Genomic DNA, 56,469 nt, shown 5'->3' on the forward strand with positions numbered 1-56,469 from the left:
GCAAGCATTGAAATAGCTAGACAATGGATAAATACAGGAATTATTGTTAGTACTAAAACAAAAGATGGTATTACAGATATTAGGAAAGCAAACAGTAGAGCCTTAACTAACAGACCAGTTGTAGTCTTAATAGATGAAGGATCTGCTAGTGCTAGTGAGATTCTCTCTGGTGCAATTAAAGATAATAAAAGAGGAGTATTAGTTGGGCAAAAGACTTTTGGTAAAGGACTAGTTCAGTCTGTAAGGTCTCTTTCTGATGGCTCAGGTCTAACAGTTACAGTTGCTAAATATTTAACACCAAGTGGTAAAGATATTAATAAAAATGGAATTGAACCTGATATTAGAGCAGATCTTTTGTTAAATGATAAAAATAGATTAACAAATGCAGATTTAGGAACTTTAAAAGATAGTCAATATGTTGCAGCTGAAAATATATTACTTAAAAAGTATAAAATTGAAAATAATAAAAATTCTTATAACCCCTTAAAATCTAATTTAGGTTTCGCCCTGAAGAAATAGTTACAACTTATCAATTCTCCTATATCCATACCAGTCAGGGATAAGATCTTCACTTCTTTCTTCCGGATCTGGTATTAGATTTATTTCCCAATTCTTTATTTTTATAGGATGCAAATCTTCAACTTGTTCAAAATAATTTATAGCTGAGTAGTCATCATTATGTTTGTTTTTTAAAGCTGAATTCCAATTTTCTTTGGCTTTTTTCTTTGCCTCAATAGCTTTTTTTGCGACAATTAGATTGAATTCATGTTCTTCATACATCCTTTTTGGATTGTAACCACCTAAATTAACAAACCAAAGTTTTAAATCTTCTATTTTTGGAATAATTAAATTATCTTTATTTGATTTAGATAAGACTATTTCATATCCATCAACATATTTAATACACTTATAACTATCAATATGAAGTCCGCTTATCTTTCCTAACCATTGTTTTCTAAGTTCAGGGAATGTATCCTCAATTGATGCACCTAAAACCCATCTTACATCGTGTATTTCTATATTGCTTTTTAAGCTTCTTCCCCCTAAAACAACAATAAAAAGGGATAAATTCATCAGAAAAGTTAATTACTCATATCCAACATCTTTTTGAGTGGCTTGTAGGCCATTGACCTAACTTGCTCGTCCATGTGTAACTCTGGATTCATTTCTTTTAGACAATTTAATACTTTTTCTAAGGTATTCATTCTCATGTATGGACATTCATTGCAACTACACCCATCTAGACCAGGTACTTCGATATATGTCTTTAAAGGGTCTGTTAATCTCATTTGATGAATTATTCCTGGTTCAGTGAGAACGATAAATTTTTCATTCTCACTATTTTGAGAGTAAGTCAGCAATTTGCTTGTTGATCCTATGAAATCTGCCAGGTCTAATAGATTTTCTTGACATTCTGGGTGAGCAAGAACTTCAGCGGATGGGTTCTTTATTTTTAACTTTATAAGAGATTCTTCATTAAAAGTCTCATGTACTAGGCATCTCCCAGGCCACAATGTTAATTTTCGACCGCTCTCACGTTCAACCCATCTACCTAGATTCCTATCGGGTGAAAATAAAATTGGTAGATCTTTAGGTAATTTGTTTACCAGATCAACTGCGTTACTACTTGTACAAATTAGGTCGCTTTTTGCTTTTACCGCTGCACTACAATTTATATAGCTGATAGCAAAATGATCAGGGTGTTTGTCTAAGAATTTTTGGAAGTCATCAGGTTGGCAGTCATCTGCGAGTGTGCATCCAGCATCAAAATCTGGAAGAAGAACAGTCTTATTTGGGCACAATATCTTTGCTGTTTCAGCCATGAAATGGACGCCACAAAAAACAATAACGTCTGCTTTTGTCTCAGAGGCTTTTCTGGATAATTCGAGTGAATCTCCAATGAAATCTGCAATATCCTGTATTGCAGGCTCTTGATAGTAATGAGCAAGAATTATTGCGTTTCTTTTTTTACGCAAAAAATTTATCTCTTCGATGAGATTTTTGCTTTTATTTGAGACTGATCTATCAGTCTTGTAATAGGAAACAGTAGTAATTAGTTTCCAATTCAACGTGTTGGGGCAGTATAGAGGGTAATTTCCAAAAAAATCTGACAGATATCCGAATTGCTATCGCTGGAGATTTACATGGGTCATGGAGTCAGGATGATCTGGATTTGCTTTTGGAACTGAATCCTGATGGTGTTTTATTTGTTGGTGACTTGTCTGATGGTGATTTAAGGATTGTTCGAGCTATAAATAAAATTTCTATTCCCACTTCAGTAATACTTGGAAATCATGATAGAGGTAGAGATGGATCTGGCGATGTTTTAAGAGCCCAATTGGATTTATTAGGTGAAAAGAATTGTTCATGGAAATTGTCAAAATGGGCACTGAATGAACTTTCTGTCGTTGGAGCTAGACCCTGCAGTGGAGGTGGAGGTTTTTTCTTAACAACAGAAGTTAAGTCTGTATTCGGGGAGGTCAGCCTTGATGAATCTGTTTTTAGGATTGTTTCTGCCGCCAAATCTGCCCCAATAGATTTCCCTTTATTAATACTTGCTCATTCGGGACCAGTTGGTCTTGGATCAGAGTCTTCAAGTCTTTGTGGCAGAGATTGGAAATTGCCATCAATGGATTGGGGAGATAAAGATCTTGGTATCGCAATTGATCAAATTCGTAAATTTAGGGTTCCTGATTTAGTTGTTTTTGGCCACACTCATCATCAGTTAAGAATTGGGGGGAATCGAACTAGAAAAACTTTTGCTCAAGATCTATGGGGTACTTCATATTTAAATGCTGCGTGTGTTCCAAGAAGAGGTATTGATTCTGCAGGTGAGAATTTGTGCCATTTCTCTTGGGTTGAGTTTTCTAATGGCAAGCTTGTTCATGCATCACACAGATGGTTTAGGAATGATGCATCAATTGCATATAAAGAGATATTGTTAAACAAAGAAAACTAGTATTTAGTCGATTTTTATTTTCTTAATAATCAATTAATTTTAACTTTGTTTTTTTAAATCAGGATCCTTAAATTTTCTTTCTGCAATTAAATAAGCACCAATTGCAGAGCCTATAAATCCCAAAACATTTCTCATTAAAGGCAAAATGTCATTAGTTCTTGTTACCACAGGAGCAATGCCGAAAATTCCAAACAGCATTATCCAAAGAGGGGAAAGGAGCAAAAGCCATCCTATTGAAAATGATTCATTTTCTTTTCTTGGCGAGGCTGCGAAACCTGCAATAATTCCTCCCAACAAGGAGGTCAATAATGTCCATTGCCATTGTTCCTTGGGTAAACCAGGTACAACTTCACAACCACCACGGTCTAAACAGGTCTCCACCGCTTGTATTGAAGCTAATATTGCACCGTCCTCTCCATTATCTCTTACATAAAATTGGTTCCCAAACCTAGTTTGTAATTCCACCCAAAATATTCTGGGCATTAGTGCAAAATATGCGTCTCCAACATTAAAACTCAATAAATTCCCTCCTCTTGGATCAGCGATTATAAGTAAACTTGTCTCATCAAGATCCCAATACTCTTTAACTGCTAAACCAGGGGTTTGTTCATATTGCGACAAAACCCTTATTTTCCAGCCATTTTCTTGTTCATAAGAATTTAGCGAGTTCTCCAAGTCTAATCTTTGCTTCTCACTAAGAGTTTTTGCAAGATCAATTATTGGTGTTTGTTCTTTTGGTAATAGTTCAGGATTATCGTAAGCATATGCTCCACCTACCATTAAAAACATTATTACGAGTCCCATGCAAAAAATTATGGCTCTTTTAAATGATTTCTTCATCATGTGCACGATTTTCTCTGAGGGTATTCTCTATCATGATTGACCCGAGCGCGAGATGTCCTGAATGGTTGGTCGATCGCATAATTGATGGTGGCGGTTCAATAAGTTTCTACAGTTATATGAATTTAGTTTTAAATGATCCTGAAAATGGATTTTATTCAACAGGAAGATTGAATATTGGTAGGGATGGAGACTTTTGCACCTCACCATCTTTGGGTATTGATTTCGCACGTTTATTAGCTATTCAAGTTGTTGATTGGCTTTTCGATCTAGAAAAATCAGGAATTGAATCCGAATTGCTTTCTCTTGTTGAGATTGGTCCAGGAGAAGGAACGTTATCAAGAGATTTGATAGTGGCTATTGCGGAAATTGCACCTGCTTTAATCGGTAAAATTGAGCTTGTTTTAGTAGAATTAAATGTAGGGATGAGGGAACGACAAGAAAAAGTAGTTAATAACTTAGAGGGTACTAATTATCGCTGGAGCAATATCGAAGATCTTATTTCAAGGCCAGTAACAGGTGTAGTGATTGCTAATGAGGTTCTAGACGCTTTCCCAGTAGAGAGATTAGTTTTTACAGAAAATAAGGTTTTTAGACAGGGAGTTTCCTTGAAAAAAATAAATGATGAAAATTTTTTGGAGTTTGTTGATCTCAGCCCTACTTCAGCGATTATGAAGTTTTTGAAAGATTCGAGTAGTCTTTTGAATATTGAGTTCCCACCAAAAGATATTTGTAATAGATGGGTCACAGAATGGCATTGTGATGTACCTAGTTGGTTTAGGAACTTGTCTAAGGCTGTAATTAATGGCTCATTATTAGTTGTCGATTATGCGATGGAATCGAAGCGCTATTACAACGCAATGAGAAAAGACGGTACTCTTATTTCCTATAGTAATCAAGAAGCAAATCCTAATATTTTAAAAGATGCTGGCTTGTGTGATCTAACAGCTCATTTATGCATTGAATCAACCATTAATTATGCACTGAAAAACGGATGGAAGTTTATGGGTGAGACTAGGCAGGGACAAGCTCTCTTAGCATTAGGACTTTCAAGTTTTCTTTATTCTCTTCAAAATACAAAGAGTAATGATCTTTCTGCTGCATTAAATCAAAGAGAGTCATTATTGAGACTTGTTGATCCGATGGGACTGGGGGAATTTAGGTGGTTAGCTTTCCAGAAGGAAACTAGTAATAATCTAATTTTACGAAATCGTTTTCTTGAAGATCCAATTAGCTAAGTTTTTGTAAGCATTCGTGTATCTCTTTATTAGAGATATTATTAAATAATTTTACATCACCAATTTTTAATGGCATAACAAAACTCACTTTACCATTCTTCACTTTTTTGTCTCCTTGTAGTGACTCTAGAACACTGTCTAGTTCAAGCCCTGGCCATTTGGTAGGAAGACCAGCTTTCTCTATTAATTTTTTCTGTCTTTTAGCATCAATCTCTCTCCATAATCCCCTCTGAACCGCTAACTGACCGACTGCGATCATACCCATTGCTACTGCCTCACCATGGAGCCATTTTCCATAACCACAAAGATTTTCTATTACGTGGCCAAATGTGTGTCCGTAATTTAAAAAAGCTCTAACTCCACTCTCCTTTTCATCTTTTACGACAATTTCTGCTTTAGATGTAGTAGAACGCTTAATTACTTCTAATAGCAGTTTCTCTTTTATTCTTGAAAGATCAGAAATATTATCTTCTCTCTCAAGAAGCTCGAAAAGTTCCAGGTCTGATATAACTCCATACTTTATTATTTCTGCCATACCCGCATTAAATTCTCTTGTTGGGAGAGTTGATAATGTTTTGGGGTCTATTAACACCAATTTAGGTTGATGAAAAGCACCTATTAGATTTTTGCCTTTTGAGTGATTTATGCCCGTTTTACCACCAATAGAAGCATCTACCATGGCAAGTAATGTCGTAGGGATTTGGACTACATGAATTCCACGCAACCATGTAGCAGCAGCAAAACCAGTCATGTCTCCAATTACACCACCTCCAAGGGCAATCATTAATGATCCCCTCTCTAATCTGGCTTCATAAGCCGCATTGTGAATTAAATCAATAGAAGATTGATTTTTTTGCTCTTCTCCTGCTTTTAATATTAAAAGCTTCGGAATGTAGTTACTTTTCTTCAGACTTTTAATTATGCACTCAGAATAATGATCTGAGACTTCTTTATTGGATACGACTAAAATTTTTAGTCCTTTCTTGAAACCAATTTTACTTAGCTCATCCCCTATGCATTCAAGACTACTTTTCCCTATTACTATTTCGTATGGATTGGTGGTTAAAGAGACTTGAATATGTAGGTTGTCTTTATTCACAGTTCTGAGGATATAAGGCTATTGATGATTTTTTGCTAAATCATCAAAATAATAATGTAATTATATGGTTGATTAATACATTTCATAAACCAATGATATGTGTTCGTATACGTTCAGTATTTATTCCAAGATCAAAATAATCATGTAGTCGAATATTCTTTAGGTTGTGCATGAAGGATGTTTTTATTAAAATTACAATTTACACTTGTTTCTGTTTGCTTGTACGAAATCTTTGTTGTGTTTTTTTCTTGTGCGAAACTCTAAAAATGAGGTTTTGAACTAATGATTGGGGTCGTGGGTGGAGGACAGTTGGCAATGCTGCTAGTCGAGGCTGGGAAGAAAAGAGATATTGATGTCATTGTTCAGACCACGAGCAAAACTGATTCTGCGGCTAAAAAGGCAAAGCAAGTGATTTTGTATGATCCTAAAAATGCAGGAGGTACAAAACTTCTTGCGGAAAAGACATGCTTGATTACCTTTGAAAATGAGTGGATTGATATCTCAAGCCTAATTGACATTCAAAATAAAGGTGTTTCTTTTTTTCCAAAGCTTCAATCTATAAGACCTTTAATTAATAAAATAAACCAAAGAGAGTTATTAAACAGTCTTGATATTCCCTGCCCTGATTGGTTGCCGATACCTCTAGTAAAGTCACCAGAAATTGATCTTCCAGCCAATTGGGGGTTTCCATTAATGGCAAAAGTCGCCAAAGGTGGATACGACGGTAAAGGAACAAAGATTATTAAAAATATAAAACAACTGGAAGAATTTCTTGAGTCTAAAACAGAGGGGCAATGGATGTTAGAGAAATGGGTCCCTTTCGAAAAAGAATTATCTATTGTTTCTAGTAGGGATTCAAAGGGAATAGTTCGTAGTTTCCCAATCGTAGAGACTTACCAAACTAAGCAAGTATGCGATTGGGTGTTTGCTCCAGCAGAAATTAATCATGACGTTGAACTAATGGTAAAAAATATCGTATCTTCCTTGCTTTCTGAGTTGGATTATGTGGGTATTATTGCTATCGAATTCTTTTATGGATCTGAAGGATTACTTGTGAATGAAATAGCTCCAAGAACTCATAACTCAGGTCATTTTTCTATTGATGCCTGCAACAGTAGTCAGTTTGATCAACAAATTTGTATCACATCTGGTATCGATGTCCCCAATCCTGAAATGCTTAGTAATGGAGCTTTAATGGCAAATTTGCTTGGCTTGCAAACTAACTATCCAATATCACTCACTCAGAGGTTTAATAATTTAAGGGGTATTCCTGGCTTAAATGTTCATTGCTATGAAAAAGAAGAAAAAAAAGGAAGGAAGCTTGGTCACGTTACTTATCTATTGAATAATCAAGATACTTTGTCTAGAAAAAAAGAAGCATTAAATATTTTAAAAAAAATAAGGTCAATTTGGCCTACCTCTTGATGATATCTTGTTTAAATTGTTCAGGTACTGCTTTGTTGGTATAGGCCTTTTCAAGTGCTCTGATCTGACTCTCTTTCGATATGGGGAAACTGTCGTGAAAGCAACGTAGACCAGCTTGTACTGGAAACGAAGCCTCATTTTGATTCCCCCTCTGGTTCTTCCAGGTCGATGCTTCTTGGGCCATACGGCAAGGCGGTACTAACCCTTTAAGTCATTGCTATGACTGGGTTGGTTGATTAATAATAATCTCTTCTCTTTAGGTGGTCCTACCAAGAGGTCCTACCAAAATGTCCTACCAGTGGTCCTGCCAAATTCACTAAAATTAAACTTCTATCTCTAAAGCATTGCGAGAATTGCATACAGATAGAATTTATTTGAAAAATCCTAGAGAGAAACGCTCTGATTATTCACTTGATTGTGGTTATTCCTACGTGATCTATTCTTGCTGGTCCTACCAGGTTAACCTCTTAAATTGCCTGTAATGCAGCCTTTTGTATTGAATGCTTGGTTGGACCACTCTCTTGCTTTGCGTGGCCTGTGATCCGTTCTGGGACTCTCTCAGGTATTCTGCCTGCCTCTTGTTCTCCTGGTGGCCCCTATGGGGGCTATTGAGTCCTGCTCGTGCACTTAATACGATTTCAGAAATGTTTGCCAAAAATCATATGCTTTCTATTAGAACCTCTTCTTGGTGGATAATTTAGATGGTCAAATCAACTCTTTACCCTGCATTAGCTGTTATTAGTACTCTTTTGTTGGGTTCGTTGGTTCTAAGACTTGGTCCTATTGAGCGTGACGCAAAGCTTAGATTTGAATGTATTCGATTATATGCAATGGTTGGAGAAACAGAGGCAAATAATTCTTCTCCTTGGTTTGGGAAAAGCACTAATCAACCCGAGCTTCAATTAAAAGAAATTTACAAGCAAGTGCAGAAAGTTGCTCGTATAAGCAATCTTCCTTGGAAACCATTACTCGAAAAGAGATCTTCAAAAGGTGTTGGTGAAGCCTGTAAGGTTTATCGTTGACGGCAAAAACAACAAAGTGTATCGCTCACCAATGACGAATTCAGACCAAGTGATGCATACTCGGCTCAAAGAAATTCTTTTCTACGTCAATTAAAAATCTAATCACTCCTAAGTGAGCTCTCGTTAAGAGGGCTTTTTTTATTGCCCAGTTCAAATCGTCCAAATCTAGTAGTCCATTTAATTAGTTATTAATCATGAATAAACAACAGCTCCTTGTGGATCTCAAGGAACTTGCTATTCCTCGTCATTCAAAATGGGATCCCCTTGGATTAATGAGTGTTCGTATTTATGTCAAAGACCGCCTTTCCTTTTATGGAGATGTTGTCGAACATTCATTCAAAGAAGGATCAGAAGAAGGTGTTAATTACATTCTCAAATTTCCAGGTCAAAATCCCAATGTTGATCCAATACTCATTGGTGCTCACTATGACGGACCAATTAAATCTCCCGGTGCTGATGACAATGCAAGTGGTTTAGCTGCCTTATTTGCACTGGCTGAGTATTGGACAAATAACCCTCCTATAAGACCGATATGGTTGGTTGCCTTTGATCAGGAGGAATGGGGAATGCTTGGTAGTAAAGCTCTATCCAAAGAGTTAAAAGCAGCTGGTCAAAAGCTGAAGCTAATGGTCAGTCTTGAGATGATTGCTTTTACCTCTAAGGAGCAAAATTATCCATTACCTGCAATGAAAAAACTATTTGGAGAGATAGGTGATTTCATTGCACTAGTAGCCAACACAGGTTGTGCCTTAATGCTTCCTAAGTTGTCATCAAGCATGGGAAAGTATGTCCCAACTAAAGTTCTTCCTGTCCCTTTAAAAGGAGATGTTCTCGCTGATGTACGTCTTAGTGATCACAGCCCTTTTTGGGATCAGGGGTATAACGCAATGATGATTACTGATACTTCATTCCTTAGGAATCCTCACTATCACGAACCTACCGATACTGTTGAAACTCTTGATCTGGAGTTCTTCTATAAAGTGATTGAAGGACTACTTGAAAGTTTGTCGAGACTTTAATTAATAGATTTTCGCTAATTAATAGGAGGGGGTGATTCCCTCAAGCAATCATCAGCTTGAGCAAGCACAAAAAACTCACTAGCATTTCCGAGATTCTTTTTGCTATGAATGATTATTTGTTTTTTGAATCGTATAGATCCTGCCGAACCATGCAAAATGCCATAAACCAACACACCAAAGATTTGGCTAGAATGTATGCCAATATATTTGTATCGCTAGGGTCACCACCAGAGCCACCAGCAAAAATAAATGCACCTATCGCTCCTAACCACATGAAGTTGGTGAGATACTTTGTCGCTAGGAGTGCACACAAAAAAACAATAGAATTAGGAAAAGTTAAATTTGGAAAGTAGTAGACGAGCATTGTCATGATGGTCATGACTAAAGCTGCTCTCAGGACAATCTTTATTTTTGGAAGTTCTAATCTCATAAACTTATTATGCATTAAACGTTTTATATCCTTTTCTAGCTGAGCTAGTTCAATCAGGGATTAGATAAAAAAGACTGACTAACCCTTATCAATATTGTTTTTACTCAAGATACGTACTATACGTATTTACTTCGTTAACTGATAAGTAGAAGGATGTGTTTTAGATATGATCTACTTCGCTTCGCTCAGATCATAAGTAAAACATAGATTTTTTGTCTTATTTAAACGTCTAAATTTAACTTCACTTTCCCCTCTCCCTGTATACATGGCCTACCGCTGCCTCCCCCTGTATAGGTGGCCTACCGTTACTTTTCCTGTATAGATGGCCTATTGGGTTAAATCTAATTAGAGACTAAGAATTCTTAGCTTTCTTCTTCAATAGGGTCCTTTAAAAAAACTTGCGAAGACGTAATAGGAATATCAAGGACATCCCACACATCACAATCAACAGCCTGTTCTAAAACATGAATTGAGCTATCAGCATGAACAATTGTTTGAAAACCTGCAGGACCCAATAGACGGAATAGACGTTTTACTTCTATAACTAATTCCCACCTAGATACCCACCATATGCACCGGATGACGGATAAGAGGTGGAAGCGCTCCCGGCAATTCCTTGAATATTAGAGGTAGGTAGTTTATAAGTACTTGTTGGACGACTTGGAGAAGAGTTGTTAGAAGTCGGAAGTGAGGGCATGGAATATTGATTAATTACAGTCCTGCTACCTCCTCCACTCCTACCAGTGTTGGAAAGTGGATATTGAAAGTATGTAATAGTACCTGATTTAGTTTTTTCAACTATGCCATCCATTTGTGGACAGAACTCATCAAGTACTTTTTTTGCTACTCGAGAATATTCTTTTTTATGGACTTTTACATCTATCCAACCCCTTCGATCCCCCTTCCAGTTAACGGTGTAATCCTCACAATCGGCATCAACACTCCATTCCATTCTCTGGACTAAGTCATAGATTCGATAATTTAAATAACGGCCATATTCACCTCTAATCTCTTTAGCGACAACAGCATCAGGATGTACCAAAACATCAGGATGAAAAAATCCCGCCAATCCTCTCGTTCCTTCAGAAGATTTATTAGTTTTACCAATCCTTAGCTCAATACAACCTTTGTAATCCTTAACGTCTTTACAAGCCTGATGGGCTTTTTTAGAGATTGAATTTTCCGCTAAAGCAGGTGAAGAAAGCGCAAGTATTAACGGTGCAAGAAGTAAACGGCGCATAAGATAAGTCTGTCGAAGTCGCAGGGCTTGATAGTCCTCACTAAACATTACTAAGAATCTAAATAAACGAAATGAATAGATGGATTAAGAAAGGAATTGGATTGGCTTTAGTTACTTTTACAGGTGTAATAGGGACTGTCTATTTAAGGAATGCTCAGTTCATAATGCCCAGTGAATACAAAGAGATAAAGAGCCTTGTTAATGAATTAGCTGAACATAATGACTTAGGCGATAGAGAGATTACCTTTACTGTCGTTCCAGGTAGTTGGGTTGGTTGGTTCGCTGAGAATTTAAAACTTTGCAAAGAAGATTCTTGTGGCTTTTATGATGAATTGAATCCTTATAAAAAGTTCAAAGGAGACAAAGCCTATGAGATTAATGAAGCGATTAGGCAAGCCTATCTATTTGATGCTGTTCAAGGGAGAAGTCATAGCCATGGAACAATCACTTTAAATCGATCTTCTTTTAGAATTTTTAATTCAAGGCGAGAATATTTAGGTTGTCTAATTGCTCATGAACTTGTTCACTTCCTTGAAGATCATGTCTTTGAAGATGACAAGTATGTCAGCGAAAACAAGAAAGGATTAAGTGAAGCCAAGATTGAAGAATTAGAAAATAAACGTAGCCGTGCTTCTGAAATCGAAGCTCATAACAATGCGTCCTTAATGATGAACAATGCTGGCTATCCAATCGATTCTTGCTTAGAAGAGTTGAAATTCACTGCAAGACTTTCTGGGCATGGTGCAAACACAGAGCTAGGAGATAGTCATCCAGGTTATGAGGAGTGGATATCAGAGTTGGAGGATTTTATAGCCAGTCAAAAAGATACTCCGATTGTGAACACATCCAAGACTGCTATTCGTTGGAGATATGATCGTGATTTAAATGTGTTGACTTTAATTCCAACTGAACCCTAGACGTCACAAATTTAATGACTTTGCTTTTGACGATTTATACTCATCTTCACTAATTAATCCTTGGTCGTACAAATCTTTTAATTCCTCTAATCTTTCCTTAAGTGTTTGATTCTTATTTTTAGGACCCTCTATTTTTATTTTATTGAAATTTAATATGTTTTTAAATGAGATCTTTTTAATAGAAAATAAGAAATAATAGTCAATCCAAAATATTGCTACTGCAAAAATTGAATAGCAGACAACAGACACAAGAATTACATTGTATAAATTATAATTTAACAAATTAGATTTCACGAAATCTCTAAGAATGAAAATACCTGCTATTGAGAAATAATTAATAAAAGAATTAAATTCATATGACTCCTCATCAGCATTATCTGAAAGACAATTCTTTGGATAGCTCAATGTTTGATCATTGATTTCATACCTTTGTCTATAAGTAACAAAGTAGACAGCTAATCCACATATACCTTGGAGTATCAACCTTATAATATGGTCTTGACGAAATCCTGGTGGATAAATTAATAAATTAGCGGTAAATATTGTTGCTACAGGTATTAAGGCCAAAGCTAATGATCGTTGCCTAATTGCGAATACTAATGATGTAAATGGTGATAATGCACCGCAAAGAATAGCGATAAGCCAAGGCTTGCATGTTTGACGTCGCTTTAGTGATAAATCAGTGGATCCAGATTCTTTCATGTATTCTTCTTTTTGCTCAAGCTTAGAAAGCAAGTCTTTCCCTTGCTTCTTTTTGACCCTTTGTTCTTCGATATATTTAACTGCATCTTCTACGGTGACAATGTCTACTTCAGACTCTTTTGGTATTTTCATGTCAAACACTTCTTCTAAATCCGTTAGTAGCTCTGCGAAGTCAAGGCCATCCGCCCCAAGATCATTTTGAAAAGTGGATTCTGGTTTCACATCGTTAATATCAACTTCTAGTCGTTTTGAGACAATACATCTAACTTCTTCCATGATTTGTTCAGGCATCACCTTCGCCTTTTCCGACGACTGAAGTTTTTTATTTTCCTCAATTAGTTTTTTCTCCTTCTCGATTTTCTTTCTCTTTTCATTTTTGATTCTTAACTTCTCTTCTTCTTCAGCTTCTTGTTTTATTGCTTTATTCCTTGCACTTTTCTCAGCTCTCAGCTTCGCAGCGTTTTTTCTTTCATCTCTCTCTTTCCTTTCCTTCTCTTCCCTTCTTTCCTTATCACCTCTTTGAGAAAAATGTTCTGGTAATTCACCAGGATCAGTCCACCATTTATTATCCCTCCAATCACCATATTCTTTTTTATTTTTATCTTTGGTCATGTTTATCGGTTCTTATTATCTTTATTGATTGCAGTTATCGAACACATTGTGATTGGAATAATTTTAGCTGACACTAGATTGTCTAGTTTTATCAAAAATCCTATTTCAATAAAGTTTTTAAGGATGATTTTATTTTATTTCAGTAACTCCATCGCTTCTCTTAATTCTTTTGTTGAGGGACGTGTGTACAGACTTACGACTTCACTCATTCCTTCAATCTTGTGACGAGTAATCTCGAAAATAATAAATGGTGTAACTCCAGAAAGAGTGAGCTTGGTAACTGCATATCTTCTTAAATCATGACTACGAAGCTTGTATTTGTTGGGGTAGTCAGATACCCAATGAGCTCCCCATGAATCATTTGTGGCCTTGTATCTGAGAGGCCAAATTGGATCATCAGATTGGTTTATTTCCATATCTTTAATTGCTTCAAAAAGTGCAGAGCTCATAGGCAAGCTCCTCTCATCTTTAGTCCCTGTCTTGAATTTTCTAATCTGTGTTTCTTTCCTTTGCCCTCCTCTAAGTTTTCCGTAAGTCACAATCTTTTCCCATTGTTTGAAGTGGATCACCTTCTCTTTTAAATCAATATCGCAATGCCTTAATCCAGCAGCTTCTCCTTGCCTACAACCTGTGTATCTCTGAATTAAAAATTGAAAGTCCTTGTTCTTTCGATTCGAAGTTGTTTTGGATGCCTTTTTTGTTGCTGCATTGAAGATATCCTTTTCAGGTAGTGGCTTTTTCTCTGCATCAGGCAATCGCTTTTTTAGTCCTGCCCAAATATTGGCTTGAATTAAATCATTATCAATTGCCCAATTCCAGAAACCGTTAAAACATCCAATTGCATTTTTAACTGATGAAGGTTGCTTGCCTTCATGGAGCATGAACTCCTTGTATTCGATGGCTTTTCTTTTGGTTAAATCTGCTAAGTAATCAGTTTTAGCCCATTCAGCTAAAGACTTAAGTCTTGACCTCCAATTGATGATGGTTGATTTACTGACGCCTTCTACTGCAATTCTTCTATTCACCCATTGTTGCCAGGTGCTTTTACCATCTAATGACAGCCACAATGCTGCTGTTGCTTGATCTGTTGGATTTCCATGTTTATCCAGTTCAAGTGGATAGGAGCTTTTGATATTTTCTTTCTCTTCTGCAGGCAATTTGCCAAGAGATTCGTCCCTGTATGCAGTTTCTATTTTCTCAACGAGAGTGAGTGTGTTTAGAGCAGCCCCAAACTCACGTTGAATCTCGGATTCAACTTTAGAACGTATTGCTATTGCTGCTTTATGAGTGTTGCCTAGCTTTCTGACAACTTCACTTTTGCTGTACTGAGAACGCAGGGATCTTGGAACTGCAACACCTAAATAATATCCAGTTCTACCTGTCCTTTGAAAAACTCTCGACAAAAGGTCCTACCAAATGGTCCTACCAGTACAGCTTGAAATCTAAGTTATGTCAATGATATAACTGATTATTTCTTCTTGTGGTTAGTTCAGGTCGATGCTTCTTGGGCCTTACGGCAAAGCGGTACTTACTCTTTAAATTTATGAATTAAATCATATGTTAGTTGTGAATATATAAATGATTTAATCCTGATTTCTATGAGGAATCTATTTTTAAGTTTTGGAGAAAATAAACTAATTATTTTAAGATGTTAGCCCTCTAGATTTTCGGACCTTTCGCAGGAGTTCGTGATCTTCTCTTGCTCTTTTATCAAGTATTGCTATGTCTCTTCTAGCTTTTTGATCAACTTTTTGAATATCTTCTCTTGCTTTTTGGTCGAGCAGTGCAACATCTTTTCTTGCTCTTTGATCGAGATTCTCAAGGTCTGCTCTAGCTCTTTGATCAGCATTCTCTAAATCAATTTTGGCTCTTTCTAACATGCTCGTCATTGAGTCGACCATCATTGATAAAGCTGCGGGAACTTGCTTTTCTGAAGTTGAAAAAGGGGACTTTTCATTAAGGCTAATACCCGTGTCCGCTTGATTCGAAGCCATGGTTTTCATTAAATAGGCTCGCATTAATGTAGAAGCCTTTTTTATCTTCTTATTATCTCTTTTTATTAGCCCAAAAAATCAAAATCTTCTGAAGGAAAACGAGATGTAATAGAAAGCTGATCATATTGTTAGAAAAGCTCATGTTCCTTCTCCTAAACTCTTTTCGGTCTTTGTATTAAAGCTAGATTTTTAGAGGAATTGAAAAAGTGAATAAAAAACAAAATTAAGATGAATCTTTGATTGGTAAAATATTTATATACATTTAATTAAATCTGAGTAATCTCTTTGATTTTTTTATTTATATTGATGGCTTTAACCTTTCGGATAAAGCTTTGCTATTCTTTTCTCTTGACTCTCTTTATCTATTTTCTTTCTTTTTTTATCCGTGTATGAATCGTCATTTTCATTAAGCCTAAAAAAGACAAAATAGAACATAACACCAGTGAATATTAATCCTATAAATAGTACCCAAAATCCAATAAAACCTGTAGGAGATAAATAGTCAATATCTAAAGAACTAAAGTTCATTTCTATAATATAAAGAATCTATACAGATACACTATCTATAATAAAAAGAAAATGAAGAAATGCTTTTGTTTTTAAAAACTTAAAGCTGCGGCTTTCAACGAAGCAGTTTATTAGTGATCAATGAGGATTTTTACGCATTAACACGTAATAAAAATCAATTAAAATTAAATTCAATATTTTTTTTGAGATGGAAGAAACCCATAACTATGCTATGAACCTTGTCGTTCCTTTGATGGGTATAGCCCCGCTGTTAATGCTTTTTATATTGAAAGGAGAGAAAAAGTCAAAAACAAGTAAAAATTGGACTAGGACTACTAATTAGCGGTATCAAATATATAAGTTTAAATTTTTGATTTAAATTCGTATTATAAACAAAGCACTTAATTGTAAATAGTCAATAATATATTTAAATTTTTTATTTGATTTATTATATTTTTAAAATTAATTTTTTTAAGATTAGTTTTAATAGTTTGAAAAATTGAAATAACTATTCAAGCTATATTTTTATCGATTTATCTATTCAGGAATTAAATAGTACACATAAACTTCTTACTTGATAATCAATCCAAATTATAAAACTAGGTTTGTACGGTTTTCACACGCACTTTACTTATCTTTTCGCTATATTGTTATTCCTTTTTAATTGTTTAAATAAGGTTTTAACTATGATCAAACATAAAAGTCAGCAATTTGCCAAATTTTTTATAAAAGATGTAAAGGTAAAATTACCTAAATACAAAAGTAAAGAATCTGCCCTTGATGAATCGAATCTATCATAAAAAATTAACCTAGTTTAGTAATGATGTAGATATTTCATTAAAAACAAATCTTAAATTAGTAATTAATACTAAAGTCTCTTATCTTTAACTTGTAAAGTAAATAGGAATTCATTAGTATTAAAAAAATAATTAAATATTAGTTCTTTGTAATTTAGTTATACCTTTGCTTCCTATAAGAAATAAAGTTATCCAGAAGTCAAGTTGATTGGAAATAATAATTTTAATTTGAGTTCCATTAGAGAATTATCTTCTATTGATATGACTATAGTTCTCACCCAACTTGCTAATAATGAATTAAGGGAATCTTTATTAACATGTTAGTCAAATGAAAAATATTAAGATATATTATTTATCTAAATGACCGTTTATGAGTGCATTTACCTAAAAAAGTTTTGTTAATTTATCAAAAAAATACATTCATTTAATAGTATGTTAAATTTCTAATAATTTTATAAAAATATGAAAACAGCACAAGATAGATATTTTGAATGTTTAGAAGTTTGCATTGAAGATGAGCAAGGAAAGTCATGCCGTCAGGTCTGTGCACCTATTTTAAATGATGATCCTTTTGACCATCCCACAGTTCCAATAATTAATAATAATAATAATAATTAATTATTCAGTTTTAATGCATTAAATTTTTATTATAATTATCTATAACATCGATTTAAATAAAAAATAAATTAAATAATCAATATATATTTTTTAAGACTTTAATGGTCACTTTGGTGATTGGAAGTTTTGTTTTTGCATTTGGTTAGCTAAAGTATATAAAATTTATAAGTAAATCATGGATACACCTATCACCCATGTAAATTTATTGAACGCGATGCTCGCGCTGTATGTGATTGGTTATCAAATATCTATATGTTCTGATTGGAGTTGGATTCCTATGAACAAGGAAGATTATCAACTTCCTTATCAGGATAGGTGGAGCCGAATTAACTAGTACAAAAATAAAAAGAAATTAACCTCTAATTTAACCATTTATTATATGTATATTAAAACGACTTGATTTATAAATTTTACCTATTAATTTATTTTGATTTTTGATATTGAATGTAATTATTGTGAGATCTTGTAAATAATTTATTTAACTAATTATTTACTTTTTTATATTATTTAAATAAAATATTGAGTATTAAATTGAAAGATTATATATTTTGAACTACATGAAATAAACCAAATGAATACCCCCCAATGAGTATCCATCCAAGAATTGCTGAAATTATTGTTGATCTTCTATTATGCCTTCGTATTGCATTCTCTATCATTTCATTTACATCATCTCTATTGATTAGATTTGAAGATTTTGGATTGGTTGAAGTCATGTGTTTTTAGAGAATTTGATGTTTGAGATTCGACGATGAACCTCTATCTGAAAAATCCAAGTTAAAACTGAATTTACTTTAAAAAGCAGTGACTGCCTTATCTATCTGAGTCCCTTTGTCGGGGAGAATAGATATAAAGCAACAAAAAAACAGAATAATATGTAAATATTTGTTAAAACTATAGTAGATTTTTTCGGAAGTTGTGTAGGTAAAATCACTTTAAAGTGATTTTTAGTGCGGTTATATTCCTTTTGGCTGCGATTTGGGAAGTTATAAGAATCTCATTTTTTTCTCAATTAGTCTTGTTTTTTTGGCTTTTTCCATTATTAATCGGACTAAAACTCATGTCTTATACTTTATTTTAATAATGTTCCTGTGTTTTTGCGCCAAATGATGCTTTCCAATATTACTTTTTTGCTTCAAATATTATTTGACATGAATTTCAAAATTCACATAAAATTTTGATAGTCAAGCACCTATCGAAATTGATCGCTTGAAAATATGATACACATCGAATCTTTTTTTTTTCAGTTTTTTATGACAAAAATTAGTCAAATTAGTTCAGAGATTAAATAGGAATTAGATTCAATTGTTGATTATAAATTATTTTCGTTATTGTCTTTTTCATTCTTTTCTAAAAGCTTTCTAGTAAGAAAAGAATATGAAGCTTGATGTTTTTCCTTCCATTCTTTATGTTCTTTTATCTGTTTTTTTAACTTTTCCAAACTTTCTTTTTCTTCTGGATAAACTCTCTCTAAATATTCAGGGTTTAGATTTATATTACCTTCAAATTCATAAACCATTTCTTCGAATGATTCGCATATCCCAAGTATATCTGCCATGAAATCCTCAAACTCATCTATCTCTATTTCTTGAAGGACTTTTCTTAATTTACTTTGACTAGATTCTTCTGGTTCCCATTCTTTTTTTAACACATGAAGAAGATTGAGTTGGCCAATCCTATCTAGAAGATCCCACTTACAGGCATCATCAGCTGAGTAAAAATAGGAGCCATCCCCAGATTGATAAAATTTTGCTCTTTCTTTATCCATTTATATTATGGAATGAATATTATTGTTTATATTAGGTTTACAGTAGTAAAACATTTGATTCATTTTTGGGTATAAATAATTTGAATTTTTTAAATGTATTGATTCTGTTTGTTTATATTAATTCAGGATAGCATTTCTGCAGTAGTATTCCTCTTCTTTTGATTGTTTTTAGATTTACTATTTATTTAATCAAAATATTAATTTTAACTTCTGAGTTGTTAATTATGATAGTTAATCAAAGAAATCTAATGGAAAGGGTCCAATTGTTTTTGAATACACTGAATTATCACAATACTGACAACTTATTAATATACCCTCTCCCAGGCCAAATTCAATCCTGGCGTGGATCTCTCCAGTTTTTTGATTCGCCTTTAAGAATATTGGACCTTCTGAATTTGGTAACGTAATGCATTTCATCTTATTGTATTCAAACGTTTCTTCTATTCTTCTAACGGCATTGATTCCTCTTTTTAATGATGGAGACATAACTCCTATAGTTATCCAATCTGATTTACTAATAAGATGACTAACTTCATTTAAGAGTATTTTTGACTGATTTTTGTTTAGTTTAGGAGCAGATCTTAATCTATCAAGGTCTTCTAATTTGCAGATATCAATATCTTTTTTAGACATTTAAGTTTTAATTTTTAACTATATTAACAGTTAAAGCTGTTTATCTCTAATAGTTATTTAAATTTATCTTAACTATCCATTATATCGTATACTCTTTTTTTAATGCCTGCCAAATAAATTACAATAATATATTTAGAAGAATACTATCTATCAACTATCTTACTTATACTTAGTCGGATATTTATATTCGATATTTCAATTTTATAAATAGCTTGATTTTTGTCACTATCAATTAAGATTGTTAGATTCTTTTATTCTCCTGGATTCATGCAGTTGTTCTAATTCGTTATAGACCTCGCGTAATTTCTCTTGTATATGATCTAAATTCTCTAAGGCCCTAAGAGAATTCATCGCTTTTATAAGGTTTTCTTTCGCTTCTATCAAACCTCTACATTGAGTACTCCCAGCTTCAGATGACATCTTTTTTGAGTTGTTTGTATGAAATTATTATATCTATTCTTTAAAAGATTAATTTTCTTTCGATTTTTTTAATTTACTATTTTAATTATTTCTTTAACTTCACTTTAGCTTCTTAGGCTTGACGAAGCCAGCTTTTTTATTTAAAAACAAAATTAAGACTTTGTATTTTGATGAAAAAAGTAGAAAATTTAGAGGGACCTCCTATTGGTTGGCTAATAGATCCTCATCATAAATGGGTAATTCATTTTGACTTTAAAAAGGTATCTAATGAACAGATCCCTACAGATTTCACAATTGATATGTGGGGAGTTGTTCCAAACGGTAAACCTATGAAATTTAAGAGCAGAAGAAAGGCTACTGAACAAGACTCAATAAAGACCTGGAATCAATTGATAGCTTCCAATTGGATTCGATTTGATGCTGAAAAGGAAAAGACAGCTTGATAAGCTTTTTATTTAATGTGCATTACTCTTTTTAATTAGTTATCCTAGATTTGTCTATTTTGTACTTAATAAATTGCTAATTACTTTCCATAAACTTCTAAAGTTATGCCTTATATTTTCAGCTGTAATTACTAGTTGGACTTCAATTGTATTGTTGACTAATACTTCATTTAATCTAGAGATAAAGAATTTAATAACAAAAATGTACTTAAATCAAAAGAATTTTATTTTTAATGTAAAGGATTTATCTATTTTATTGTTAGAAGACGCTAATCAGCGTTTTATTGAAAACAATCAAGACATAAACTCTTATAACAATGCTAAGAGCAGGATAATAAAGTAGATACTTAAGATTATATTTATAAACATAGGTGTAATATTAGTAATTTTATCCCTATGTATGATTAATCGAAATTTTCCAACCATTGTCAAAAAAAATAATCTACCTCGCTTCTCCATATGGCTTCTCTCAACATTGGAAATTTAAACTATTACCAGATTTCATTGGCAAACTTGAGTTTATGGGAGCAACTGTCTGGGAACCTTTTTCACGGAATAGTAATATTGACCTAGCCACCTCTGGCTGGGCGAATAAAGTTGCTTCTTCAAACTTTAACGATTTAAGGCGAGCTGACGCTCTATTTGCAATAGTTAACGGAACTCCTCCAGATGAGGGAGTTATGGTTGAGCTTGGAGTTGCTATTGCTTTAGGAAAACCTACTTTTTTATTTAGAGACGACTTTCGTAAATGTTCAGATTCTGATGAATACCCCCTTAATTTAATGATCTTTTTGGGGATTCCTTTGGATTTATGGAAGGATTATTATTATACTTCTCTAGATGAAATTGATTGTAAAACGAAAGCGCTTTATAAATGGATAAGGAATTAAATTTAATATATATATCATTCAGATTAACTTCTTTCACTATGCTACTTTAAATAAATCTTTTTTAGAATTTTTACATTATGAAATTCACTGTTCCTATTTTTTAGTATAAGTATATGACGAATACTTTATTTAACTTGAACAACATAAGGATAGAAATATCTTTTAAATCATTCGATGAACTTCGCAAAACCCTATATTTTTACGACAGAAATAATCTTAATAAAATTAATATACCTTGTAAAAATAGTCTAAAAAAAGATTTTCTATTAAAGTCAATTGAAATTTCAAAAAAAGAGTTTCCAAATATAGATATTATTCCTCATTTTAGTATCCTTCACGAATTTAAAAGAAGTTGTCTTAATACTCAGGACTCTCTTATAAAATTTCTTCAGACTGTAAAATCTTGTGGCTGTAATCAAGTCCTTCTTGTGTCTGGTTCTCAAAAAAGATCTACATTAGATAGCCTTTCAGCTCTATCTTTTCTTAGTGATAATCCTTTGTTATTTACTCAAGGTATTTCTTTTGGTGTAGCATTTAATCCTTATTTACCTACTTATTTGTTTGATGAAGAGATTATAAGATTAGAAAAGAAACTTCGATCAGGTCTAGTCAGTTCTATCTGGATTCAATTCGGTACGGATTATAAACTTCTCAAAAGTAGGATTGAAATACTATTGAATTTGATGTCCTTGGCAATGAAAAATAATTCTAAAATATCAAATATTATACTATTCGGTAGTATTTTAATTCCTTCTAGGCAGTTTTTAGCTAGATTCAAATATAGGCCATGGAAAGGTGTTTATTGCTCTAGTGAATTCCTAGAATCAGTAGACTCGGCTAATGAACTTATTTTAAAAATATTAAGAACATATAATGAGTATAATATTTGTCCGTTAATTGAAACCTCAATTTCCACAGCAGATCATTTAAGGAAGTTAAAAGGACATTTAAATTATAAATATAATTAATTTTTGTATTTTGAAATTTTCAACAGTTTATATTTAGTACTTTATATTAATTATATTACTATAATTTATTAAATTGTAAGAGGTTGATTTAAAGAACTAAATTCTTAGAATAAATTTCCTAAATGAGTTTTTAATATATCTTTTTCATCAGCTACTCATGAAACTTAATTAGTGTTTAAAAGGGATTCATTTCCCTTCTTTTAATGATTAAAATTGGCATGCTTTTGCCAGAAGATTGATTTAGTTTAAATCTGTTGTTCTATTTTCTCTTTGTCCTGCTTCCTCTTCGGTATCTAGATAATCTTCCCCCCAAGTAATATATGCTCATTTGGCTTTTTTATTTAGTCGGTACGCAAATGAGTATTTTTTTATTGAAAGAGCATAATATTTTCAATTTTTATTTTAGTTTTACACTAAAAGTACTTTTTTGATGTTTTGTATTTGGTTGGGGTGCATGGATTCTTCGCACTCTACGGAAAATTCCATTAATTTAGAAAATATGGTTTGTAACAAAAATGTTCTCATCAAGAAAAAAAACACCAAAAAACATCGTTCTTCAATCAAATTCTTTTGCTGAGGATACCTTTTTGCTTAGAAGAGGATCAGAATCCACTAGGTACAAAGTTGTTGCAGTGATGATGTTTATTGCTGGGTTTGGATTACTAACTTTAGGTACTTGGGTACTAAATGATTTTAATTTTCTTACTTTCACCAATTAATCAATTATTTTGTATGTGAAAAGTTAGTATTAATCCACAATTCGTCAAATGTAATTGATATTTTATTTATTTTTTAGCTATCAATAGTATTCTTCGTCTTTTGTACCCTAAAGTTTATTCGTAGCTTTGTTTTAATGTCTAATTCTTGGGACGAGTACCTCTCATATTATTCAGACTGGGATGATTCTCATTGTTTTAATGTAAGACTGGAATTAAAATTCGAGGAGGAAATAAAGAGACTAGGTTATGTCGAATACATTAATTCAGATGATATGTTCCTACTAGATAATAATTTTTCAAGTGAAACTCTTCCAAAAAGTAAAACTTACATAAAAAGTAAAAACGAGATATCACTATCTTTTGAGGTTCCTTATGATTGGTCTATAGATACAGATTGGGAGGATAAAGCATTAATCCTTCTTGGAATATCTGATGAGTGGGTCATAGACTCATCTGTTGTGGACAATTGATTGATAATCAATCTTATATTTTGATTTTAATTTAAAATATTCATCGTATTTAAGAGTAGAAAATAAGAGCAAGGCCTTTTTGAGTTAGATGAAATTCTTTTTCTTCTCGACTTAAATCCATTGATAATTCATGACCTTCTTTAATCGCTTGTTGATAAGGAGGTTTTGAGGGGGAAGCCCCTTTGTAAATTGCTGCAATACCTAAGGGAGTTGCGTTCCATGTGAAATTAGCTGTTTCTCCAATTGGAGGCTGGTTTAATGCTTCTTCAAGTAATTTAAATGAATTTGATTGTGGGCGAGTTGTGGTTGAGGTCATTTTTATATTTATGATTTCTTATAAAAAGAAGTTGTTTAGTGTTCCTTAGAAGAATTTCTATACTTTCTAGTACATTGAATTGTTTTATGCGTAGTTTTTGTGGATCTCTGCATTCTTGAGAATTCAGAGATCTTTATATATCTGAAAGGGAAGTTGGAAAATAATTTTATTATTGATCTTTTCTCATTTTTTGAAACTGAACAAATTGTTTAAACTGCTCAAATAACTCTTCATCATGCTTACCTCTATATTGGGATAAATCATCATTTGAATTATGCCTATGATTTTTTGTATTGTATGATATCCCTTTATCTGAGATCAATTCATCAATATCATTGAAGTTTAAGGATGAATTATACACATTATTTGCCTTTACATGAAGGTTCTTTCTAATTGAATTATTGGAATACTGATTATCAAATCCATCTCTAGCTTCCAATGCTTCTTCAACTAATAGCCCAACCACCTTTGATTGACTTAGATTCTCTTTTTTTGCAATTTGAGTTATTTTCTCTTGAGCATTAATTGAGGGAAGATAGCCAATCCTTTTTTTTATGGAGGGCATACATACCTATTTGTCTAAAGATATAATTTACTTTAACTTTTGATTGTATTACAAAAATTTTATTTATTTCTTGACGAAGAATATTTTAGAAAATCCAATCATCTAACATTATTTTAGCTTTCTCTAATTGATTATTAGCTTTGAGCTCATTGATTTTCTTTAGTGCTGAATATGCCATTTCCCCTTTTTTCCAAAAACGAATGTGATTTGTAGGACTTAGAAGATTAGATGAACTTCCAGAATTTTTACGTTTTTTAGACATTAGTTTCTTACAAAGAGCTATTTCTTAATTTGAATTAAATGCTTATTTCTAAATTAAGAATAGTCTATAGAGACGCGATTTTATTAAAAATTAAAAATATAGTAAAATAAATCCTTTACAGATTTGGTGTTAATAATGGATGAACTTTATAGCCTAGTTTTATCGATGACTTTTTAGATTTTTTTGTCTTCGGTAAATTCTGGTTTCTCTTTCTTTTTTCTCCTACCGTCTGAAAGTTCAAGCAAGGTTGAAAGTTGTTCATATACTGACCTTAGTGATGATAATTCTGGAAGTAAACCATCGTTTCTAAGATCTTCATCCATATACCTAAGCTCTTGTCTTACGTATGAGAGAATAGATTTTGCTTCATCTCTTTTTGGGCCAGCCATATTTTTCTATTATTTTTGAGAACATACAATAAAAAAGAACAGAATTAAGATTTCAACTGCGTATCAAGACAATGCGATATGAGAAAAATCTTTTTTCAATAATTTTATTTTAATCATAATTTTCTTTGATTATTTTAAATTAGCTCTGACTTAATAAATAAAAGTAATAAATAAATAATATATATTTTACTTTTATTAAAATATATATTATAAGAAGTTTTTTATTTGATGATTTCAGATCTTGTGATTGTTGGTGGTGGAGCCTCTGGTTTTATGGGAGCAATCACTGCTATTAAAAGTGGGCTTAGGTCTGTTCTAATACTAGAAGGCAGCTCAAAAGTACTAGAAAAAGTAAGAATCAGTGGTGGGGGTAGATGTAATTTAACTAATTCATGTTGGGATATCTCTGATTTGGTAAATAATTATCCTAGAGGAGAAAAACAGCTAATAGGCTTGTTTAATAGATTTTCAACAAGTGAAGCTTTTGATTGGTTTCAGAAGAAAGGACTTAGTCTTAAAGTAGAGAATGATGGTCGAGTATTTCCTTCATCTGATTCTTCCTCAGATGTTATAAAATGCTTGACAGATGTTGCAAAAAAATCTGGTGTAAAGGTATTCACTAATTCTCATGTCAAGCAAATAAACATAAACAAGGAGGGCTTTAAATTATTAGTCAAAGGCAGTAAAGAATACGCAGCAAAGAATATTTTGATTTGTACTGGTGGACACCCTAGCGGACGTAAACTAGCTAAAAGTCTTGGACATTCAATTATTCAACCTGTCCCATCTCTTTTTTCATTAGCGTCCTCTGAAAACTCATTAAAAACATGTTCAGGTATAACTTTAGATGTTCAGGTTAAGCTTAAGGTTGAAAAAAAATTTTATGCTGAAAAAGGTTCTATATTAATAACACATAAAGGCTTTAGTGGCCCTGTGATATTGCGCCTCTCAGCATTTACTGCCAGAGTTCTTCACGCCAATAAATATACTGCTGAATTAAGAATAAATTGGCTATGTATGAGTGAAAGTGAAGCCAGATCAAAACTTAATTTATATAAATTAGAAAATGGTAAAAAGTTAGTATTAAATAGCAAACCTTTTAATAATTTACCTCGACGTTTATGGAAAGCTCTTCTGAATAGTTTGAATATCGATAGTAAACTAAAATGGGCAGATATATCTAAAAAACATAACGAGTCTTTAATAAAATGTTTAACAATGAAAAGTTATTTAATAAATAGTAGAGGTCCTTTTGGAGAAGAATTTGTGACTGCTGGTGGAGTTTCTCTTAAAGAAATTAATTTTAAAACCATGGAAAGTAAGATATGTAAGGGTTTATTCTTTGCAGGAGAGATATTAGATATTGATGGTATTACTGGTGGATTTAACTTTCAACATTGTTGGACTAGTGGCTGGGTTGCAGGAAATTCAATGGTTTGAAATAGTACTTGCTAGAAGTAATCATTTCTAGATTTGATAATTTTAATAACCTAAATATTACAGATGTAAATTATTTATATTTCTAGCCAAGTGAAGCAATTAGAGCTGGTATCGCAACTGCAATTAGACCAACAGCCGCTGTAGCAGTAAGTAATGATGTGCTCACGTTCTAGCAGAAATTATCTTTATCATACAGAAATGTTTTTATTATTTTTGTGAGGATTAATACTATTTAAAGTAACTTATATACTTTCCTTTTTTAGTCTGAGAAGATAACAATTTTTGAATGATACTTATGCCTATCCATTGAAGACCTAAATATCCTTGGGGACCTCTTCTTCTGGTTACCAAGACGCCCCCATCCGACAAGCATTAGAACTCATCAGAAATAATAACCTTTTTGTTTCCACGCTTTGCGTCATTCCCTTTCTAAAGTTCGTTGAATTGTAATAGGTTAAATTGCTTAATTCGATCTTCTATAAAACAGTATTTAAGGACTTTGCATTTCTTGTCTTAAGATTATTTACTGGATCGCTTCTGATCCATCATGGATTCGAAAAGTTAAATGACATAAATAATTTCGCCGATGCTTTTGTCCGTCCTCTTCACCTCCCCTTCCCTGTAGCACTCTCTTATCTTGCCGCTGGGTCTGAGATAGGAGGTAGTTGGCTATTGATACTTGGTCTCGGCACCAGATTGGGAGCCTCTGCCATACTTGGTACTATGAGTGTTGCCATTTATCATGCAATAGTAACTTCAGGATTTAATATCTACTTATTAGAATTATTAGCTCTTTATTTTGCATCAGCCTTATCAATAATTTTGCTAGGTCCTGGAAAATTCTCGTCTGATTATATTATTAAAGAAATCTTCAAAACTACTCCAGAACTCACTCTTTCCATTTTTAGCAAGCAACTGCCAGCAAAATCATCATCTTCAAACTTAAAATTAACAAAATCTATCAATCAAAAGAAAACATTTAATTTTCCCTTCTCTAGCTTTTTATCTTCATGATTTAGATAAGGTTAATTCTTAATTGCTTTTTTTCTTCATTGATAAGTAGAACCACATCCAAGTTGGTAAAGTAATAAAAAAACCAATTAATACAATATAACTTTTAGTAGTCTCCCAGACTGCTTCATCACAATTAACCTTGATTTTATTTGATTGATTTACTTTGCTGCTTAGATTCCTGCAAATATTTAATCCATGAATGCTAAGGGTTCCGTATGTTATTGCTGTTGGGACAGTAGCGAGGAATATAGCCAGTATCAAATTGCCCAGCCTCAAGTTGAGGTCTTGTCTTTTTTGTTGATCCATATATATATTTTATCCATATCTAAGAAATAGCAAAATATATTTTTATTTTTTTACAAAGCAGTAAGCTTTTTTAGATATGATCTTGAGTTTTTTGCTTTTCATTTCTTTAAGGTCAACATCCCACTATTTTTCTTGTAATTAATAGATTTATATATCTTTGGGAATTAATTTGCTTAAAAGTTTGCTAATAACTTGTGGGTTTATAAACTTTGTACATTTGTAGATGCTTAATATACTAATCTTACGCTAAAGTTATTCTCTAGTAGCAATTAATCTATTTTATAATGTCCACAAGTAAGAGAGAAGAAGTTAGTTCGCATTTGCGTTATATCAGGCAAGAACTTCGAGACTTGGATCAAATGCTTGGCCAATACGGCTTATTACCTGAATTGTCTGAGCTGAAAGAGGTCTATAATTCTCTAGATGCACTTCATCAATTACTTTCCGGTAAAGTTAAAAAGAAACCGAAGCCAGAGTTTGATGATTGATAGCATTAATTACTATAAAGAAAAGAATTTATAAAGCATAGTATGATTTTATTTGATTCTAATTTTTCGATTGAAAAGAATTTATTAGGACTATTAAAATAAAATTAATTAAAAGTATGCGGTGAAGAAATAATCGAACTAATGTTTGAAGAAAATTAAAAAACCAATATAAGCAAAGGTAAAAGTAATAACAATTTCAAATTAAATTTATGATGATTGACTGAAAAGTCAAATCGAGGCTTATTTCCTTAATAAATTTTGGGTGAAAGGATGGATTGAAAAAAATATGTTATGAATTTATGTAATTACTTTACTCTTCGTCTGTGCCCTTTGAATACTTAATAGTTGCTTTCTTCTTGATTACATTTTTGGTGCAAAATAATTCTTTTCTAATATGTCATGAATAAGTATTTCTTTTACAAATACTTGAATTACTACCGCCATTGGAATTGCTAACAACAAACCAATTGGTCCAAAAAGAAAAGTGAATATAAATTGGGCAGTAATTGTTAAGCCTGGCAGCAGTTTGACTTGCTTTTGCATTATTGAGGGAGTTATTACATAGCTTTCGATATTTTGAATTACTACATATAAACCAAGCACAGCAACTGATTTCCATGGAGCATCTAGTAATGCAACTGAAAGAGGGAAAATAGTACTTATTGTTGGGCCCACATTAGGGATAATATTTAAAACCCCTGCTATTAGAGCATTGGCAATTACCAATTTTATTCCTAATAAATATAGTCCTATAGAAGCAAGAATTGCTACACATATTGAACTTAGTAGGACTCCAGTCATCCAACTGCTTAGGGCGTTACCACATTTCAATAAAATAGTTCTTGCGCGCCTTCTGTAAAATGATGGGACTAATAATATTGAAACTTCTCTATAAGCGTTAGGCTGTAAAGTTATCATTAAACCAACAGAGATTATAAAAATAAATTGAAGAATACCTACCCCAACATTGCTTACTAAGCTGATTAACTTTGTAATGCTATCTGTAATACCGCTAGCAAGTGCCGTACCGTCTGGAATAATACTAAGCTTATTTGATAATATTGATCTATCGGCCAAGCTAGGAATATTATCTTTATATATAATCTCTGCAAAATTGAAAAATGTATTTATTGATAGATCCCATAGTTTGCTGGCTGCTGATGGTATTTGATTGATTAGCTCTTGGAACTCACTGGTAAATTGTGGTATTATTATTACAAAAGAAATACTTGAGATTAAAATTATAGTTATTATTGCTATTGCTAATGATGCCCACCTGGGGATGTGAAGAAAATCTCTGATTTTCCCAGTAATTGTGCAAAGAGCCATAGCTATAATTATCGATCCAAAAAATAGTATAATTATTTCTTTTAAACCCCATAGAATTACTATAGAAATAATTAAAGCTGTTATGGAGATGAAGTTAGATAGTTTCAATTTAAATAATTAATTATTAGTAAGAGATTTTGCATACCTTGAAGCAAAACGCATAAATCTTTCAAATTCTTTATCTGAATTCCAACTATAAATCGACTTTACTTCCTTAACATGATCTTCTGAAAGAATTAAATCTATTTTTCTTGTCGAAAGTTCACCTTCTGAGTCTATTAGATACATTTTCTGTATAGATTTATAATTTTCTAGGGTGATTGTTTTTGGATTATAAAATTTATATACTGCTGTACCTCGAATGCCATCAGTATTTCTAAATAAACGAATTTTAGGATGATCTTTCTCGTCTTCCCCTCTGATAAATTGAATTGCTACATCCTTATTGATTTCAGTCATCTCTTATTTAAATTTGATAATAGACATATTCTTATATAAAACTATAAGGGATTAAGGTTCTCATTTAAGATTTTTTTTAAAGATGATTTTAGGTCTAGACCACTAAGATTAATTGAATTTATTTTCTCTGTTTTTTTAAGTTCGTATTCGTAGCATTTGTCATAATAATCGAGCATAGCTTCACAGGCTTTTGACCATTCTTTTTTCTCAATAGCATCTATCGCCTCTTTTGTTCTTTGTGGTCCTAATCTTTTGCTTATTCTTTTCACTGCATTTTTTAATTCATTTTGTGAATTTTGACTATAGAGATTGACTAGATTCTCTATGCGCTCATTCTTACTCTTAATTATTTCTAGAATTGGAGCTTTTTTCATTTTTGTATACAAACTATTTGGAATGCGACATTTTCCTAAATTAGAACTTTCAGCTTCTAGCCATATCTCAATAGCGTTATTTTTGTGAAAATCACAAAGAAATTCTGCGAGAATATTTTCAAATTGTTGACTTGTCGGTTGCTTCTCCATTCCTAATGAACCAAAACTACTCCCTCTGTGATTGGCAATACCCTCTAAATCAATAACATATATATTTTCTTTATTGATATGATTTAGCAGATCAGTTTTTCTTGTACCTGTTTTGCCTCCGATAAGTCTTATTGGTAAATCAGCTTCAAATTGATTTAATACCCAATTTCTATAGCTTTTATAGCCACCTTTTAATAAATAAGTCTTAATACCGATTGTTCGTGCTAGCCAGGCAAAAGCAGCAGATCTCATGCCGCCTCTCCAGCAATATATTCGTAATGAATTATTTACCTCTTCTTTTTGGCTAGTGGTATGAAGGATTGTTTCTATAAGCTTTGAACTGTTTTTAAGACTGATTTTTAAACCATTAAATATGGCTTTTAAGCGGCTTTCTTTTTTATAACTTTTACCTATTAGCTCTCTTTCAATATCAGAAAATAAAGGAATATTTATGGCACCTGGCCAATGACCTTTGAAAAATTCGCTCGGACTTCTTACATCAACAATTGGACTGTTTAAATCCCGAAAGTCCGTTACGCCATAGCTTGAATTGGTAGGTTTCTCTGACATAGTATTAGTGCTTAGGTCATTTTAGGCCGGCAGTTAATCATGACTGAAGAAAAAACACATCCAAATAAAGAGAGCATAGAGGAGTTTTTGGAGTCCTTTAAGATGGCTTCAGAAAGAAAACGGCATGGGTTGCTTAATGGTTTAGAAGATCGGGTTGATGAGCTTCTTGGCCTTGGGGCAAGATTAATGACTGGCTTTGACCCTGGCGTTTATGAATGGCCTCCTGGGTTCATTTTGCAACTCATTCATAAAACTGATCAAAATTTCATAAAAAATAATCTCGATTGCGATGATCTTTCTTGGTTCAATGCACCATCTGATGTTGGTTTTGATTATTCACCTCTTCAGAGATATTTATTGAATGAATGCTACGAGGATGCTGACCGCTTTACTAGCTCTAAACTTAGAGAGCTTGCCGGCGAAAAGGCAGTAAAAAGAGGATATGTTTATTTCTCTGAAGTTGAATCAATACCTTCCATTGATTTGTCTACTTTGGATAAGCTCTGGGTTGTTTATTCAAGAGGGAAATTTGGATTTACTGTTCAAGCGAAAATATTAGATTCTCTAGGGGGAAGGTATGACAAACTTTGGCCACGAATAGGTTGGAAAAATGATGGGATATGGACTAGATATCCGAAAGCATTTAATTGGTCAATTGATGCACCAAATGGTCATATGCCGTTGGTTAATCAATTAAGGGGTGTTCGATTGATGGATGCCTTATTGAACCATCAAGGAATTAAAGCTAAAACCTAACCATTTAATTATTAATGCTTAATTTTTCTCTTAAAATAGTATTTATGACTTAAGTTAAAAATAAGCTTTAACTTCCAGGCTGATTATTTCATCAGATGATTAATTTACAAAGAATGTTTTAATTAATTGTGGAGCCTTCTAAAAATTGGGCTGTATTTATTCATCCCTCTACTTTAAAACTAGCATCATTTGTTGAAACTCTTTTAGAGCCTGTAATTTGTAAAGAAACTGCAAACAAAATTAAATTAGGATTGCATGAGGCTCTTGTTAATGCAGTTGTACATGGAAACTTATCTAATCCTAATAAAGTAATTCGAGTTAGAAGAATTCTTACGCCCAACTGGTTTATTTGGCAAATTCAAGATGAAGGATTAGGCATAGTTAAAAATAGACGGATAAGTTCTCTCCCTTTGAAAATTGATACTAAAAGTGGAAGAGGAATTTATTTAATACATAAGTGTTTTGATGATGTTAGATGGAGTAGGAAAGGTAATAGACTTCAGCTATCACTAAAGAAGTAAGTATTTAATGACTTTTACATCCTGTGTCTTTAATTTCCTCTTTTATCCATAATATTGCTTGATTAAGTAATTCTTCTATTTCTTCTTCATCTCCATTATTAATTAATTGTGAAATTGCAGAAATAATTAATTCAGCGCTTCTTCTTTGTTTGTTTCCTCTGAATTTATGCCAGTTGTAATTATCAAGACTGATTTCATTATGGAGTTCTTTTGTAAGAAATCGAACTTTTTCTGGCCAAATGTATTTATTTTTTTTTATCATAATAAGATATTAAATGTGATTTTCTTGTGGTAATTTTTTCAATAAAATCAAACTGGCTTGTTTGCTTTCCATACTTTAGTCATGAAGTGGGATTCAGAAGTAATTGAGGAAAAGCCACTTTCTTCTAATCTTAGGTTTATGTTATCAACTATGTAATCTCTATAATAAGGTTCGTGGAATATTTTGTGAAAGTTTTCCATTATTGGAGTGAATTTTGGAGAATCTTCTATCTGAATTGAATCGGCAAGAACAAGAGTTCCACCAGGTTCTAACAATCTAAAGCATTCGCTTAAAACATTCTGGCGTGCATCTCTAGGAAGTTCGTGAAAAAGAAAAACACAAGTTAAAGCTTGAAAAGTTTCTGATGCATAGGGCATTTTTTCTGCATTTCCTTTGGTTAGCTGAACAAGTTCACCACTTCTGGAGCTGAGATATTTACTTGCTTGCTTTAGGTATGAACCTGACAAATCAAGCCCATAAAGTTCCACTTGTGGTAACGCACTTTGTATTTGCTGAAGTGTTCTCCCAGTTCCAGTTGCGATATCTAAAACTTTGACTTTCTTTGAATCTTTAGATAAATATTTTTTTAGACCTCTTTTTAAAGGGGATAAGACCCTTCTTCTCATGGAATCAGCCGTTCCATTAAAAAGAATCTCAACTTGTAAGTCATAAATTTCAGCAGAATGATCACTTAGGTAACCGTCTGTTTGGTGATGGAAATTTTGTAAATAATAATCAGGATAATCTGCCTCGTTTACATTCCTGGGGATTTCTCTGGTTTTATTTTTCTTTCGTCTCTGCCACGTTTGTGGCATATCTAGCCAAACCAAGGGGTATTTCTTTGCCCATTCCAGCCATGGAGCTTCGAATAGTTGAGATTTAGGGTAAATGCCATCCTCTGCTTCTTTCCAATCGATAGTTTCTAGATTTTCCATTGATCTTCTAACTTCTTTTATCAGATCTTGATTGATTGGAAATTTGCCTGGAGCTGCCTCAGGCGCAAAAACTTCCATTAACTTTGTACTTAACTCTTTATGAGCTAACCCAGCAAGTGTTTTTCCTTGTTGAAGAGTGTGATATGCAATTTTTTTAAGGCTTGGCGCTGCCATGAACCATTTATTAATTACCTTACTATCTAACAGATTTGATTGATTAGTGACGAGTTAACAAAAAAAGATTAAGGTCTATGCATATTTGTGCATAGACCTTAATCTTGAATTCAAAAAATTAATAAATATATTTAGATTTATATTTAGGCGTCATAGTACATAGTGAATTCATGAGGATGAGGTCTTTGTCTTAGCTGTTGCACTTCTTCGTATTTAAGTTCAACCCAGTTATTAATGAAGTCGTCGGTAAATACTCCTCCTTCCGTTAAATATTTATTGTCATTTTTTAATGCCTCTAATGCATCGTTTAATGAGGAGGGAACAGTGTCTATTTTTGATAGTTCCTCAGAAGGAAGCTCAAAAAGATCGACATCAACGCCATCTCCAGGATCAATTTGATTTTTGATTCCATCAATACCAGCCATCATCATTGCTGAAAAAGCAATATAAGGATTAGCCAATGCATCACCAGAACGAAATTCAAGTCTCTTTGCTTTAGGACTTGGTCCAGTTAAAGGAATTCTTACTGCAGCTGATCTATTTCCTTGAGAATAAACTAAATTTACCGGTGCTTCGAATCCCGGAACCAACCTTTTGTAACTGTTGGTGGTTGGGTTTGTAAACGCAAGGAAGGAAGGTGCATGCTTAAGGATTCCCCCGATATACCATTTAGCTGTTTGAGACAGATTCGCATATGTGCCTTCTCCATAAAATAATGGCTGGCCACCTTTCCATAAGCTTTGGTGAACATGCATTCCTGTTCCATTGTCATTGAAGACTGGTTTAGGCATAAAAGTTGCAGTTTTCCCATATTTTTTGGCTACATTCCTAACTATGTATTTGTAAATCATCACATTGTCAGCTGCATTTATTAGGGGCGCAAATTTCATCCCTAATTCATGTTGGCCAGCTCCTGCAACTTCATGGTGATGTTTCTCTATTGGTATTCCTAATTCACCCATCAGTAGAAGCATCTCAGACCTCATGTCTTGAGCAGTGTCGTTAGGGGATACTGGGAAATAACCTTCTTTTAATTGAATTTTGTAACCAAGGTTTCCGCCTTCCTCTACTCTTCCTGTGTTCCAAGGGGCTTCTATGGTGTCGACGCTGTAAAAACTTCCCCCCTCTCCTGAGTTATATCGGACATCATCGAAAATAAAGAATTCTGGTTCAGGGCCAAAGAATGCTGAATCTGCAACACTCGTGCTTCCTAAATAATCCAAGGCTTTTTGTGCTAATGCTCTTGGACATCTTGCGTATGGCTCTCCGCTTCTTGGCTCCTGAATTGAACAAATCAAACTAAGAGTTTTGTGATGGTAAAAAGGGTCTATCCAGCTTGTTGATGGATCTGGAACCATCGCCATATCGGATTCGTTTATGGCTTTCCAACCGCGAATGGAAGAGCCATCAAAAGCAAGCCCTTCTGAGAAAGAGCTTTCTTCAATCAGATCTGAAGCTACAGTTAAATGCTGCCACTTGCCATGTAGATCAGCGAATTTTAGGTCTATTAGCTCAATGCCCTCATCCTTAATTTGACGAAGAACATCTTGAGAGGTCTTGCTCATGATGAATTTGATTTGCGACAGAGATACTTAATTATGAACGTAATAAGCGTTTGCATCTCTTTTTGTATCGACAAGCACTTTTTTTAGACTTTTAACAGAAAATTTTCTTTGTTTTCTGTTTTTTTTCGGGAAATCTAACTAATTCCTATTGCAATCCCTAAAAAAAATACCCCGACTTTGCCTATTGCCTTTTAGGCTCGGTAGATATATAAAACGATCTGTTTTCTTGGCCACTCAAATTCTTCCTTCTGTTGATAATCAACATCGTAAAGATTTTGGTCCAACTGTTTCACCTGAAAGGTTATTGCTTGGGCCAGGCCCATCAAACGCAGATCCTGCTGTGTTGAAAGCACTCTCTCAACCTCCAATTGGTCACTTGGATCCATTTTATGTGGACTTGATGAGTGAGGTTCAAGAGTTGCTCAGATATGCATGGCAAACTAGCAATCGACTAACACTTCCAATGAGTGGGACAGGAAGTGCAGCAATGGAGGCAACGTTAGCAAATGTTGTTGAACCAGAAGATACAGTTTTAGTTGCTATCAAAGGATATTTTGGACATCGACTCGCTGATATGGCAGGAAGATATAAAGCAAATGTTGAAACTATTCAGAAAGATTGGGGGAATGCATTCTCTCTAGAAGAAATAGAAGATGCGCTGAAGGAACATAAACCAGCTGTATTAGCAATTGTTCATGCAGAAACCTCAACAGGTGTATGCCAACCTATGGATGGAATAGGTGATTTGTGTAGAAAATATAATTGTTTACTACTTGTCGACACAGTGACTTCTTTAGGAGGTGTTCCTCTTTATTTGGATGAGTGGAAGATTGATTTAGCTTATAGCTGTAGTCAAAAAGGATTAAGTTGCCCGCCTGGATTAGGCCCTTTTTCAATGAATGAGAGAGCTGAAAATAAAATGTCAAATAGAAAAGATAAGGTACCGAACTGGTATCTAGATGTTTCTTTATTAAATAAATATTGGGGTAGTGATCGGGTATATCATCATACTGCTCCTGTAAATATGAATTTTGGCATTAGAGAAGCCCTCAGATTGTTAGCAGAAGAAGGATTAGAAGTTTCATGGGATAGACATAAAAAAAATGCGGAATCACTTTGGAATTCATTAGAAAATATTGGTTTGGAATTACACGTTAAAGAAGAATTACGCTTGCCAACGCTAACAACGGTAAAGATACCAGAAGGTTTTGACGGTAAGGCATTTACTAAACATTTACTAAATAATTTTGGTGTTGAGATTGGAGGTGGACTTGGTGATTTGGCAGGAAAAGTATGGAGAATTGGTTTAATGGGTTATAACTCAACCTCTACAAATGTAGATAAGATAATAAATATTTTTGAAACTGAATTACCTAAGTTTAGATAATAAACTTTGTCTAGATAAAACTCTTTTATCTTTGAACCAATCTAATATTATCTTTCTAGATTCTTCTTCCATTATTCCTCTTTCAATTATCATATTATGATGGGCACTTTTATGCTCTGCGAGATTGATCGTTCCACCTAATGCACCTCTTTTTGGGTCTTCAGATCCATAGATAATCTTCCCCATCCTTGCTTGTATTAAAGCGCCTGCACACATTGGACATGGCTCCAGATTTACAATCAATGTACAGTCATTAAATCTCCAATCATTGTTTATCCAAGAAGCTTGTCGCAGAGCTACCAACTCAGCATGACCTAAAGGATCTTTCATTGCTTCCCTTCTATTCCCCCCATAACCAATACATCTGCCCCTTTTGTCGAGAATGACTGAAGCAATAGGGACTTCCCCTCTCTCCCCTACAAGCTTTGCTTTAGATAACAATCTTGTCATCCACTTTATTTTTTCTTCCTGACTCAGTGAGATTGGTTTTGACAATTTTTTAGATGTTTGGAGAATTATCAAATAAAATGTTTATCTAGAGATTAATCATTTTTTTTTTTGGTTTGAACTGGATCATCAAATACTACAAATAGAGACTTATTTTCTTTGGACCCTTTTGCATCACCACACAATTTAGATAGAGAACTTCATTCTTTTCTTGCTGAAGCCTCAAGTAATCTTTGTTATTGGTTTGCTGAATCAGGCAGTCAAGCTCCTATGCCTGATTCATTTGATTTACCTGAGGCCTTTCCCAATAAAAAAGGTGTATCAAATAAAGTTTTATTAAATGATCTTCAATCATTAATGAATGGTTCTTATCGACCATCTCATCCAAGAGCTCTTGCTCATTTAGATCCTCCTCCTTTGTCTGCATCAATTGTAGGAGAGCTTATTTGTGCAGGTTTAAATAATAATCTTTTGGCTGAAGAATTATCACCCAGCTTGACATCCCTGGAAAGAAAACTGTGTAAATGGTTTTGTCAGAAATTAGGTCTTGGTGATTTGTCTGGAGGGGTAGCTGCTAGCGGGGGAAGTTTAAGTAATTTAATGGCATTAGTAATGGCAAGAAATATTGCTGGTCTAGAAAATGATACCAGTGCAGTATTTTTTGCAAGTGAAGATTGTCATGTCTCATTTTCAAAATCTCTAAGGATTATGGGACTTAACAAAGAATCTTTGCAACAAGTTCCGACTGATGAAAAAGGTAAATTGGATATTTCTTACTTGTCTTCAAATTTAAAAAAAATAAAATCTCAGGGGAAGAAATGTTTCGCTGTCGTAGCTACAGCAGGAACAACTGTAAGAGGGGCTATTGATCCACTCTTTGAAATCGCTCAATTTTGCAAAAAAGAGAAAATTTGGCTTCATGTTGATGGCGCAATTGGTGGAATTTATGGCCTATCAGCAAAAACTTCAGAAATGGTTAAAGACTTAGCTTCTGCAGACTCTATTACTGTTAATCCACAGAAATTATTGGGTATCGCAAAAACTTCTTCTTTATTACTGGTAGCTAATAAAAACCATCTTTCTTCCACCTTCTCAACAGGACTACCTTATGCCGAATCAATAAAAGGAAATGATTTTCATGGGGGAGAACTTGGAATTCAAGGTACTAGATCCGCCGAGGCATTAAAATTGTGGATTGGTTTAAGACAATTAGGTGAAGAAGGTATAGAAAAAATACTTTTGGATTCTATTAAAAGAAGATGTTATTTTGAATCAAAAATTGATTCATCAAGATTTAAAATAATATCAGGACCTCTTCATCTTTTAGCTTTAACACCGATCAATTATACTTCTTCTCAAGGCTCAGATTGGTCTATGAAAATGAGAAACACTTTATTAGTCAATAAGTTTATGCTATCAAGACCATTGTATGAGGATAGATTTTATTTAAAAGCTGTTATGGGTAACCCTAATACTAAATTTGAGGATTTAAAACTTTTAGCTAATCTTATTAATCAGTCAATTAATTGATTAAAAAATGAGTAAGGAATTTTTTAATAAAAAAAATATATTGGCTTTCATAACAGCTTCAATATCAATTTTGATTGGCTTAATTTATTTGGCATTGGTTTTTATTTTAGATTTTAGAGGTCCGATGATCCCTCCATCCCCGGAGGCCTTGATCTCGGCGGTAGTTTTTTAAATTTTTTTTCAACTAAAGGATCAATAACCCTCTCATAAGCCCTTCGAATAAAACTTTTGAAATACTCTTCTCTTTTATTTAAGTTGTAATGATATTCAACAACTTCTTGGATTCCACCATCTCCCCAATTTTGGTCTTGTTGGAAATAAGTTATGAAACTTGCTCCTGCAATCCTAGTAAGCCAGGATACACTGACAGCTTGAATTACTTTGCTAACAACTAATGTTGGAAGTGACAGACTTAATGTTGAGCTTATTAGAGAAACTCCACCTTGAACTAAACCCATAGTTGCAAGTGTTTTCCCTACCGAAATTGCTAAATTCTTTGCTCTATCTTTAGTAATTTCAACACCATAGATTTTTGCTATTTCAATAACCATTTGTGCATTCACAGCCGCCGCAGCGATCATATCGATCACAGGTAATGGAGTTAATAATAATGCTCCGCTACTGAGCCAACCATACTTATCAACACATTTTTTGGCTGATTGACTTCTTTGCTTAACTAACAATTTTTTACCTTCTTTACCAAGATTACTGCATTGAATCAATATATTATCTGCAATTAGCTCTTCACCTTCTTCATGTAGAATATTTGCTAATCTTCTAATTAAACTACCGATTTCAGGGTCTGGTTGAAAAGGCTTTTTTCCAGGGATTGCAATTGTTTGAGGGGATGCAGAGGTACAAATAATATCTTTTGGCTCGATAAAATCACTACATCTAGAATTTAGAATTTCGATTAATCTTTTTTCTTCATTTTCTCCTCTTAAATCTATTTTATTAAGAACAAGTAAAAGTCTTTTGCCAGATTTAGATAAACTCCTGATTATTCTTGTTTCTTCAGAACGTAAATCTCCTTCTATTACTACTAACATTAAATCAGCTTTGCGTGCTTCTATTAACGCACTCTTTTCCCTTTCTCTACCTCCTTTTCCCGCTTCTAATATTCCAGGTGTATCAATAATTCTTATTCCTCTTGGAAGGCCTTTAAGTTTAAGCCGGAAGGTTTCTTTTTGTCTTGTTGACCCCATTTCAGGACTAACTTTACCTACTATTCTTTTTAAAAGAGCTCTTATTAGTGATGTTTTACCACTAGAGCCAATTCCAAAAACTACTAAAATAATATCCCCTCTATCTAACTCTAACGAAACTCTTTCCTTTTCATCCTTTAGGGCCTTGGCCGTGACTTTATCATTAATTAATCTGATTAACAGATCAATACTTTTTAATGATTTACCTGCAGCTTGCTTTTTGGTTAGTAATGATAAATCTATTAATTTCTTCTCACTTTTAATTTTAAATATTGATTGTAGAATGTTTTGTAACCAGTCTATTTTCTTTGAATAACTTAAGCCGCCTATTAATAACACTGTAATTAATACGACAGGTATATTTATTAATCTAATGATTGCTCCAATTAAGCCTACAAATATCAAGCCAATAAAAATTATTAATATATAAAATATTATTTTTTTTGAAGTATAAATTTTCATATAATAATCACCACTTATTTAATGTTTTATTCTTGATTTGTCTTTGGTTAAATCAATTATAAAACATATTATAGCAATGTTTATTGATACATCGGCTAAATTGAAAATAGGAAAATTAATAGGAACTAGTTCTAAAAAATCAAGAACATAGCCTTTTAATAATCTGTCAATTCCATTACCTACAGTTCCGCCTAAAAGATATGCAAGTCCAATTGAATTCCAATAGGATTTTGGCGGGGACTTTAAAATAATACTAATTAATAATAATGTGGCTAAAATACTTGTAATAGTAAGAAGGTTTGTTGCGTTACTAAAAAGACTAAATGCAGCCCCTTTGTTTTTTACTAGACTGAAATTTAATAAATTAGGAATAATATTTTTTGATCTTTCAAAGCCTAATGTAGTTAATACTAAGAATTTACTAACTTGATCTAATAAAATAATAAAAATAGAGTAAGATATGATTTTCATTTTTTTACTCATAGATTTAATCATTTCAGTATTAATATACGTTTTAATAATAATGATAATAGACTTATTGATATGCATAGTAATAATTGAGTGGGAAAAGGTATAAAAGTATTTATCAAAATAAGATCAAATAAAGAAACAAACCAATTCCCAAGTATTTTACCTAGAATTAGATAAATAATTCCTATAATATGCATTATGCATAATGATATGGCCGTATAAAATGAATAATTTATTAAATTAGATTTTGAAGTATTTTTAGCTAAAAAACCACATGTCCACGCAGCAGGAATAAATCCTAACAAGTAACCAAATTCATGAGTTAAGATATAACCTACACTTCCTCCGCCATGAAAAACAGGTAAATAGAATAGACCTATAATCAAATACGAAATTGCAGAAATTGTTCCTATTTTGGGTCCACAAAGCAATGAAGTCAAAAGAAGACCCTGGATTTGCCAGTTACCATGAAGTGGGATATTTGAGAGAGAAAGGTCTTCTTGAGGAAAAATTATTGATGATGGTATCATTGCGCATATTATGATTAACATTACGCCTGTTATTGCTTTTGCTCCATTACTAAAATTGTGCAATGAATTTAATTATTATATCTTATACATTATTATTTACAAATTGATTGATATGTCAATAAGATCAATTAAACCTATTTAGTAATAATGAAATTTTCAGTTGGAGAAAAAGTATCCTTGCAAGTTCCTTTGCCATATTTGAAGACAGCAGATTCTATATCAATGTTGAGGCCACCAGACCTAGTCTCCCTAGATGAGGTTGGCATAATTATGGGAATAAGACCAAATGATTTATTAGAAGTGAAATTTAGAAGGGGCAATTTCTTGATTCCTTTAGAAAGACTGAAAATTTTGGGTGAAGACAACTGATAATTGAGTTTAGGCTTGATTAGGTTTCCCATTCTTTAATTATTTTCCGAATAACTTCTTTGTTACTGCAAACGCTTAATAATGGGTTCTTTAAATATTTATTAGCAGCATCCTTGATTTCTTTACTTGTTATACTTTCGATTCTTAGAAGAATTTCTTTATCGTGATCCTTTGTTAGACCAATTCCTAATAGATGAGCTTTATGCTCAGCTCTTTGACTAATACTCTGCAAGGAATGTGCCATTTGGCCACGAAATTTTATCTTTACAAGGTCCAATTCTTCAGGTGAGATTTCACTATTAATAAATTTTCCCCAACACTCTTTTAGTAGTTGAAGAGTAAGAATTGCTTTCTCTTCAGTTGTAGATGCGTGCATAATAAATGGTGTTTTATGCTCTCTGATAGGGTGATAAACTCCTGCTTCATAAACTACTCCATACTTTTCTCTGAGAATCTTAAATAATAAACTTGACATTCCATAACCTAAGTAACATGATAATAATCTAAGCAAAATATCAGATTTATTATCATATCTAACTGTTGATTTACCTAATAGCAGAATGACTTGTTTCGTATTTAATGATCTTGTAAAAATACTTGTTTTTGCTTCTGTTTCGAGTTCATTTTTATGTTTTTTAAGTGTTTTATTTTTAGCATTAAATTTTTTACTTATATCCTTAAATGCAATTGAATTTTCTATATAACTTTCTACATTAATTGGAAAACTTCCTGAAATTACTAAGTTCTTTTTTCTATAAATCAATGAGCCTGCAAATGGCAATATATCTTCTTTATTGATTTTATTTATGGCATCTATTGATCCCAGTGGATCATGTCCGTATGGTCCATCACCATATACCATCTTTCTCCATCCATCAAAAGCCAGTTGATATGTACTCTCTTTTTGTCTTTTAATGGATTTTATCGTTAGATCTTTTTCTAATTCAATTTGATCTATTTGAAGTAGAGGTTTTGTAATCATCCAACCAATTAAAGGAAGAAGTTTATAAGCATCACTTTCGATACATTTAAGACTTATTAGAAGACCATCTTCGAAAGTATCACAGTTCAAATTTGCTCCAGAACTTTCTACGATTTCGGCAATTTGTCTATTATTGTATGGCCCACAACCTCTAAGCATTGTTGAGCTTAAAAGTTGATGGATGCCTTTTTTATCTTTTGGATCATTTCTACTCCCTTCTTCTATCCATAGCTTTGCGGACATTATATTTTTGCTATTAAGTTTGTCTAGAACTATGTTCATATTTACTTCTCAGGTTCAGCAATTAATGTAAATGCATTTTCTGGATTAAATAATGGAAAAATCAATTTTTTTAAGCGTGAAGTCGTCCAATATGAAATTTCATCTATCGATTTAAATATTTCTTGGTGTCGCCCCCATAAAGCCTGATTCCCTAATGTTGAGGCGATTTGAGTACTTAACTCTAGACCAAAATAAATATTATTTATAACTAATTTTTTCGAACGCTCCAAATCTTTATTAGTAACTAAATCTCTAGCTAAATCTTTAAGAATCTTATTAATCTCAATTTCGGCAATGTTAAGATTTTCCTGTGAACAACTTACATCTAAAAGAATTAACCCACCCTCTTCAAGTATTTGTAAATCTATATCTATTGATTCAATAATACGTTTCTCTTCTCTTAATTCCTTAACAATAAGGCTACTTTTACCTTCGCATAACATTGTGGAAACTATTTCTGCTCCTAAAATTAAGAGCTGCTCTTTTGCAGGTGGAAGTTTCCAGGCTTTCAATATTCTTCCACCTTCAAGCCTTGGTACAGTTTCTTTTTTATAACCTTTATTAAAAGTAGTTCTATTACTCATATCTATCTCTTTTGAGATTGGGTTTAATTCCTTAAGTTTACTATTGTTAATTATTGAAAAAATTTCTTTGGGCAAGTCTCCTACTATACATAGTGTACAGTTCTTTCCTACATAATGATTTTTGTGGAATAGTTTCATTTGTTTAGGATTTATACTTTTTACAGTTTTTTCACTACCAAGTATTGGTTTTGAATATCTATGAGGTTTTAAACATTCCTTTAACAATTTCATATAAATAATTTCATCTGGTTGCTCAATATTTTGTGCGATTTCCTCTAAAACTACTTCTTTCTCAATTTCAAAGGCATCTTGTTCAATTTTAGGAAATAATAATAACTCTAATATCAATTTTAGTCCTTCTTCTATTTTTTCTGGGGGTACAAGAACGTGATAGTGAACATCGTCCAACCCAGTTGCAGCATTACTACTTCCACCAAGAGATTCAATTTTTAAATCGAATTCACCTTCTTTAAGGTTCTTACTACCTTTAAATATCATATGTTCTAAGAAATGCGCCATTCCTTCTTCATCTTTCATTTCATAAAGACTTCCTCCTTTGCACCAAAAGTCAATACAAGTCAAAGTTGATTGTTCTATATCAGCTACAACACATGTAGCACCATTAGGTAATGACCAATGATTTACTTTCATGCTCAATAGCTTAAAGCATATTAAATCTTTATGCTATATTATTTTATGCTAATAAGGTTAAGAACTTTAAAACAATTTTATTTTAAAGTTCTTAAATTATAAGAGATTAATTATATATATACTAATTTTATATCTATATTTTTTTAATATTCAAACTATCTTTATTTAATTTCTTTTTTATTAGTATCTTATTCTTTTTTTAATTTAACCTTTGCTCTCTTTGTGCTTATTCATTTGTCTTTAAATAAAAAAAAATTCTTATTATGTTCTTTTGCGCTGTAATAATCATATAATATTGTATAAGCATAGTTATAAATAAACAGTTCCTATGAATCTTAGTCAAACCCATTTAGCTTGAGTTCTTAATTTTGGAGTCAGTCTTTTGCACTCAAAGTAAATTGAATCCTCATTTGCTTGAGGCTTTCGAACTTTTCAAGAATAGAATTAATTCGTTGACTGATGTAGAACCTCTATACATTGACCCTAAGTTAAGCAGGATTTATAGCAACATTAATAAAGAGGAATTATTTATTATCAACGAGTTTTATCAAGCAAAAGGATTTAGGAAAATTCATTTGGAAGTTGCAAAGCTTGGCAAATCATTACAAATACTTCATTGTGTCTTTTTCCCTGACCCTTGCTATGAACTTCCCATATTTGGTGCTGACTTGGTAGTTAGTTCAAATAACATCTCCGCGGCCATTGTTGATTTGTCACCAGTTGGGAAACATTTGCCTGATGCCCTGATTTCTCAAATGAGATCGATAAAATTCCCTAAATTCAATGAAACTAGGAGGCTTCCTGAATGGGGCTTTATTTTTTCTCCGTATGTTTGCTTTATTCGTCCAGTTGATTTCCTCGAAGAAAAATTATTTTTAGAACTCATCGATCAGTATTTGTCACTACTATTCTCCTTATTAGTTAGTGTAAGCGAAGACGAAATTGATTCGTTGGATACAATGGAGAGACTTAATTATCAAAAACGATATTGTCTAAATCAAAAACGTAATGATAAAACCAGAGGGATTTTATCAAAATTTTTTGATTCTTCTTGGGCAGATGAATACATAAACAAAATCCTTTTTGAATGTTAGTTATGTTAAAAATTTCATCTTTAAAATTTTTATTTCCCATAGCTATCACACCTTTGTGCGTGATCTTAATTAGTGGATGTAATAATAAAAATTTAGAAGTAAATCAAACTCTCAAGGATATTGAAGTTGATAGAATTGAAGGTGTAGCAGCTTTGGGTCAATTAAATCCTCTTGGCGAAGTCAGGAAATTAGCAGCTCCAACTAGTGGAAAGGGTGGTACACCAAGATTATCTAAATTATTAATTCGAGAAGGTGAATCTATTATTAAAGACCAAATCTTAGCTGTTTTTGATAATCGTCCAAAACTTAAAGCTAATCTGAAATCTGCGGAAGCTAATTTAAATATATTAATGAGTGAAATCAGTATAAAAAAAAGGGAAATTAATAGGTATCAAACTCTTTTTGATAAAGGAGCAGTGGCTGAAATTGTTTTAGACAAGATGAAAGACGATTTGTTTATTTCTGAAACAAGGGTTTCAAAGCTTAAATCTTCTATCGATGCAATTAAAGTTGATTTAGAACAAACACAATTAAAAAGTCCAATTGATGGGATTGTTCTGCAAATCTTAGTTCGTGAAGGAGAGAGACCAAATTCGTCTGGTGTAATTAATGTTGGCGCTAACCAATCAATGGAAGCGCTTATTGAAGTGTATGAATCCGATATAGATAGAGTTCAAATGGGGCAAACTGTTGATTTAATTAGTGAAAATGGAGGATTTAATGGCTCTTTAAGTGGTCAAGTGAGTTTGATCAGCCCACAAGTCAGGCAAAGAAGAGTGCTTTCAACCGATCCAACTGGCGATGCTGATTCAAGGGTTGTTGAGGTTAGAGTCAAACTTGACAATTCCTCAGCTCAGAAGGTTTCTCACTTAACTGGAATGAAAGTTATTGCTCGTTTTCAGCCTTAGTGGAATTAAATAATTTTATAAAAAAAAGGAAAATACCTCTTGCTTGGCTTTTGCTGACAAGACAACCCTTAAGAATATTGGTGGCTATTGCAGGTATTGCATTCGCTGGAATATTGATGTTTATGCAATTAGGTTTCAGAGACGGTTTGTTTGACGCAAGTGTTACTGTTCATAAGTTATTTGATGCCGATTTGGTATTAATTAGTCCTCGCTCAAAAAGTTCAATAAGTATGAGTGGGTTTCCTCGAAGAAGATTAATTCAAGCAATGGCACATAAGGATGTGATTGGAACAACGGCAGTTAATTGGAATTTTCTGCTTTGGCGAAACCCTGAAAATTTATCAACAAGATCTATTCTTGCTTTAGGCTTTGAGCCAAGTAAGCCATTGTTGATTGATTCTGATTTTGAGATAAAGGCTAAAACTTTACAAAACAAAGGGAGGGTTTTATTTGATGATCTTTCCAGAGATGAATTTGGACCTATATCTTCATGGTTTAAATCAGGTCGTTTAGTTGAAACTGAAGTCGCAGGTAGAAGAGTTAGAGTTTCTGGAATAGTTAGTTTAGGTCCCTCCTTTGGCGCAGATGGGAATTTAATAACTAGCCGTGAGACATACCTAGAATTATCTCCGGGTAATCCAAAAGGAAGTATTGAAATTGGTTTAGTAAGGCTAGAGAAGGGATCTGATATTGAAAAAGTTGTTCGCTCTTTGAATATAAGTTTGCCTAGTGACGTTAAGGTAATGTCTTTAAAATCATTTATAGATTTTGAAAAGAATTATTGGAAAAGTAGTACATCGATTGGATTTATTTTTACATTGGGAGCTGCAATGGGATTTATTGTTGGTTGTGTAATTGTTTATCAAATTCTCTATAGTGATGTCAGTGATCATTTGCCTGAATATGCAACTTTAATGGCTATGGGATATAACTTAAGAAGCCTATTAGGAGTTGTAGCTAGAGAAGGATTCATTTTATCAATAATGGGATATATTCCTGCTTATGTGTCAGGACAAGCTTTGTATGCTTTGGTTAGAACATCAACTAAATTACCTGTTGCAATGAGTTTTAGTAGAGCTTCGACTATATTTTTCTTGATACTTTTTATGTGTATGGGATCAGCATTAGCAGCTATGAAAAAATTGGCAGATGCTGATCCTGCTGAGATATTTTGATGAATAAATCGGATGTTTTTAAATTATAAAAATTTATGAAAACTATAAACAATAATACTTTAAATATTGCTTCTTTGAATCATTGGTATGGGCATGGAGAAATGAGAAGGCATGTTCTACAGTCTGTTTCAATGGAAATTTCTCCTGGCGAGGTTGTTTTATTGACGGGACCATCCGGCTGTGGAAAAACTACTCTTTTAACTTTGATTGGAGCTCTTCGTAAAGTTCAAGAAGGTGACCTAAAAGTTTTTGGTAAACAACTTTTTGGAGCCAGCAGAAAAACCAGACAGAATCTGAGAAAGAATATTGGAATGATTTTCCAGGGGCATAATCTTTTGAGATGTCTTACAGCGGAACAAAATGTCCAAATGGGTGCGGACCTTTTAAATGGATTTTCATACAAGGCTAGAAGGGCTCAGTCTAGAGAATGGCTTAGAGCCGTTGGATTAGAAGATCACTTATCTAAGTTGCCGCATGATTTATCAGGTGGGCAAAAACAGCGAGTTGCCATTGCCAGAGCTCTTGCCGCTAGACCAAAATTACTATTAGCGGATGAACCAACATCTGCATTAGATAGTTCAACTGGTAGAGAAATTGTTGATTTGTTAAAAAAACTTGCTTTAAAACAATCTTGTTCTGTGTTGATGGTTACTCATGATCCGAGGATATTGGATGTGGCAGATCGTCTCTTGCGAATGGAAGATGGTCAAATATTGCCCTCTGTTTAGTAAATTAGTTAGATATAAAATTCGAAGGAACTTGGCATGTCCAAAAGACGAAATCTTAAGAAAGAGAAGCAAGAGAGAAACCGTGCTTATGCCAGAAAATTTAAGAAACGTAAGCTTCGTAATGATGGTAGAGGAGAAGGAGCGGGTAATGGTGTTACAGGAACCGCAAATAATGGTGGAGCAGCTGATTAATAAATCTATATTCAGCTTGAAAAATATTTTTTTTAATCCTTTTATTTAAAGTGTTTGAAGGAAAAAATGATTTTATTTTTTAATTTAGGATGTTAATTAGCGTTGTTATACCCACTTACAACAGACTTCCGATACTAAAAAAGTGTCTATATGCATTAGAAAATCAAATTATGAATTTTGAAATTCATAATTTTGAAATAGTAATAGTCGACGACGGATCAACAGATGGGACAGTTGATTGGCTAAGAAATAATATTGAAAATTATCCTCATTTAAGACTTTTTGAACAACCCCATGGCGGGCCCGCTTTAGGCAGAAATCTTGGAGTAGAAAAGTCAAAAGGTGACTTAATTGTTTTTATAGATAGTGATTTAGTTGTTGATAGATATTTTCTAAGGAACCATATTGATTCCTTGTTAAGAGCCTGGAAAAAACTTGGCAACAGAAAATGTTTTACCTATGGATCTGTCATAAATACTTCTAATTTTAATAATCCAAATTCTGAACCTTTTAAAATTCAAGACTTGTCATGGGCGTACTTCGCTACTGGTAATGTTGCTATTGATAAAAACGTTTTAGAAATATCAGGACTTTTTGACACCTCTTTTCGGCTATATGGTTGGGAAGATTTGGAATTAGGAGAAAGACTAAGAAATATGGGAGTTAAACTTATCAAATGTCCAAGAGCTATCGGATATCATTGGCATCCTGCTTTGGCTCTTGATCAAATACCTCAGTTGATTCGAATTGAAAAAGAGAGAGCAAAGATGGGATTAGTCTTTTATCGTAAGCACCCAAGTTTGAGAGTGAAATTTATAATTCAATACACTTGTTTTCATCGTTGCCTTTGGGAATTGCTAACTTTTGGCGGACTTATCAATACGAAGACACTAAGACCTTTTTTGGCTTTTCTAATTAAGAATGGTCAATCTGGTTTGGCTATGGAATTGTTAAGACTTCCTCTCAATTTGATTGGAGTGAGACAAATTTTCAGAGAAGCATCATCAATTGGACTCCGATGAGCCGCGGTTTGTTAGATTAGTAATGCAATATCAAAACGCACACCTGACTGTTTCGGGTGATAAATAAATAATGATTGTTTAATCATTATTTAAGTTATCCCTGTTGGGTGGTGGCGAACCCGGAACCCACAAAAAACATGGCTGTAGTTTCTCTCTCTGAGATGATGGAAGCTGGTGCTCACTTTGGGCATCAGACAAGAAGATGGAATCCCAAGATGTCCCGTTACATCTATTCTGCTCGTAATGGGGTTCATATTATTGATTTAGTTAAAACGGCTGTTTGTATGAACAGCGCCTATAAGTGGACAAGAGGAGCTGCAAGGAGCGGTAAAAGATTCCTTTTTGTAGGGACTAAAAAACAAGCTTCCGAAGTGGTTGCTCAAGAAGCTATTAGGTGCGGAGCCGCTTACGTCAATCAAAGATGGTTAGGAGGTATGCTTACAAATTGGACAACAATGAAAGCCAGAATTGATAGGCTAAAAGATCTTGAAAGAATGGAATCGAGTGGTGCTATTGCAATGCGCCCTAAAAAGGAAGGAGCCGTATTACGTAGAGAATTAGAACGATTGCAAAAATACCTAGGTGGCCTTAAAGGAATGAGACGACTTCCTGATGTCGTCGTTTTAGTTGATCAAAGGCGAGAAACAAACGCTGTTTTAGAGGCTAGAAAACTTGATATCCCATTGGTCTCAATGCTTGATACTAATTGTGATCCAGATCTTTGCGAGATTCCAATACCTTGTAATGATGATGCTGTGCGATCTGTTCAACTCGTTTTGGGGAGATTAGCAGATGCTATCAATGAAGGGAGGCATGGCCCTAATGAGTAGTTAGCAAATTTATCTATTAAATTCTTACTTACCTTTTTCTCACTACCCCAAAATAAAAATGTCGGAAATAACAGCTAAACTCGTTAAAGAACTGCGAGATAAGACATCAGCAGGAATGATGGATTGTAAAAAAGCCCTTATCGAAAATAAGGGAGATATGGATAAGTCTATTGAGTGGTTAAGACAAAAAGGCATTGCTAGCGCGGAAAAGAAATCAGGTAGAGTCGCCGCTGAAGGTGCTGTAGGTAGTTACATTCATACAGGTTCTCGTGTAGGTGTTCTTTTGGAATTGAATTGCGAGACTGATTTTGTTGCTAGGGGTGATTTATTCCAAGGCCTCTTGAGAGACTTATCCATGCAAGTTGCCGCTTGTCCAGGTGTTGAATATGTAAGTGTTGATCAAATTCCAGAATCAATTGCCAACAAGGAGAAAGAAATAGAAATGGGAAGAGATGACCTCTCTGGTAAGCCTGATCAAATAAAAGCTAAAATCGTTGAAGGAAGGATAGGAAAGAGATTGAAAGAAATGGCTCTATTAGAACAGCCATTTATAAAAGATAGTTCAATAAATGTTGAAGAGTTGGTAAAACAAGTTGCTGGAAAAATCGGAGAAAATATAAGAGTTCGTAGATTCACAAGATATATACTGGGAGAGGGTATTGAGGTTCAAGGAGCTGACTTTGCAGAAGAGGTTGCATCTATGACCTCAGGTTGATCTTGTCTAAAAAAAAGCATTTATTTGATTCTAATTTTGATCCTTTAGATCAAATAAGTTTACTTAAAGAAAAATGTAATAATATATCCCCTCTCTTATATAGGGTTAATTCTTTTTATCTTGAGGAATTAAGAAACTTCCTGCCTCAAACTATAAAAACCACATTATTTTCTCTTATTACTGATAGGCTAGGAGACGATTTTGGGTTTTCAACATTCAGCTCAAGAAAGAAATTTCAATTGAAAATTGATAAATTGGTTTCAGATAATATGTCACTAATAACAATTGAACATTTAAATGAATTGGCTAAGGAAATTGATGAAGAAAATATTCGTCATTTAAATAATGCTAAAGATCAAATGTCAAATGCACTAAATATGAAAAATGATTCTGAGAATTTAGAATCATTGACTGGAACTAATTCTATTAACATTAGTTCAATTCCACCATTAGAGAACTTATCAATTACTGAAGGATGGAATGGAGAGTTAAAATCTCCATATTCAATAGATTGTAAAGAACCTTATTTAAATACTCAAGTATCAGAAAGTGACTATTTAATTAATAATTCAAATAATGAATATTATTCATTAAAAGATGATACTAATAATTCAGATACTTTTAATTTGAGAAGTAAAGATATTGAAATTTTACAGTCAATATTTGCATTGACTGATGAATCTAATTTAAGTCAAATAGATTCAGAAATAGAAGATTCAGCTTATGAGCCTAACGCTACTGAAGATGTGAAAAATAATCGTTTTTTACCACAATCACCAATTGGATTATATGAGTGGATGATTTCTATAGATACAGCTTTGGTTCGAAGATTGCGCGACCTTTCACATTCTATTAATACTGAGCTTTTAAAATCTGGATTAGTTAATACACTTGTCCCAATTAATATTTTGGATGCCGCTTTGTCAGGGCAACTAATTTCTTCTAAATCTATATCCAATATTCTTACTTTTAAGTTGCCAATAAATAATTCATTAGCTTCTGGAGGATTAGACATAGATTGCTTGCTAATTACTCCTTCGGATATGGAATTTGATAATCCGAGACTTAGAAAAAATAGAACTAATATCAAACATTATCAAAATGTACTCTTAGGTATGATTAAACAACAACGTTACTGGCAAGCTCGCTCCATAGCAGAAGAGGTTAATAAAGAATGGTGGAAGGATACAACCAAAATATAAGCAGTACTGATTCAAAATCTATTCCTGATGGAAAATCGAGTGAACTAGTATCTTGGATTCGATCTTTACAACAAGCTTTAACAGTTGAAGTCGACCATGGATTTATTAATATTCAAGGAAGAAACAACAAATTTTCTTTTTTTATAAGTGGCTATTTATTAGGCTGCCCTTCCACAAGTATTAACCAAAGAGATTTTTCTAAATTAAAGAAATTAGCTTCAGATTATGAAAAATATTCATCTATGTCTACAAATGATAGACGAAGAATAATAGTTCAGACCAGACAGATTCTTCATAGCTTATATAAATATCAAGAAGGTGTGGAGAAAATAGAGTCAAAAAAATTAAGGATAAACTCATCAACCTATCAGAGAAGTTCATCAACAGATTCATTAAGTTTAGGAGGCTCTATTTCATCTATTAAAGGTGTTGGACCAAAACTAGCTGAAAGATTGTCTTCGTTAGGTCTTATCTTAATTCGTGATCTCATAAATTATTTTCCTCGTGATTATGTTGATTACACCTCATTGAAAACTATAGATAAAAGTCAAGCAGGTCAGAATGTCACTATCGTTGCAAAAGTTAGACGATGCAGTTCGTTTAAAAGTCCTAAAAACCCAAATCTTTCAATTCTTGAGTTGTTTATAAAAGATAATACAGGAGGTATGAAAATTACTAGATTTTTTGCAGGTCGTCGTAATAGTAGTATTGCATATGTAAAATCTCAACAAAGTTTGTACACAGTTGGTGCGACTGTGGCGGTAAGCGGGCTAGTTAAGGAAAGTAGATATGGCAAATCATTAAATGACCCTTTAATAGAAATTATAGATAGTCCTAATAGTTATTTGAAATCAAAATCTATTGGTCAGATATTTCCTGTTTATTCTCTAACTGAGGGAATTACTGCTGATAAATTCAGAGATCTAGTACAATCGATTCTTTATTTGACATCTGAAATAAAGGAGCCACTCCCTAACCCTACATTAAAAAGACTAGACCTACCTACGAAGAAAGAAGCTTTTTTTCATATTCATAATCCTGAAAATTCTGAGACTTTAACTAAAGCAAAAAGAAGAATTGTTTTCGAAGAGTTTTTATTGTTGCAGCTCAGTCTTCTATTAAGACGTGAACGTCATAAGAAATGTAATTCTCCTCAATTATGTATTGAGCTAAGTAAGAATAGCCTAGTTAGGAGATTTTTGAGAATTCTTCCTTTCACCCTCACAGATGCTCAAAAAAGGGTTTTGAAGGAAATTGAATCAGATATAGTCAAATCCGAACCAATGTCTCGGCTCTTACAAGGCGATGTTGGGAGTGGAAAAACCGTTATCGCTATTTCAGCCCTCCTCACTGCAGTTCAATCAGGATGGCAGGCTGCTTTAATGGCACCAACTGAGGTGCTTGCTTCACAACACTATCAAACATTAAGTAAATGGATTCCTCAACTTGAATTAAACGTTGATCTTTTAACAGGTTCTACCCCTAAGTCTCGGCGTAAAGAAATTCTTACTGATTTAGTAAATGGATCTACTAAAATTCTTGTAGGAACTCATGCATTATTTGAGGACCCAGTTGTCTTTGAACGACTTGGTCTTGTAGTTGTCGATGAGCAACATCGCTTTGGCGTTAAGCAGAGAAACAAACTTTTGAATAAAGGCTTGCAACCTCATTTGCTAACCATGACTGCTACACCCATTCCTAGGACATTGGCACTTACTCTCCATGGTGATCTCGATGTAAGTCAATTAGATGAACTTCCCCCTGGTCGAACTCCTATTAATACTCAGCTGATATCACCTAAAGATAAAAAGTACGCATATGATTTAATAAGGAGTGAAATCAATAAAGGACATCAAATTTATGTTGTTCTACCTTTAATTGAAGAATCCGAAAAACTTGAACTAAGCTCAGCTGTTGACGTACATCATCAATTGTCTACTGATGTTTTTTCAGATTTTACTGTTGAATTACTTCATGGAAAAATGAAAGGTGTAGAAAAGCAAGAGGTCATTCGTAATTTTCTTAACAAAAAGAGTGACATATTAGTTTCTACTACGGTTATAGAAGTAGGTGTTGATGTTCCAAATGCCAGTGTAATGTTAATAGAAGATTCTGATCGTTTTGGACTTGCTCAATTGCATCAATTAAGAGGCCGTGTTGGGAGGGGGGCATCGAAGTCATACTGCCTGTTAAGCCATCAAAATAAAAATAAGTTGTCTCGACAAAGATTGGAAGTTTTGGTTAATTCCAATGACGGATTTGAAATTTCTGAAATTGACTTGCGTTTTCGTGGACCAGGACAAGTCTTAGGTACTAAACAATCAGGGTTGCCTGATTTCGCCCTGGCATCATTAGCTGATGATGCTGAAGTACTTGAACTTGCGCGGAATGAGGCTCGAAATATTTTAGATTCTGATCCTTTTCTTAAAAATAATTCTATGCTTCGTTCGCTAATAAAAGAACAGTGGGAAAAGCTGAAAATTGGTAATAAATTAAATTAACTTTGTGAAAAGTTTTCACTATTGAACTCATTGCTTTTTTTGGTAAACTTAATCAAATAATTTTAAGCGATTAAAATTTAATACTTATATTTTCTACAAATGATAAAGATGAGACCTTGGAATAATATCAAAATAAATGAATGTAATGAGCCTTTAATTTCTATTCCAAAATCCATATCTCGTCTAACACCTCATCCTTATATGTCGTTAGGCGCTCCATATTTAAGTGGTGCAGATCCATGGGTTTTACGTAAAAGTGTTTTAAAAAGATTGATACGTGCGCAACAATACCTTTCCGAGATTAATCCCAAACTTCAGTTGGCTTTGTTTGATGCCTGGAGACCTATAGCTGTCCAAAAATTCATGTTTAATTACACTATTGAAGAAACTTGTATGTCAAAGGGGATTGATATTAATGATCTTTCTGTCAATGGAGGCGTCAATGATGTAATTGAGGAAGTTGGTCGTTTTTGGGCAAAACCATCTACTGATCCTCTTACGCCGCCTCCGCACAGTACAGGCGCTGCGATTGATTTGACACTTGCTGACATGACTTGTAAACCATTGGATCTAGGTGGTGAAATAGATTTTATTGGACCTGAATCTAGTCCTGACTTTTATAAGAAAGACTCTTTTGGAATGCCTAATTCAAAACTTCAGGTTTTTCAGGATAGAAGATATCTTTTGTTTTCAGTTATGGAACGTGCTGGATTTGTTCAACACCCAAACGAATGGTGGCATTTTAGCTATGGCGATCAGTTATGGTCTTGGTTAACTAAGAAAGGTAATGCTATTTATGGGTCTGCATTTGAGGTAAGTAAAGACATTACACATTCAGAGCCAAGTTTTATCACATGATCTCCAAGACTAGATGATGCTCCAGTATCTTTCCAGCTAAGGAATAAAGGCTCTAATGTCTTCTCTAATTCATTGATAGGCATCTTTTGTAGATATGGAGTCGCCAATCTTTGTAAATTAGTGCTACCACCAAGCCATAGTTGGTATTGATTTAGACCACTACCAACCAGAGCTAATTCTGCCATATATGGACGAGCACATCCGTTTGGACAACCTGTAACTCTTATCAAGATTGATTTGTTTATCTCTAGTTTTTTTAGTTGATTGTTTATTCGTTTCAAGAGCTTTGGTAAAAATCTTTCTGCTTCTGTCATCGCGAGTCCACACAACGGTAGAGCTGGACAAGCCATTGCATGTCTAGTTATTGGCTCAGGGCTTTCTGGATTATTGAAACCAATATTAATCAGAGCATTGTTTACACTGGCTTTTTGATAATTACCAATGTTACACAAAAGTAAATCTTGGTTGGGAGTTAAACGAACGTCCAATGCGAATTTTTCAACTATATTTCTCAACTCTTTCTTTATCTCTCCGGTAAGCCTACCTGATAATAGTGGTAGCCCAACAAACCATAGTTTTTCAGATTGTTGATGCCAGCCTAAATAATCTTCAAGTATTGCATCCCCTTCGTTCCTTAAGGGGCCAATCTCTTTCGTAAAATATTTCGTTGTTAACTGTTTCTTAAACCAATCGACACCCATGTCATGCAAAACATATTTAAGTCTTGAGTGTCTTCGAG

General features: G+C 33.3%; 66 protein-coding genes, 1 other RNA gene and 1 pseudogene (2 of these 68 only partly in view). 34 read left to right on the top strand and 34 right to left on the bottom strand.

The window, feature by feature from the left end; translation table 11 throughout:
• On the top strand, positions 1 to 519 hold the final stretch of the coding sequence (locus O5639_RS00565; RefSeq protein ID WP_269624587.1) for a S41 family peptidase. 786 nt of this gene lie to the left of the window's left edge; the window shows 519 of its 1,305 coding nt (coding positions 787–1,305); the start codon falls outside the window, past its left edge; the stop codon is at positions 517 to 519.
• Here the strand turns inward: O5639_RS00565 and O5639_RS00570 are convergent, their stop codons facing one another.
• Positions 520 to 1,074 (bottom strand): DUF1543 domain-containing protein, encoded by a 555-nt coding sequence (locus O5639_RS00570; protein ID WP_269624588.1) that lies wholly within the window; start codon positions 1,072 to 1,074, stop codon positions 520 to 522.
• Positions 1,075 to 1,082: 8 nt separating this feature from the next.
• On the bottom strand, positions 1,083 to 2,054 hold the full coding sequence (nadA, locus tag O5639_RS00575; RefSeq protein WP_420063681.1) for a quinolinate synthase NadA: 972 nt from the start codon (positions 2,052 to 2,054) through the stop codon (positions 1,083 to 1,085).
• Between the two features lie 62 nt (positions 2,055 to 2,116).
• Here nadA and O5639_RS00580 point away from each other — a divergent pair, with 62 nt between their 5' ends.
• Positions 2,117 to 2,959: a TIGR04168 family protein gene (locus O5639_RS00580; protein WP_269625555.1), complete on the top strand. Its 843-nt coding sequence runs from the start codon at positions 2,117 to 2,119 to the stop codon at positions 2,957 to 2,959.
• Positions 2,960 to 2,998: 39 nt separating this feature from the next.
• On the opposite strand, the gene O5639_RS00585 is transcribed toward O5639_RS00580, so the two are convergent.
• A complete protein-coding gene (locus tag O5639_RS00585) occupies positions 2,999 to 3,748 on the bottom strand; it encodes a TPM domain-containing protein (RefSeq protein WP_269625556.1) in 750 nt (249 codons plus the stop codon).
• 86 nt (positions 3,749 to 3,834) lie between these two features.
• Here O5639_RS00585 and O5639_RS00590 point away from each other — a divergent pair, with 86 nt between their 5' ends.
• Positions 3,835 to 5,037 carry a class I SAM-dependent methyltransferase gene (locus O5639_RS00590; protein ID WP_269624590.1) on the top strand — a complete coding sequence of 401 codons (1,203 nt, stop codon included), beginning with the start codon at positions 3,835 to 3,837 and terminating at the stop codon, positions 5,035 to 5,037.
• Here the strand turns inward: O5639_RS00590 and aroB are convergent.
• The gene (aroB, locus tag O5639_RS00595) at positions 5,030 to 6,136 is read right to left on the bottom strand and encodes a 3-dehydroquinate synthase (protein ID WP_269624591.1); all 1,107 of its coding nucleotides are present in this window, start codon (positions 6,134 to 6,136) and stop codon (positions 5,030 to 5,032) included. The two genes, O5639_RS00590 and aroB, sit on opposite strands and share 8 nt — an antisense overlap.
• A gap of 282 nt (positions 6,137 to 6,418) precedes the next feature.
• Between aroB and O5639_RS00600 the strand changes: the two genes are divergently transcribed.
• The 4 genes from O5639_RS00600 (at position 6,419) to O5639_RS00615 (ending at position 9,602) form a co-directional block, all read left to right on the top strand.
• Complete coding sequence (locus O5639_RS00600) at positions 6,419 to 7,561, top strand: 5-(carboxyamino)imidazole ribonucleotide synthase (RefSeq protein WP_269624592.1); 1,143 nt, start codon at positions 6,419 to 6,421, stop codon at positions 7,559 to 7,561.
• Between the two features lie 21 nt (positions 7,562 to 7,582).
• Positions 7,583 to 7,764: non-coding RNA, 6S RNA (ssrS, locus tag O5639_RS00605), on the top strand.
• 498 nt (positions 7,765 to 8,262) lie between these two features.
• Complete coding sequence (locus tag O5639_RS00610; RefSeq protein WP_269624593.1) at positions 8,263 to 8,583, top strand: hypothetical protein; 321 nt, start codon at positions 8,263 to 8,265, stop codon at positions 8,581 to 8,583.
• Positions 8,584 to 8,777: 194 nt separating this feature from the next.
• Entirely contained in the window at positions 8,778 to 9,602 is an 825-nt protein-coding gene (locus O5639_RS00615) for a M28 family peptidase (protein ID WP_269624594.1), read from the top strand.
• 112 nt (positions 9,603 to 9,714) lie between these two features.
• Here O5639_RS00615 and O5639_RS00620 read toward each other — a convergent pair whose 3' ends face one another.
• From O5639_RS00620 to O5639_RS00630, 3 genes are all read right to left on the bottom strand, one after another.
• Positions 9,715 to 10,047: a hypothetical protein gene (locus O5639_RS00620; RefSeq protein ID WP_269624595.1), complete on the bottom strand. Its 333-nt coding sequence runs from the start codon at positions 10,045 to 10,047 to the stop codon at positions 9,715 to 9,717.
• A gap of 347 nt (positions 10,048 to 10,394) precedes the next feature.
• Positions 10,395 to 10,547, bottom strand: coding sequence for a hypothetical protein (locus O5639_RS00625; RefSeq protein ID WP_269624596.1), 153 nt, complete (start codon positions 10,545 to 10,547; stop codon positions 10,395 to 10,397).
• Positions 10,548 to 10,576: 29 nt separating this feature from the next.
• On the bottom strand, positions 10,577 to 11,320 hold the full coding sequence (locus O5639_RS00630; RefSeq protein WP_269624597.1) for a hypothetical protein: 744 nt from the start codon (positions 11,318 to 11,320) through the stop codon (positions 10,577 to 10,579).
• 23 nt (positions 11,321 to 11,343) lie between these two features.
• Here O5639_RS00630 and O5639_RS00635 point away from each other — a divergent pair, with 23 nt between their 5' ends.
• Positions 11,344 to 12,189 carry a hypothetical protein gene (locus O5639_RS00635; protein ID WP_269624598.1) on the top strand — a complete coding sequence of 282 codons (846 nt, stop codon included), beginning with the start codon at positions 11,344 to 11,346 and terminating at the stop codon, positions 12,187 to 12,189.
• Between the two features lie 3 nt (positions 12,190 to 12,192).
• Here the strand turns inward: O5639_RS00635 and O5639_RS00640 are convergent, their stop codons facing one another.
• From O5639_RS00640 to O5639_RS00660, 5 genes and pseudogenes are all read right to left on the bottom strand, one after another.
• Positions 12,193 to 12,891, bottom strand: a complete 699-nt coding sequence (locus tag O5639_RS00640) for an SHOCT domain-containing protein (RefSeq protein WP_269625490.1) — start codon at positions 12,889 to 12,891, stop codon at positions 12,193 to 12,195.
• Positions 12,892 to 12,948: 57 nt separating this feature from the next.
• Positions 12,949 to 13,182, bottom strand: a pseudogene (gene acpP / locus O5639_RS00645) (acyl carrier protein); the annotation flags it as partial.
• Between the two features lie 455 nt (positions 13,183 to 13,637).
• Positions 13,638 to 14,906, bottom strand: coding sequence for a phage integrase SAM-like domain-containing protein (locus O5639_RS00650; protein WP_269624599.1), 1,269 nt, complete (start codon positions 14,904 to 14,906; stop codon positions 13,638 to 13,640).
• A gap of 240 nt (positions 14,907 to 15,146) precedes the next feature.
• Positions 15,147 to 15,497, bottom strand: coding sequence for a hypothetical protein (locus O5639_RS00655; RefSeq protein WP_269624600.1), 351 nt, complete (start codon positions 15,495 to 15,497; stop codon positions 15,147 to 15,149).
• A gap of 312 nt (positions 15,498 to 15,809) precedes the next feature.
• Positions 15,810 to 16,025: a hypothetical protein gene (locus O5639_RS00660; protein WP_269624601.1), complete on the bottom strand. Its 216-nt coding sequence runs from the start codon at positions 16,023 to 16,025 to the stop codon at positions 15,810 to 15,812.
• 1,238 nt (positions 16,026 to 17,263) lie between these two features.
• On the opposite strand from O5639_RS00660, the gene O5639_RS00665 reads away from it, so the two are divergent.
• Complete coding sequence (locus tag O5639_RS00665) at positions 17,264 to 17,419, top strand: hypothetical protein (protein WP_269624602.1); 156 nt, start codon at positions 17,264 to 17,266, stop codon at positions 17,417 to 17,419.
• 175 nt (positions 17,420 to 17,594) lie between these two features.
• Complete coding sequence (locus tag O5639_RS00670; protein WP_269624603.1) at positions 17,595 to 17,753, top strand: hypothetical protein; 159 nt, start codon at positions 17,595 to 17,597, stop codon at positions 17,751 to 17,753.
• 205 nt (positions 17,754 to 17,958) lie between these two features.
• On the opposite strand, the gene O5639_RS00675 is transcribed toward O5639_RS00670, so the two are convergent.
• The 4 genes from O5639_RS00675 to O5639_RS00690 all read right to left on the bottom strand — a co-directional run bounded on the left by O5639_RS00675 (position 17,959) and on the right by O5639_RS00690 (position 20,240).
• Positions 17,959 to 18,135, bottom strand: coding sequence for a hypothetical protein (locus O5639_RS00675; RefSeq protein ID WP_269624604.1), 177 nt, complete (start codon positions 18,133 to 18,135; stop codon positions 17,959 to 17,961).
• A 596-nt stretch (positions 18,136 to 18,731) separates the two neighbouring features.
• Positions 18,732 to 19,187, bottom strand: coding sequence for a hypothetical protein (locus tag O5639_RS00680; protein ID WP_269624605.1), 456 nt, complete (start codon positions 19,185 to 19,187; stop codon positions 18,732 to 18,734).
• A 231-nt stretch (positions 19,188 to 19,418) separates the two neighbouring features.
• Positions 19,419 to 19,820 (bottom strand): DUF1824 family protein, encoded by a 402-nt coding sequence (locus tag O5639_RS00685; RefSeq protein WP_269624606.1) that lies wholly within the window; start codon positions 19,818 to 19,820, stop codon positions 19,419 to 19,421.
• Positions 19,821 to 20,048: 228 nt separating this feature from the next.
• Entirely contained in the window at positions 20,049 to 20,240 is a 192-nt protein-coding gene (locus O5639_RS00690) for a hypothetical protein (protein ID WP_269624607.1), read from the bottom strand.
• 170 nt (positions 20,241 to 20,410) lie between these two features.
• Between O5639_RS00690 and O5639_RS00695 the strand changes: the two genes are divergently transcribed.
• From O5639_RS00695 to O5639_RS00715, 5 genes are all read left to right on the top strand, one after another.
• Positions 20,411 to 20,683, top strand: coding sequence for a DUF1651 domain-containing protein (locus tag O5639_RS00695; RefSeq protein ID WP_269624608.1), 273 nt, complete (start codon positions 20,411 to 20,413; stop codon positions 20,681 to 20,683).
• Between the two features lie 425 nt (positions 20,684 to 21,108).
• On the top strand, positions 21,109 to 21,573 hold the full coding sequence (locus tag O5639_RS00700) for a nucleoside 2-deoxyribosyltransferase (protein WP_269624609.1): 465 nt from the start codon (positions 21,109 to 21,111) through the stop codon (positions 21,571 to 21,573).
• A gap of 113 nt (positions 21,574 to 21,686) precedes the next feature.
• The gene (locus O5639_RS00705; RefSeq protein WP_269624610.1) at positions 21,687 to 22,541 is read left to right on the top strand and encodes a hypothetical protein; all 855 of its coding nucleotides are present in this window, start codon (positions 21,687 to 21,689) and stop codon (positions 22,539 to 22,541) included.
• 515 nt (positions 22,542 to 23,056) lie between these two features.
• On the top strand, positions 23,057 to 23,260 hold the full coding sequence (locus tag O5639_RS00710; protein WP_269624611.1) for a hypothetical protein: 204 nt from the start codon (positions 23,057 to 23,059) through the stop codon (positions 23,258 to 23,260).
• A gap of 134 nt (positions 23,261 to 23,394) precedes the next feature.
• Positions 23,395 to 23,730 carry a hypothetical protein gene (locus tag O5639_RS00715; RefSeq protein ID WP_269624612.1) on the top strand — a complete coding sequence of 112 codons (336 nt, stop codon included), beginning with the start codon at positions 23,395 to 23,397 and terminating at the stop codon, positions 23,728 to 23,730.
• Between the two features lie 49 nt (positions 23,731 to 23,779).
• On the opposite strand, the gene O5639_RS00720 is transcribed toward O5639_RS00715, so the two are convergent.
• From O5639_RS00720 to O5639_RS00735, 4 genes are all read right to left on the bottom strand, one after another.
• The gene (locus O5639_RS00720) at positions 23,780 to 24,046 is read right to left on the bottom strand and encodes a hypothetical protein (RefSeq protein WP_269624613.1); all 267 of its coding nucleotides are present in this window, start codon (positions 24,044 to 24,046) and stop codon (positions 23,780 to 23,782) included.
• A 169-nt stretch (positions 24,047 to 24,215) separates the two neighbouring features.
• Positions 24,216 to 24,611 carry a hypothetical protein gene (locus O5639_RS00725; protein WP_269624614.1) on the bottom strand — a complete coding sequence of 132 codons (396 nt, stop codon included), beginning with the start codon at positions 24,609 to 24,611 and terminating at the stop codon, positions 24,216 to 24,218.
• A gap of 85 nt (positions 24,612 to 24,696) precedes the next feature.
• The gene (locus tag O5639_RS00730) at positions 24,697 to 24,873 is read right to left on the bottom strand and encodes a hypothetical protein (RefSeq protein WP_269624615.1); all 177 of its coding nucleotides are present in this window, start codon (positions 24,871 to 24,873) and stop codon (positions 24,697 to 24,699) included.
• A gap of 173 nt (positions 24,874 to 25,046) precedes the next feature.
• The gene (locus tag O5639_RS00735) at positions 25,047 to 25,262 is read right to left on the bottom strand and encodes a hypothetical protein (RefSeq protein WP_269624616.1); all 216 of its coding nucleotides are present in this window, start codon (positions 25,260 to 25,262) and stop codon (positions 25,047 to 25,049) included.
• A 228-nt stretch (positions 25,263 to 25,490) separates the two neighbouring features.
• Between O5639_RS00735 and O5639_RS00740 the strand changes: the two genes are divergently transcribed.
• Positions 25,491 to 26,702 (top strand): NAD(P)/FAD-dependent oxidoreductase, encoded by a 1,212-nt coding sequence (locus O5639_RS00740; RefSeq protein ID WP_269624617.1) that lies wholly within the window; start codon positions 25,491 to 25,493, stop codon positions 26,700 to 26,702.
• Between the two features lie 459 nt (positions 26,703 to 27,161).
• Complete coding sequence (locus tag O5639_RS00745) at positions 27,162 to 27,716, top strand: DoxX family protein (RefSeq protein ID WP_269624618.1); 555 nt, start codon at positions 27,162 to 27,164, stop codon at positions 27,714 to 27,716.
• Positions 27,717 to 27,734: 18 nt separating this feature from the next.
• Here O5639_RS00745 and O5639_RS00750 read toward each other — a convergent pair whose 3' ends face one another.
• Positions 27,735 to 28,022 (bottom strand): hypothetical protein, encoded by a 288-nt coding sequence (locus O5639_RS00750; RefSeq protein WP_269624619.1) that lies wholly within the window; start codon positions 28,020 to 28,022, stop codon positions 27,735 to 27,737.
• 284 nt (positions 28,023 to 28,306) lie between these two features.
• Here O5639_RS00750 and O5639_RS00755 point away from each other — a divergent pair, with 284 nt between their 5' ends.
• Positions 28,307 to 28,510, top strand: a complete 204-nt coding sequence (locus tag O5639_RS00755) for a hypothetical protein (protein ID WP_011293667.1) — start codon at positions 28,307 to 28,309, stop codon at positions 28,508 to 28,510.
• Between the two features lie 360 nt (positions 28,511 to 28,870).
• Here O5639_RS00755 and O5639_RS00760 read toward each other — a convergent pair whose 3' ends face one another.
• The 3 genes from O5639_RS00760 to mnmH are packed head-to-tail and all read right to left on the bottom strand — an operon-like array spanning position 28,871 to position 31,392.
• Positions 28,871 to 29,947, bottom strand: a complete 1,077-nt coding sequence (locus tag O5639_RS00760) for an AI-2E family transporter (protein ID WP_269624620.1) — start codon at positions 29,945 to 29,947, stop codon at positions 28,871 to 28,873.
• Between the two features lie 9 nt (positions 29,948 to 29,956).
• A complete protein-coding gene (gene psb28 / locus O5639_RS00765) occupies positions 29,957 to 30,298 on the bottom strand; it encodes a photosystem II reaction center protein Psb28 (protein ID WP_269624621.1) in 342 nt (113 codons plus the stop codon).
• A 41-nt stretch (positions 30,299 to 30,339) separates the two neighbouring features.
• Positions 30,340 to 31,392, bottom strand: coding sequence for a tRNA 2-selenouridine(34) synthase MnmH (gene mnmH, locus O5639_RS00770; protein ID WP_269624622.1), 1,053 nt, complete (start codon positions 31,390 to 31,392; stop codon positions 30,340 to 30,342).
• Between the two features lie 39 nt (positions 31,393 to 31,431).
• On the opposite strand from mnmH, the gene O5639_RS00775 reads away from it, so the two are divergent.
• Together O5639_RS00775 and O5639_RS00780 are read left to right on the top strand one after the other, a co-directional pair.
• Positions 31,432 to 32,148, top strand: a complete 717-nt coding sequence (locus O5639_RS00775; protein ID WP_269624623.1) for a GUN4 domain-containing protein — start codon at positions 31,432 to 31,434, stop codon at positions 32,146 to 32,148.
• A 128-nt stretch (positions 32,149 to 32,276) separates the two neighbouring features.
• A complete protein-coding gene (locus O5639_RS00780; RefSeq protein ID WP_269624624.1) occupies positions 32,277 to 32,669 on the top strand; it encodes an ATP-binding protein in 393 nt (130 codons plus the stop codon).
• A gap of 4 nt (positions 32,670 to 32,673) precedes the next feature.
• On the opposite strand, the gene O5639_RS00785 is transcribed toward O5639_RS00780, so the two are convergent.
• The 3 genes from O5639_RS00785 to glnA all read right to left on the bottom strand — a co-directional run bounded on the left by O5639_RS00785 (position 32,674) and on the right by glnA (position 35,605).
• Positions 32,674 to 32,931 carry a DUF6439 family protein gene (locus tag O5639_RS00785; RefSeq protein WP_269624625.1) on the bottom strand — a complete coding sequence of 86 codons (258 nt, stop codon included), beginning with the start codon at positions 32,929 to 32,931 and terminating at the stop codon, positions 32,674 to 32,676.
• A gap of 47 nt (positions 32,932 to 32,978) precedes the next feature.
• A complete protein-coding gene (locus O5639_RS00790; RefSeq protein WP_269624626.1) occupies positions 32,979 to 34,040 on the bottom strand; it encodes a class I SAM-dependent methyltransferase in 1,062 nt (353 codons plus the stop codon).
• Between the two features lie 143 nt (positions 34,041 to 34,183).
• Positions 34,184 to 35,605: a type I glutamate--ammonia ligase gene (gene glnA / locus O5639_RS00795; protein WP_269624627.1), complete on the bottom strand. Its 1,422-nt coding sequence runs from the start codon at positions 35,603 to 35,605 to the stop codon at positions 34,184 to 34,186.
• A gap of 208 nt (positions 35,606 to 35,813) precedes the next feature.
• On the opposite strand from glnA, the gene O5639_RS00800 reads away from it, so the two are divergent.
• On the top strand, positions 35,814 to 36,992 hold the full coding sequence (locus tag O5639_RS00800; protein ID WP_269625491.1) for a pyridoxal-phosphate-dependent aminotransferase family protein: 1,179 nt from the start codon (positions 35,814 to 35,816) through the stop codon (positions 36,990 to 36,992).
• Here O5639_RS00800 and O5639_RS00805 read toward each other — a convergent pair.
• Positions 36,975 to 37,469 (bottom strand): nucleoside deaminase, encoded by a 495-nt coding sequence (locus O5639_RS00805; protein WP_269625492.1) that lies wholly within the window; start codon positions 37,467 to 37,469, stop codon positions 36,975 to 36,977. The two genes, O5639_RS00800 and O5639_RS00805, sit on opposite strands and share 18 nt — an antisense overlap.
• Positions 37,470 to 37,598: 129 nt before the next feature.
• On the opposite strand from O5639_RS00805, the gene O5639_RS00810 reads away from it, so the two are divergent.
• A complete protein-coding gene (locus O5639_RS00810) occupies positions 37,599 to 38,969 on the top strand; it encodes a pyridoxal phosphate-dependent decarboxylase family protein (protein WP_269624628.1) in 1,371 nt (456 codons plus the stop codon).
• Between the two features lie 113 nt (positions 38,970 to 39,082).
• Here O5639_RS00810 and O5639_RS00815 read toward each other — a convergent pair whose 3' ends face one another.
• Genes O5639_RS00815 through O5639_RS00825 form a run of 3 tightly spaced genes read right to left on the bottom strand, consistent with a single transcriptional unit; the run spans position 39,083 to position 41,700 of the window.
• Positions 39,083 to 40,636 carry a YcjF family protein gene (locus O5639_RS00815; protein ID WP_269624629.1) on the bottom strand — a complete coding sequence of 518 codons (1,554 nt, stop codon included), beginning with the start codon at positions 40,634 to 40,636 and terminating at the stop codon, positions 39,083 to 39,085.
• Positions 40,637 to 40,654: 18 nt separating this feature from the next.
• Positions 40,655 to 41,107, bottom strand: coding sequence for a signal peptidase II (lspA, locus tag O5639_RS00820; protein ID WP_420063661.1), 453 nt, complete (start codon positions 41,105 to 41,107; stop codon positions 40,655 to 40,657).
• Positions 41,108 to 41,127: 20 nt separating this feature from the next.
• Positions 41,128 to 41,700, bottom strand: coding sequence for a biotin transporter BioY (locus O5639_RS00825; protein ID WP_269624631.1), 573 nt, complete (start codon positions 41,698 to 41,700; stop codon positions 41,128 to 41,130).
• An 84-nt stretch (positions 41,701 to 41,784) separates the two neighbouring features.
• Between O5639_RS00825 and O5639_RS00830 the strand changes: the two genes are divergently transcribed.
• A complete protein-coding gene (locus O5639_RS00830) occupies positions 41,785 to 42,006 on the top strand; it encodes an NAD(P)H dehydrogenase assembly family protein (RefSeq protein WP_269624632.1) in 222 nt (73 codons plus the stop codon).
• Positions 42,007 to 42,025: 19 nt separating this feature from the next.
• Here O5639_RS00830 and O5639_RS00835 read toward each other — a convergent pair whose 3' ends face one another.
• Entirely contained in the window at positions 42,026 to 43,231 is a 1,206-nt protein-coding gene (locus tag O5639_RS00835) for a M16 family metallopeptidase (RefSeq protein WP_420063662.1), read from the bottom strand.
• A 41-nt stretch (positions 43,232 to 43,272) separates the two neighbouring features.
• Positions 43,273 to 44,505 (bottom strand): M16 family metallopeptidase, encoded by a 1,233-nt coding sequence (locus tag O5639_RS00840; RefSeq protein ID WP_269624634.1) that lies wholly within the window; start codon positions 44,503 to 44,505, stop codon positions 43,273 to 43,275.
• 368 nt (positions 44,506 to 44,873) lie between these two features.
• On the opposite strand from O5639_RS00840, the gene O5639_RS00845 reads away from it, so the two are divergent.
• The 11 genes from O5639_RS00845 to O5639_RS00895 all read left to right on the top strand — a co-directional run bounded on the left by O5639_RS00845 (position 44,874) and on the right by O5639_RS00895 (position 55,730).
• Positions 44,874 to 45,599, top strand: coding sequence for a phycocyanobilin:ferredoxin oxidoreductase (locus tag O5639_RS00845; protein ID WP_269624635.1), 726 nt, complete (start codon positions 44,874 to 44,876; stop codon positions 45,597 to 45,599).
• Positions 45,593 to 46,507 (top strand): efflux RND transporter periplasmic adaptor subunit, encoded by a 915-nt coding sequence (locus O5639_RS00850; RefSeq protein WP_420063663.1) that lies wholly within the window; start codon positions 45,593 to 45,595, stop codon positions 46,505 to 46,507. The genes O5639_RS00845 and O5639_RS00850 overlap by 7 nt, the downstream gene beginning before the upstream one ends.
• Positions 46,507 to 47,682 (top strand): ABC transporter permease DevC, encoded by a 1,176-nt coding sequence (devC, locus tag O5639_RS00855; protein ID WP_269624637.1) that lies wholly within the window; start codon positions 46,507 to 46,509, stop codon positions 47,680 to 47,682. Before O5639_RS00850 ends, devC begins: the two co-directional genes overlap by 1 nt.
• Positions 47,683 to 47,717: 35 nt before the next feature.
• Complete coding sequence (locus O5639_RS00860; protein ID WP_269624638.1) at positions 47,718 to 48,410, top strand: DevA family ABC transporter ATP-binding protein; 693 nt, start codon at positions 47,718 to 47,720, stop codon at positions 48,408 to 48,410.
• Positions 48,411 to 48,446: 36 nt separating this feature from the next.
• Positions 48,447 to 48,602 (top strand): hypothetical protein, encoded by a 156-nt coding sequence (locus tag O5639_RS00865; RefSeq protein WP_011293689.1) that lies wholly within the window; start codon positions 48,447 to 48,449, stop codon positions 48,600 to 48,602.
• 89 nt (positions 48,603 to 48,691) lie between these two features.
• The gene (locus tag O5639_RS00870) at positions 48,692 to 49,624 is read left to right on the top strand and encodes a glycosyltransferase family 2 protein (protein ID WP_269624639.1); all 933 of its coding nucleotides are present in this window, start codon (positions 48,692 to 48,694) and stop codon (positions 49,622 to 49,624) included.
• 137 nt (positions 49,625 to 49,761) lie between these two features.
• Positions 49,762 to 50,454, top strand: a complete 693-nt coding sequence (rpsB, locus tag O5639_RS00875; RefSeq protein WP_269625493.1) for a 30S ribosomal protein S2 — start codon at positions 49,762 to 49,764, stop codon at positions 50,452 to 50,454.
• 58 nt (positions 50,455 to 50,512) lie between these two features.
• Positions 50,513 to 51,169 (top strand): translation elongation factor Ts, encoded by a 657-nt coding sequence (gene tsf, locus O5639_RS00880; protein WP_269624640.1) that lies wholly within the window; start codon positions 50,513 to 50,515, stop codon positions 51,167 to 51,169.
• Positions 51,170 to 51,171: 2 nt separating this feature from the next.
• Positions 51,172 to 52,371, top strand: coding sequence for an adenylate cyclase (locus O5639_RS00885; RefSeq protein WP_269624641.1), 1,200 nt, complete (start codon positions 51,172 to 51,174; stop codon positions 52,369 to 52,371).
• Positions 52,344 to 54,872: an ATP-dependent DNA helicase RecG gene (gene recG / locus O5639_RS00890; RefSeq protein ID WP_269624642.1), complete on the top strand. Its 2,529-nt coding sequence runs from the start codon at positions 52,344 to 52,346 to the stop codon at positions 54,870 to 54,872. The genes O5639_RS00885 and recG overlap by 28 nt, the downstream gene beginning before the upstream one ends.
• 102 nt (positions 54,873 to 54,974) lie before the next feature.
• A complete protein-coding gene (locus O5639_RS00895) occupies positions 54,975 to 55,730 on the top strand; it encodes a M15 family metallopeptidase (protein ID WP_269625494.1) in 756 nt (251 codons plus the stop codon).
• Here O5639_RS00895 and O5639_RS00900 read toward each other — a convergent pair.
• Positions 55,667 to 56,469, bottom strand: the final stretch of a protein-coding gene (locus tag O5639_RS00900; RefSeq protein WP_269625495.1) for an NADPH-dependent assimilatory sulfite reductase hemoprotein subunit. It continues 1,003 nt past the right edge of the window; the window shows 803 of its 1,806 coding nt (coding positions 1,004–1,806); the start codon falls outside the window, past its right edge; the stop codon is at positions 55,667 to 55,669. The genes O5639_RS00895 and O5639_RS00900 overlap by 64 nt on opposite strands.

It is taken from the genome of Prochlorococcus marinus str. MIT 1214, from assembly GCF_027359355.1.
In the GTDB taxonomy this organism is placed as follows: Bacteria; Cyanobacteriota; Cyanobacteriia; order PCC-6307; family Cyanobiaceae; genus Prochlorococcus_B; species Prochlorococcus_B marinus_F.

What these genes read in the sequence shown, in the direction of transcription:
- O5639_RS00570 (WP_269624588.1), bottom strand. Translation starts at nt 1,074, where the DNA reads ATGAATTTATCCCTTTTTATTGTTGTTTTAGGGGGAAGAAGCTTAAAA.
- O5639_RS00585 (WP_269625556.1), bottom strand. Translation starts at nt 3,748, where the DNA reads ATGTTTTTAATGGTAGGTGGAGCATATGCTTACGATAATCCTGAACTA.
- O5639_RS00590 (WP_269624590.1), top strand. Translation starts at nt 3,835, where the DNA reads ATGATTGACCCGAGCGCGAGATGTCCTGAATGGTTGGTCGATCGCATA.
- O5639_RS00600 (WP_269624592.1), top strand. Translation starts at nt 6,419, where the DNA reads ATGATTGGGGTCGTGGGTGGAGGACAGTTGGCAATGCTGCTAGTCGAG.
- O5639_RS00610 (WP_269624593.1), top strand. Translation starts at nt 8,263, where the DNA reads ATGGTCAAATCAACTCTTTACCCTGCATTAGCTGTTATTAGTACTCTT.
- O5639_RS00615 (WP_269624594.1), top strand. Translation starts at nt 8,778, where the DNA reads ATGAATAAACAACAGCTCCTTGTGGATCTCAAGGAACTTGCTATTCCT.
- O5639_RS00620 (WP_269624595.1), bottom strand. Translation starts at nt 10,047, where the DNA reads ATGCATAATAAGTTTATGAGATTAGAACTTCCAAAAATAAAGATTGTC.
- O5639_RS00630 (WP_269624597.1), bottom strand. Translation starts at nt 11,320, where the DNA reads ATGTTTAGTGAGGACTATCAAGCCCTGCGACTTCGACAGACTTATCTT.
- O5639_RS00635 (WP_269624598.1), top strand. Translation starts at nt 11,344, where the DNA reads ATGAATAGATGGATTAAGAAAGGAATTGGATTGGCTTTAGTTACTTTT.
- O5639_RS00640 (WP_269625490.1), bottom strand. Translation starts at nt 12,891, where the DNA reads ATGAAAGAATCTGGATCCACTGATTTATCACTAAAGCGACGTCAAACA.
- O5639_RS00655 (WP_269624600.1), bottom strand. Translation starts at nt 15,497, where the DNA reads ATGGCTTCGAATCAAGCGGACACGGGTATTAGCCTTAATGAAAAGTCC.
- O5639_RS00660 (WP_269624601.1), bottom strand. Translation starts at nt 16,025, where the DNA reads ATGAACTTTAGTTCTTTAGATATTGACTATTTATCTCCTACAGGTTTT.
- O5639_RS00665 (WP_269624602.1), top strand. Translation starts at nt 17,264, where the DNA reads ATGAAAACAGCACAAGATAGATATTTTGAATGTTTAGAAGTTTGCATT.
- O5639_RS00670 (WP_269624603.1), top strand. Translation starts at nt 17,595, where the DNA reads ATGGATACACCTATCACCCATGTAAATTTATTGAACGCGATGCTCGCG.
- O5639_RS00675 (WP_269624604.1), bottom strand. Translation starts at nt 18,135, where the DNA reads ATGACTTCAACCAATCCAAAATCTTCAAATCTAATCAATAGAGATGAT.
- O5639_RS00680 (WP_269624605.1), bottom strand. Translation starts at nt 19,187, where the DNA reads ATGGATAAAGAAAGAGCAAAATTTTATCAATCTGGGGATGGCTCCTAT.
- O5639_RS00685 (WP_269624606.1), bottom strand. Translation starts at nt 19,820, where the DNA reads ATGTCTAAAAAAGATATTGATATCTGCAAATTAGAAGACCTTGATAGA.
- O5639_RS00690 (WP_269624607.1), bottom strand. Translation starts at nt 20,240, where the DNA reads ATGTCATCTGAAGCTGGGAGTACTCAATGTAGAGGTTTGATAGAAGCG.
- O5639_RS00695 (WP_269624608.1), top strand. Translation starts at nt 20,411, where the DNA reads ATGAAAAAAGTAGAAAATTTAGAGGGACCTCCTATTGGTTGGCTAATA.
- O5639_RS00705 (WP_269624610.1), top strand. Translation starts at nt 21,687, where the DNA reads ATGACGAATACTTTATTTAACTTGAACAACATAAGGATAGAAATATCT.
- O5639_RS00710 (WP_269624611.1), top strand. Translation starts at nt 23,057, where the DNA reads ATGTTCTCATCAAGAAAAAAAACACCAAAAAACATCGTTCTTCAATCA.
- O5639_RS00715 (WP_269624612.1), top strand. Translation starts at nt 23,395, where the DNA reads ATGTCTAATTCTTGGGACGAGTACCTCTCATATTATTCAGACTGGGAT.
- O5639_RS00720 (WP_269624613.1), bottom strand. Translation starts at nt 24,046, where the DNA reads ATGACCTCAACCACAACTCGCCCACAATCAAATTCATTTAAATTACTT.
- O5639_RS00725 (WP_269624614.1), bottom strand. Translation starts at nt 24,611, where the DNA reads ATGCCCTCCATAAAAAAAAGGATTGGCTATCTTCCCTCAATTAATGCT.
- O5639_RS00730 (WP_269624615.1), bottom strand. Translation starts at nt 24,873, where the DNA reads ATGTCTAAAAAACGTAAAAATTCTGGAAGTTCATCTAATCTTCTAAGT.
- O5639_RS00735 (WP_269624616.1), bottom strand. Translation starts at nt 25,262, where the DNA reads ATGGCTGGCCCAAAAAGAGATGAAGCAAAATCTATTCTCTCATACGTA.
- O5639_RS00740 (WP_269624617.1), top strand. Translation starts at nt 25,491, where the DNA reads ATGATTTCAGATCTTGTGATTGTTGGTGGTGGAGCCTCTGGTTTTATG.
- O5639_RS00750 (WP_269624619.1), bottom strand. Translation starts at nt 28,022, where the DNA reads ATGGATCAACAAAAAAGACAAGACCTCAACTTGAGGCTGGGCAATTTG.
- O5639_RS00755 (WP_011293667.1), top strand. Translation starts at nt 28,307, where the DNA reads ATGTCCACAAGTAAGAGAGAAGAAGTTAGTTCGCATTTGCGTTATATC.
- psb28 (WP_269624621.1), bottom strand. Translation starts at nt 30,298, where the DNA reads ATGACTGAAATCAATAAGGATGTAGCAATTCAATTTATCAGAGGGGAA.
- mnmH (WP_269624622.1), bottom strand. Translation starts at nt 31,392, where the DNA reads ATGTCAGAGAAACCTACCAATTCAAGCTATGGCGTAACGGACTTTCGG.
- O5639_RS00775 (WP_269624623.1), top strand. Translation starts at nt 31,432, where the DNA reads ATGACTGAAGAAAAAACACATCCAAATAAAGAGAGCATAGAGGAGTTT.
- O5639_RS00785 (WP_269624625.1), bottom strand. Translation starts at nt 32,931, where the DNA reads ATGATAAAAAAAAATAAATACATTTGGCCAGAAAAAGTTCGATTTCTT.
- O5639_RS00790 (WP_269624626.1), bottom strand. Translation starts at nt 34,040, where the DNA reads ATGGCAGCGCCAAGCCTTAAAAAAATTGCATATCACACTCTTCAACAA.
- glnA (WP_269624627.1), bottom strand. Translation starts at nt 35,605, where the DNA reads ATGAGCAAGACCTCTCAAGATGTTCTTCGTCAAATTAAGGATGAGGGC.
- O5639_RS00815 (WP_269624629.1), bottom strand. Translation starts at nt 40,636, where the DNA reads ATGAAAATTTATACTTCAAAAAAAATAATATTTTATATATTAATAATT.
- lspA (WP_420063661.1), bottom strand. Translation starts at nt 41,107, where the DNA reads ATGAAAATCATATCTTACTCTATTTTTATTATTTTATTAGATCAAGTT.
- O5639_RS00830 (WP_269624632.1), top strand. Translation starts at nt 41,785, where the DNA reads ATGAAATTTTCAGTTGGAGAAAAAGTATCCTTGCAAGTTCCTTTGCCA.
- O5639_RS00835 (WP_420063662.1), bottom strand. Translation starts at nt 43,231, where the DNA reads ATGTCCGCAAAGCTATGGATAGAAGAAGGGAGTAGAAATGATCCAAAA.
- O5639_RS00840 (WP_269624634.1), bottom strand. Translation starts at nt 44,505, where the DNA reads ATGAAAGTAAATCATTGGTCATTACCTAATGGTGCTACATGTGTTGTA.
- O5639_RS00850 (WP_420063663.1), top strand. Translation starts at nt 45,593, where the DNA reads ATGTTAGTTATGTTAAAAATTTCATCTTTAAAATTTTTATTTCCCATA.
- O5639_RS00860 (WP_269624638.1), top strand. Translation starts at nt 47,718, where the DNA reads ATGAAAACTATAAACAATAATACTTTAAATATTGCTTCTTTGAATCAT.
- O5639_RS00865 (WP_011293689.1), top strand. Translation starts at nt 48,447, where the DNA reads ATGTCCAAAAGACGAAATCTTAAGAAAGAGAAGCAAGAGAGAAACCGT.
- O5639_RS00870 (WP_269624639.1), top strand. Translation starts at nt 48,692, where the DNA reads ATGTTAATTAGCGTTGTTATACCCACTTACAACAGACTTCCGATACTA.
- rpsB (WP_269625493.1), top strand. Translation starts at nt 49,762, where the DNA reads ATGGCTGTAGTTTCTCTCTCTGAGATGATGGAAGCTGGTGCTCACTTT.
- tsf (WP_269624640.1), top strand. Translation starts at nt 50,513, where the DNA reads ATGTCGGAAATAACAGCTAAACTCGTTAAAGAACTGCGAGATAAGACA.
- recG (WP_269624642.1), top strand. Translation starts at nt 52,344, where the DNA reads ATGGTGGAAGGATACAACCAAAATATAAGCAGTACTGATTCAAAATCT.